Here is a 57,671-nt window from a genome sequence, read left to right as displayed (position 1 = left end):
TATTTGGATGATTACATCAGGTAGATCTATGGCAACGTTGCATGTCAAACCCAAAGATGGAGTTGACCTCGCGACATTAACTCTCAACATTGAGAATGAGCTAAAATCCAAATTTTCTATTGAACATCCAACTATAGCCATTGATTGGCAAGGCAATAGTACTTGTAGCTTAGAAAACCCAACTCAAATTGATCCACACGCTGGACATAATCACTAACCTTAAATCTTTATTGTTATTCACTGATGAGGAGACTTTAATGTCTGATAAATACTACAATTTAGGAGATTACCAGCGTCAAATAACTACGTCATCTCCTGATACTCAACTTTGGTTTGATCGTGGCTTATTATGGACATATTGTTTCAATCCGAGTGAAGCCATAAATTGTTTTAAGAAAGCTCTAGAACATGATGCAAAATGCGCAATGGCTTATTGGGGCATCGCCTTTGCATCTGGTCCAAATTACAATAAAGCTTGGCATTTATTTGATCCTTCAGACTTACAGAATACCATTCCATATATTAATGAAATTATGGAACAAGCAAAGTTAGCAGCGACTCATAATGCGACACAATTTGAGAAAGATTTAATTGATGCCCTTGCTCCACGCTTTCCAAAACACGTGACTATAGATGAACAAGACTTTCATGAGCTGAATTTTGCATATGCTCAAGCTATGAGATCATTTTATGAAAAATATTCTAATGATCTTGATGCAGCTGCAATGTTTGCAGATGCACTCATGTGCTTGAGCCCTCGTAAATTGTGGGATTTAGATACCGGTGAAGCCATAGGTTTAGGTACAGTTGAAGCTAGAAACGTGCTTGAAGTTGCTTTCACTAAACCTGGGGCAAATCGTCATCCTGTAATTAATCATCTCTATATACATTTAATGGAAATGTCACCTTATCCTGAAGTTGCATTGCCAGCTGCTGATAACCTTCGTAATTTATCACCTGATGGGTCACATTTAGCCCATATGTCCACACATATTGATAATGCATGCGGAGATTGGCGTCGAGTGGTTTATTCTAATCTTGATGCAATCGCAGCCGATGAAAGATATTTTTCTAGAGAAAAGAATCCAGGTGGTTGGAATATCTTGTATCGCGTTCATAATTTAATGGTAGGTGCTTATGGTGCAATGATGGCAGGTAAATCACAGGAAGCGTTATTTATGGCTCATCGTATCAATGACATTTTAACACCCGAAGTACTACATATCACTACACCGCCAATGGCTAATTTAACTGAAAGCCATTGCACAACACTACCACATGTTATGATTAGATTTGGCATGTGGGAAGATATTCTGAAACTTGAGCTACCTAAAGATAAAGGTCTATATAGTTCCACAACCGCAATGATTCACTACGCAAAAGGCATAGCATTTGCTTCATTAAGAAGAGTTAAAGAGGCCGAAAAAGAAAGAGAGTCTTTTATAAAAGCAGTAGCTAATGTATCAGAAGAGCGCTTTAACTCTATACCTGTTAAAGAGGTCGAAGCTTTAAAAATTGCTGCCAAAATGATTCATGGCGAAATTGAGTATCGTAAAGGTAATACGAAAGAAGCATTCGCAATCTTGCGAGAAGGCATTAAATTAGAAGATGCTCTTCCTTATTGTGATCCTCCAGCTTGGTTACAACCAGTTCGGCATGCATTCTGCGCACTTAATATGGAACAAGGAAACTTTGAAGTAGCAGCCCAAGAATATCGGATTGAACTGGGGCTAGAAGGTGACCTTGGACGTCGCCGAATTCGCCCTAACAATGTATGGAGTCTTCATGGACTTTATGAGTGTTTAGCAAAACTAGGTCTAGAGAAAGAAGCTCGAGATATTTCGCTGCAACGTGATATAGCACTTGCCTCGGCTGATATTAATATTGAAGCATCCTGTTTCTGCCGATTAAGTGCATTTGAAGATAACACTACAAGTTGCTGTTAAAAACAGATAGCACTTTCCTCAAATAGATATCAAGGCATATAGCTAGACATTTCTTAATTATATGCCCTTGATCTTAACTTTTTGTAGATGATACTGATAACTTAAATAAATGCATGATATATTTCTTGTTTAGAGTAATAAAAATAAAGAATTCCTATAACCCTCTTTCCCCTTAAAGTTATTTAATTTAGATATTTTTGCAATACATTACGTACTACTATAAATTAGTGCTCCTCACTAATATGACTTGCCATATCTAATAAAACCTGACTAACATGTAAATCATCAATCTCATAAAATACTTGTTTAGATTGTCTTTCGCCTTTGACTAAACGAGCTGAACGCAATAAACGAAGATTATGACTGACTAAAGATTGGGATAAATCAAGAGCATCACTGATTTCACCTACTGAACTAGGCCCCCGCATACAAAAAAGTAGAATTTTAAGTCGTGAAGCATCACCTAATAGCCGAAATGTTTCAGCTAAAGACATAATCTCATCTTGAGATAATGGTATCGGGTGATTATTAAAATTCATACTAATACTTAAATTCCTATTATTTAGAAAATATATATGTTTACATATTCTACCCTTGACCTTCCCATAATGGCAAGGTTTATGCTCTTAATAATTGGGTAAGCACTATAGGTATATCTTATGGGAAAGGCAACAGATAAGCTTTCTAATAATATGAAAGTTACATTAAAAATTGAAGGGATGACATGTGCCAGCTGTGTTGGGCGTGTTGAAACAGCACTCAAAAAAGTTGATGGTGTACAGTCTGCCTCGGTCAATCTAGCGACAGAACGTGCAGATATTGTACTTGATCAGCCTGTGGATCGTCAGGTACTGGTTCATGCCATTGAACAATCAGGTTATGACGTGCCCGCAAATAATATTGAATTATCAATTAAAGGCATGACCTGTGCTAGTTGTGTAGGTCGTGTCGAAAAAGCCCTTAAAGCCGTTGCAGGTGTAAAAGAGGCCAATGTCAATCTTGCGACTGAGCGTGCAACGGTCAGTGGTTCAGCAAATGTCGATGACTTGATTACCGCAATTGATAAAGCTGGTTACGATGCCACAGAAATTCAAGCTTCTATTCCTGACCAGACAGAGCTGCTTGAGAAAAAAGATCAAGAACGTGCTGAACTTAAGCGTGATTTGATTCTTGCAACCCTATTGGCTTTGCCTGTATTTATTTTGGAAATGGGATCTCACCTTATCCCTGGTGTTCATCAACTGATTGATCAAACTATTGGGATGCAGAATAGCTGGTATTTACAATTCATCCTGACCACGTTGGTTTTAGTTATTCCAGGACGAAGATTCTATCTAAAAGGTTTGCCTGCATTACTCCGTTTAGCACCTGATATGAACTCGCTGGTTGCGGTTGGTACATTAGCAGCTTACCTATTTTCTATTGTTGCCACATTCATACCCAACATCCTTCCCACAGGAACGGTAAATGTATATTACGAAGCTGCTGCGGTGATTGTGGCATTAATCTTACTGGGTCGTTTTCTTGAAGCAAAAGCCAAAGGGCGAACATCTGAAGCAATCCAGCGTTTAGTCAGCTTACAGGCCAAAACTGCCCATGTTTTACGCGATGGCCAAATGGTAGATATTGCACTAGACCAAGTGGTTGCAGATGACATTATCATTGTGAAACCAGGTGAAAGAATCCCTGTCGATGGTCAAGTCACTGATGGAAAAAGTTTTGTTGATGAATCCATGATTACGGGTGAACCAATCCCTGTTGAGAAAGGCATCGGCAGTGATGTGGTAGGCGGCACCATTAACCAGAATGGCACGTTGACCTTTACCGCTGTGGCGGTGGGTGGCGAAACTATGCTGGCTCAAATCATTCGTTTGGTTGAGCAAGCACAGGGTTCTAAAATGCCGATTCAAGCTGTGGTGGATAAAGTTACCTTATGGTTTGTCCCTGCGGTGATGATTGCCGCAGTACTTACATTCCTAGTCTGGCTTATTTTTGGTCCATCACCAGCCTTAACCTTTGCGTTGGTTAATGCTGTGGCAGTGCTGATCATTGCCTGCCCGTGTGCAATGGGATTAGCGACACCAACCTCAATTATGGTGGGTACAGGTCGTGGTGCAGAGTTAGGAGTGTTGTTCCGTAAAGGTGAAGCCTTACAACTGTTAAAGGATGCCAAAGTTGTTGCAGTCGATAAAACAGGGACATTAACAGAGGGTCATCCCGTACTGACTGACTTTGAAGTGACCCAATTCTTTGAGCGTGATTATGTCCTAGGCATGGTTGCGGCTGTTGAATCCCGTTCTGAACATCCGATTGCTAAAGCAATTGTTGATGCGGCAAAAAGTGAAAACCTGACTTTACCTAAAGTTGATACGTTTGATTCAGTCACAGGCATGGGTGTCTGTGCAACCATCAATGGTAATGAAGAAATCAATATTGGTGCAGACCGTTATATGGTTCAACTTGGTATTGATGTTGCCCCATTTGCTGCCACAGCTCAGCGTCTGGGTGATGAGGGTAAATCACCACTTTATGTTGCTGTCGATGGTGAACTAGCAGGAATTATTGCAGTTGCTGACCCAATCAAAACCACAACGCCAGCAGCGATTAAGGCTCTACACCAATTAGGTCTTAAGGTAGCAATGGTGACGGGTGACAATGCTCGTACTGCTCGGGCAATTGCCAAACAATTGGGTATTGATGAAGTGATTGCTGAAGTTCTACCAGAGGGTAAAGTCAGTGCGGTTAAAGAGCTAAAAGCAAAATACGGCAATATCGCTTTTGTGGGTGATGGGATTAACGATGCACCCGCTTTGGCTGAAGCTGATGTCGGACTTGCGATTGGTACAGGTACAGATGTTGCAATTGAATCTGCCGATGTCGTATTAATGTCAGGAAACTTACAAGGTGTTGCCAATGCGATTGCCTTGTCCAAAGCAACGATTGGTAATATTCACCAGAACTTATTCTGGGCATTTGCCTATAATACTATGTTGATTCCTGTTGCTGCTGGTATATTGTACCCAGCCTATGGAATACTGATGTCCCCAATCTTTGCAGCAGGTGCAATGGCTTTGTCCAGTGTATTTGTGCTCGGCAATGCATTACGTTTACGTCGATTCCAGCCACCATCCGTCAGTCAGGGCTAAGGAGGATATGATGAACATTGGTAAAGTCTCTAAAGCTTCAGGGGTTACCGCAAAGATGATTCGTTATTACGAGCAGATTGGTCTGATTCCCGCTGCGGGACGTAATAATGCAGGATATCGCTCTTACTCAGCAAATGATGTTGAACGTTTAAAGTTTATCAAGCGAAGTCGTGAACTTGGTTTTTCAGTAGCGGAAATATCAGACCTACTTGATTTATGGAATGATCGCAGTAGACAAAGTGCTGATGTCAAACGTCTGGCTCAGGATCACATTGAGAAGCTGGAAGAACGTATCCATGACCTACAGCAAATGGAAAATATCCTCAAGGACTTAATCGACTGTTGTGCTGGTGACAATAGACCTGATTGTCCGATCCTTGAGGGATTGCAAGAACCTAGTAACGAAATAAAAGATGTTCACCATCATAACGATCTGCTTTCTGTTTCGCCTTTAAACCGAAGGAAATAGTAAAAAAACAAGGGTAAACTAATTTACCCTTGTTTTTTATTAATGTTTAGAACATGTTAGGGTTCTAGAATTTACTATATAAAAATATATTGATATATTTTTACTTGAGACATTAAGTTTCTTGAGAATTTTAAATAACTTTTATATATCTGTATTGATTTAACTACTTGACATCTGAGTTTTAATTTTTTGGATTTTTTCATATAACCATATATATTTTTTTAGAATACTTGGAGCAGTATCTGGTTTTAAATAAGGCTCAATAAAGCTCTCAATATGAGCAATAAAGTTAACATAGTTTTCAGGATTGTCCATTTCACCTGCAAATTTTTCTAAATAGTCTACATAATAATGTCCATCATTATCTTTAGTGAGTAAACCCTTGGGTTTAAATGTATAGTTTTTTTCATTTTCTAGATCGTAGATTCTTTCCTGATCATCAGTTGCTCTTACTTCAGCTAACCATTGTTCATAATCAGCCTCAATTTTATCATGTAAAATAATACGAGGAAATTCAGCAACCTTACTTTCAAGCTCGTAGGCTTCTACCATTGCAGGACCAAAAACCATGTTCTCATCATGATAAATTTCGCCTATGGTCAGTGCACCTCGTAATAATATATTGTGTTGCCATACTAGTATAGCTTGCAACCAAATAAGTGGTATCAAAGAAAAAAACAAATTATTGGTTTTGACGTACTGGAAATGAAAAGACAATACAATCTGAAAAAGTAGAGTATTTGACTTGTTGGATTTGATCAGGATGATAGTGTTGTTTCAGTAAATCACCAATTAAATCAAAAGCCTCCTTGATATTATTAATTTTATCTTGATTATTTGGTAGTTCAGTTTCATCAATTATTGCTTTGAAACCTAATATGTCAATAAACGCAACTATGCGTTGTTCATATTATATAATACTCATCAAAAACCCCTTAAAAAATATCTATTTTAACTTAGTTTTACTAAATTGGATAAATTAATAAAGCTTGTTTTTTTGTTAGCGATTCTATAATTATTAGTCATATTTGAAACAGTTGCTATTGTATACACGGAAAAATATGGGACAGCCACAATATAAAATTAATATTAGATAAAATCCATTACAAGAGTAGAGCACTATTGCAAATTAACTACAAGTAGATTTCTTTTACTTTAGTAATAAAGCGACTCCTTTGAGTCGCTTTATTATTTTGTTCACTCTTAGCGAGGAGGAAAACCAGCCTCTGTTAAAGCCTCAACCACTTGTTGCTGTGTTGCAGTTGTTTCAACTTTCACACTGCGACTTGGCGGATCAGTAATTACCTTTGCATTAGCATCAACCGCTTGAATTGCTCTGGTGACACCTCGTGCACAACCACCACAGGTCATACCTTCAACATGAAATTCCATATTTAACTCCACTATTATTCAGAATATATTTAATATAAACCTTATCATTATTGTAAGGTCAAGCATTAATATTAAAGTATCAATGTCCCTCAGAGACATAATTGATAGTGTACTTAGGTATTTCTACCTCCAAGTTTTCATCTTGGACTTTAACTTGGCAAGATAGTCTTGATTCGGCCGTGAGCCCCCAAGCACGGTCCAGTAAGTCCGCCTCTACATCATCCATTTCTTCTAAACTGTCGAACCCTTTTTTCAGGACAATATGGCATGTTGTACATGCACCTGATAAATCGCAGGCATGTTCGATGGGAATGCCATGATCCAATAAACTTCGACATAAATTACTTCCACTTTCAATTTCAAGTTCCGCACCCTGTGGACAAATCTTTTCATGCGGAAGAACTATAATTTTTGGCATATAACATAATCCTCAATTCATTAAATTTATAGATAAAACAAGGGGCTTTTAAAAGCCCCTCATTTAAAAGAACATCGAATAGAGAAGTATCTACTTATGTTTACTTAACCATTCATTCATCATCTTGATTTCTGATTCCTGGGCAGAGGTAACATCTTCAGCAAGCTGACGCACTTCTGGATCAGAACCGTATTGAAGAACTACTTTAGCCATATCAATTGCACCTTGATGATGAGGAATCATGCCTCTCATGAAATCAACATCAGCATTTCCTGTAAATGGAACCATCATATCTGCATGCATTTCATCATTGACCTTAATGTATGCTTGAGTTGATGGGCTATCTTCATTTTTGCTGTCAGAATGATTTTTGTTTTTTGCCAACCATTCATTCATCATCTTGATTTCTGATTCCTGGGCAGAGATAACATCTTCAGCAAGCTGACGCACTTTTGGATCAGAGCCATATTGAAGAACTACTTTTGCCATATCAACCGCACCCTGATGGTGAGGAATCATACCCAACATAAAGTCAGTATCTGCATTTCCCGTGAAATCAATACCCATTCCGCTGTGCATACGAGTATTTACTTCCATATAGGCATTTGTAGATGGATTATCTGTTTTAGCTGAACCATTCATATCATGGTGCATTGAATGGCTTTCATGTTTATTCTCACTCATTGAATTATCCTTTGGAGCGTCAGAAGAGGAACACCCCGCACTAAATACAATCGCACCGACCATTAACATTGGAACAAAGCGTTTCATGGAGCTATCCTCTTACTACAATTATGAAAAAATAATGGGTAATAAGCTCGGAAGTTATTCTTTCCTATCTGGTACATCATTACCCTTGATGTAGTAACTCTATTCTTTCCAATTATGGTAAGGTCAACACCTAATCAAATAAAAAATTAAAATACTTAAAAACAAATACTTAACAACAATTGACTCAGTAGTACGTCACAATAATCAATAGAATTAAATAAATCACCTCCAATCAAAAATAATATTTTTATATAAAAATCAATTTGATATGTTTCTTCATGGTTTCACAATTATTTATTTTACTATTGGATGCACTACAAAAGACTACAAACATTCTCAAACTTTATACTTAAAAAATTGGTGGTGTTTCAAAAAGTATGCTGAAAAAAACAATATGGCTTTTGATAAAATAGAGGTATGAAAATAACGCTACAAATCAAATGTCCTACCTGTCTAAGTAACAATATAAAGAGAAATGGCATCAAAGTAGATGGGAAACAAAACCATCAGTGCAAAGATTGCAAACGTCAATTTATTGGTGATCATGCATTAAGCTATCAAGGGTGTAACTCAGGTATTACCGGCAAGATATTACATTTAATGGTCAGAGGAAGCGGTGTAAGAGATATTGCTGAAGTCGAGCGTATCAGCATTGGCAAGGTATTACGAACCTTAAGTGAATCGATCTATCAGATTCAGCCTAAACAAAGCCACTACGAATGTCTTGAAGTCGATGAACTTTGGACTTTTGTAGGGAATAAGAAAAATAAACAATGGCTTATTTATGCCTACCATCGAGAATCTGGAGAAATTGTTGCTTATGTTTGGGGTAAGCGGGATTTAGCAACGGTTCAACGTCTTAAAGCTAGACTTAAAAAGCTTGGGGTTCAATATGCTCGAATTGCGAGTGATGACTGGGATAGTTTTATCACAGCATTTCAATGTTGCAAGCAAGTGATCGGTAAGTTTTTTACCGTCGGTATTGAAGGTAACAATTGTAGAATTCGTCATCGAATCAGGCGTGGATTTAGGAGAAGTTGCAACTTTTCTAAAAAGCTCGAAAATCATTTTAAAGCCTTTGATTTGACTTTCTTTTACCTTAATAACGGATTTGTTTAACGCCAGCATACTTTTTGAAACACCACCTAGGATCGCTTGGTAAGGCTGTGTTAGCCGGATGCTTACTACGTAGATATAAAAAATGCCCATCATTCGGGCATTTTCTTTTTAATGGTTAGGCTTACCAAGGTCTAGGCTCTGGTGGGCGTGATGTGTATTCATTATCCATATTGTTTTCAGATTCATTGTCTTGGTCCAATTCTGGATCTGTTTGTTTGTAGCGGTTTTGGTAATCTTGCTGCTCAATTAAATCTTCTAGAGCCATTTCTTTAAAGTGACCAACAAGTAATGAACGTGTTTCTTCTTGGTATTCTGGTTCTTGCGCTAATTGACGTCCAATTTCATTCGGTAGTTTATTGTCGTAGATATATTTTAGGTTGGTTCGTTGTGTTTGTAGTGTAGGTTGTGGGTTAAACTCGTCAGTAAGGGAAACTACTTTAGCTTCACTAAAACTAGTGCCACAATTAAAAACGGCTCTGGTCGCGTCTTGAAGTATATCTTCTTCGTTCTGTATGTTTTCCATTTGGCTTAAACCCTTTATTAAAGTCAGAATCTTAAAATTAAGAGATGTATTAAGATACCCAATTATACTTCAATAAATTTTCAATTTGTACCTTTAACGCTTCTTGCTCTAATCTGTCTAAACCTATTGTTGCGATGTTCTCTAAAAACTTGTCTTTATACTCGTTGTAACTTTCTATATCGTCTTTTTTAATGGTTTTGTCTAGATTTAACGTAAGCATGAGGTTTAATACTTTTAATATTTTTAGGTTCTTCCGTTTTTTGAGAACTTCAATAGGATCTAATTCAAAAGTATTTATTTTATCTAGTTTTTCTTTATAAGTTATTGCCATTAAAGGATTTATGCTTTGGTTGAGTATGTAGGATAACTCTAAAACAGTTATATCTTTCCCCATATCTTTAGATACAGATTTCTTAATTTCCGACAGTAAAATTAAGTGAGATGTAAACTTTGCTTTATCCATAATAGTCTCTTGTATTTAAACTAAATCATTAAAACAATTAGCAAGTCATGTTTAAACTTTCTGTATATACCAATAACAGTTTTGTGGTACATTATTGCTAATTTAAAAACCATTGTTATTTGTAATAAAATGGTTTTAATGATTCTTTGGTTAAAAGGTATTAAGCCTTTTAGTTAAACGTCTAACTTGTAATTTATAACACTTTGCTTTTAGTCGTCTTAAGTAAGCGATGTATAAGAAGCATTAAGAAAAACGGTGAGTTAGCTATGAGTTTATTTTGTCAATCGACAAATCCGAATTGTGATGGCGACCAAGCCGTTACTCTTCTCTCATCTATCTTTGGACACGACTTCATCAATGCGTTTATCAATGCGTCTGGACCAGCCTCGACAGTACCATCATCAGGTTTACTCACTAATATATTATTAGGCGGTGTAGCTAGTGTGGCAATGTCGTTGGTTTTGGTTTTTGCGATCGGTATTGGTTTAACAGCACTTTTGAAAAGCGCCCAGGACGGTGAAGCTTTCGGGAAAGATTCAAAAGTCACTACGATGTTTTCCCGAATATTATATTCGATTATTTTACTTTTACCTACGGCGTCCGGCTACTGTTTCATTCAAGTAGTCGTGCTAGGTATGGTGCTATGGTCAAATAATGTATCCAATACAATTAATAATAGAACGTTAGGCGAATCCTTAATGGCTTCGGCTAGTTTGTCAGATACGCACGATCATCAGCGTGACATCTTTGGATTTAGGAAAAATGCGCCTGTTATGCTTCGCCAGTTGCATTGTATTAACGTTCTAAACCAAGAGTTTTATACTCTACCGCCAGCATTCGGGCGCTATTTTAGTGATGGTGCTTATGGGGCGAATGCTAATCCTGGTGTTAGCATGACTGCAGTAGAGAAAAAGCAAAACTACATTGATAAAACCGCTAAAACTGCAAGTAACTGGACATCTGTTACTTATAACTTCGCTTACGCTGACAGCCGTTTAGAAGTTGGGGGCAAAAAAGAGCCGATCTGTGGCGGTGCTTCAATGAACGTTGTTAATCCAGCTGCGGTTAATGCTGAGTTAATGGACATTCCTGTTTATAAACTTCGCCAATCAGATCAAAACAAGATCAACGTTGCTTTGGCAAATGTTCAAGCTAAGTTACAACAAGAAAAGAACAATCTATATCGTCAATTCTTTATCGATTTAGAAAAGTGGTATATCGCATATCAAGTAAGCCCTAATGCCACTGAACAGGAAGGAACATTCCCGATTAGTAAAGCTGCTATGGATGCTTTCAATGCGCTAGTTGATAATTATGTGAATAAGAGTCATACCGTAACGAATAATGTTCTGACTTCTGAAAATGGCTATACTGCGGTTCAAACTGTTGTTAATACGCTAAATCAGCGCGGTTGGATGATGACGCCTGAAGCTCGTATTAAAGTAGGTCAATATCGCGCTATTGTTGAGAAGTATATTACTGAACCTTTGTGGACGTTCAGCCCTCCTACACTGAATTCAGCAATCATGAGCAACTCAAAAGGTGAAGCAATTTATAACACCGTTTATGTTGCAATGGATAATGCTGTTGGTAGCATTACATCCAACAATAATTGGGTGGCAAACGGCGATATTGCCGACTCTACCAACTTAATATCAATGTCTACCGATGGTGGTGACTCAAACAAAGTATCCAACATCGATCAAAAGTTTTCGGCATATGGTTCTGCTTGGGCAACAAACATTACTAAATCATTGGTAATGGGTGTATTGGTCGGTGAAAAAGGCGATGCGGAATTATTAAATAATAATTCGTCAAGCTCAAATATCAGCCCTACTACATTGCACCGCAATACGAATGTTATCCGTAATATTCAAGATACTGGTGAAGCAATCTTAGTCTATAAAGCTGTGGCTCAAGGTACTGTTGTCGGTATGAAATTAGTCGTGCTTACTGCTCGTTCTGGTTCTGCTCTTGTTCAATGGGTACCAGGGCTTAAGGGCGTAACTGAAGAAGGCACCAACGCTTTAGAATATGCCGTTGAAAATATCTTTGCTCCTATCCTTGGTCAGCTAGTAACGTATTTGACGATTCTTGGTGTGTGGATGGCGGTTGTTATTCCATATATGCCAATGATCTTCTTTGGTCTAGCTTGTGTAGGTTGGATCATCCATATCCTATACGCTGTGTGTGGTTTGCCTTTATGGGCGCTAATGCACATGATCCCTGAGCGTACTTTTGTCGGTAGCCAAACACAAGGTTATGTCACGGTATTAACGTTGTTCATGCGACCAATATTTATCATTGTTGGTTTCTGGATGGCTGAAATTATTATCGGGCCAGCTCTTGTTACGCTTACTGATATGTTCTTTAGCTACCAAGGTGCAATGAGCATCGCTTATTCATCTAATACGTTTACAGTTATCTTTACTGAGCTGATTACGTTTATCTGGAAGTTCTTCTTATATCTATTCTTGATGACTTCAGCGATCTACCTGATTTACGGGTTGGTATTTAGTGTTGCTGACCAAGTACAACAATGGATTGGTTCTGGATTGAATGGCGGTCAGTGGGGTGAAACAAACTCAAAAGAAGCTATTCAAAAGTTTGGTGGCGCTGCAAGTACGTTGTCTGGTCCATCTCCAGCATCTCGCCGTCCTTTACCGCCTGGTAGACGTCCTGATGGTGGTAAGGGTGGTCCAAATAATCCGAAAGGTGGTGGTGGTGGCAATGGTGGTACAGGTGGTAATACATTAGGCGGTACTGGTAGTACGACTGCATATAGCCCTGTAAACATGCCAGCTAGATCCGCTTCTTTTGGCGCTGCAACTGGTGGTACAGGTGGTATTACTCCAAGTGGTGTCACTGGTGGTACGGGTGGTAGAACTGGTCTTGGTGCTAAACCAACATCACCTACCCCAAGCCAAGGTCAATCTACATTCGGTATGGGTGCTACAAGTGTAAGTGGTACAAATAATACGCCTACTACTGGTGGTGGTCTATATGGTGCAAATGCTTACGGAAAAACAGCTTCTACGTTTAATCGTGGTGTAGCTAAAGCATCAGCATCTAAGACTGGTTCTACTTTCGGTAGTGTGAATGTTGCAAGTGGTACTGGCTATACGTATGGTACTGGTTCGACTCCTAATGCACGTTTTGGTGCTAGTTCTAGTGCAACCAAGAAATCTAATATTTCTGGCCGTAGCACTATGACTAATCGTGTGCGTTCAGGTTTAAGTTCAACTCTGTCTAAGTTTAAAGGTAAACCTTAAAATCTAGACAATAAAAAATGGTGCTTTATAAGCACCATTTTTTTTATCAAAATATTCATAATTAAAAGTTGATTTTCTGAATGTTGTTTTTGTTTGTAGAGTTAAAAATAAATCTACGAACGCCGATATTAACAAGTTGCTGTTGATCTTTCTCTAGCTGACCAACTGCATGACTGTAAGCACGGTTCAAATTGTTATATGAACGGTTTTGCACAAGTAAGTCAAAGTTGTTGATACGCTCTTCTTCTAACTCAATTTGCTTGTTATTAAGCTCGATGTCTTTTGCTTTCATTTGGGCGCAAACATTGTTGTACTTGTTCGCCAGCTCATTGTGCTTGCTTGTAACGTCATCAATGTGTGCGTTCGCTTCAGTAACCAATTCGTTGTACTGATTTGTAATACCTTTGATTCTGTTTTCTAGCATTTCAATGTGAGCTAACAAGGCATTTTCATTCTTCATGTGTACTTTGTTTTGGATTAAAAAGTCTAATCCCATTGAAGCACGGTCAATCGCTTGGTCGAAAGTAGCGCTTAAAACGTGTGCGTGATTTAACATATTTAGATACCTCACTACTTTTATTAAATTAAAATATTAAAACCATGTAACCTTATTCTTAAACCTATCAATAAGATTAACGCTATATGTATATACTATCTTAAAACAAAACCTAAAAACTTTTTTTAAAGTATAAAATAAGTATTTAATCGTATATACTTAATCCGTCCACTTAGCTATTAGGGACATTTAATAAGAAGTTAATTTATTTTAAGAACTTCCTTTAAGCCTGGCGATTCACTTATGAAATTTAAACCCTCATTTCAATTAAAGCCCTTGAGCTGTGGCATTAAAGTCGCAATTTTAGTGACTTGTTCGGCTTTTATTTATACCGCTAACGCCGATCCTATTTCTGAAAACGTAACCGCTACAAATGCTAATACGGCAAAAGTTCCTAACAACGCTCAAAAAATGATTTTCCATAAATATTCGATCATGCCGAATGATGGGCGCCGTAGTGCTGGTCGTTTTGGTGAATTTCGTTTGCGAGGGGGCGCTGCTGGTAGTCATAACGGTATTGATATTAGTCGTGCGAATCCTAATGACCTTACACTTAAAGCAATTGGTTCAGGTTCTATTGTCTCTTATGACACACGTTCATCTGGTGCAAGCAACCAATCAACCACTAACCCACTAATTATGCAGATGGATACTGGCGATCGAATCATGTATCGCCATACTGATCCATCGTATCAAAAAAAATATAACGCTTACCCTGGTCAACGTATTCAAGCTGGTCAAAACATCGCACACATGTCAAATAAAGGCTGTGGTTCATGTGCCGTGCATTTGCACATTGAATATGGTGTAAAGGCAAAACGTGGGCTAGATGTTTGGCTGAATAAAAACTTAGATCAAGTTTTTAAAAATCCATCCATTGCACTTCAGCAACGCGTTAAAGGATCTGCGCCATATGTGGGTAGTTCTGAATATAAGTTAACAGATCCTACGCCATATTTACCTCAAGACGTTGTGATTAGTGTCTCGCCACAAGGACAAGCATTAGAAAACAAATACACACCGTACTTGGGTAACACCATTAGGACTCAATGGAATGCCTTATATTCATCATCAACAGGAATCACCCTCCCCGTTTCTTCATCGGTAGATGGCATTGCAGTAAAACAAGGCAAAAAGCTTCCAGCACTTGCATTTAGTGGCGATGTTTCGATGGATGCTTATGGATCTGCACAAGTGCAAGTCGCTCAAATGATTGCTGACGGTACTATCTCACCTGAAGCAGCTGCAAGCGGTACCATTTATGCAAATGATGTTGCTCAATATGCACCGCCTAGAACTATTTTTGGTGGTACGGCTGATGATGTGGGTTTTGATATTGGTGCACTTAATTCTACGCCAGCAGAATTAATTGAAAACATTGGTACTGGACGTTATGGCAACTCTAAATGGTTTAATGAATTAGCAACTATGTCGATGATGGGGCTTTTGATTGAAAAGCTAAACATTATCAATGCACAAAACTATTTGACTAAAGAGATCCATAAACAAAATGAACGCTTAGAGGCTCTTTTGGCAGCTTATACAGCGTCAGAAACTCAACGCTATTCTGGCCGTGTAGATGAACTTTATACGAAAGCTGAACAACCAACTGTTATTCCTGAAGTAGCAGTAGTTGAAATGAAACAGCTTTTTGAGGAAGGTGGAAACGGGCAAGTTTATTCAGATGCACAAATCTTAAAAGGTGGACAAGGTACTCCAGATCGTAAATGTGGTTGGGGTATACCAGGTGCTTTTGGTGCGGTTAAAGATGGTATTAAACGTGTTTCTTTAAAACATGGTTATAACCCTAATGACGTTGCAGCTATTCTTGGTTTTGAATCTGCCGGTTTTAATCTTAAAATTGACAACAACGCTGGTGCATATGGTTTAAGTCAATGGACTAAAATTGGTATAACAGATATTAATGCTTCAGATTTAACAGCGAGAGGAATACCAGCTTCAATTAAATCAAACCCTAAGCAAATCACTACACTGAGTGCTCAACAACAAGTCGAATTATTAGATTTATATCTTGCAGTAAAAGCACGACAACGTAAAAGCGACTATAATAATAAAACAATAGCTGGGTTTTATGCTCTAGTTTTAGGTGGACCATATAAAAGCCCTAGTCGTGAATATAATGCGAACAGAAACCTCGATAGAAACCCTCGAGATGGTGTTGTGACTTTAGCTGAAGCCGTTACATTTGAAGGTATTGTTATGCGTTTATGCCCTTACTATTCTGAATACCCTTAATAGAGCAATTAAAGGAAATATTATGAAAAACAGATTTTTGTCTTTATTGGGTTTTAGCCTTTTAGCATGTGCATCTTTTAATGCTAGTGCTAATACTAGCTCAGACTCTATTCGTGCTGAACTTGAAAAACTGCGCTTAGTAAACGTTAAATGTGCTGCGGTTTCTAACGATCCATTTGATGCAAAACACCTAAATTGCTATACAAATGTTTATAACCGCGCAAGTCAGCTTGGTAGCCTTGCTTCTAAATATATTAATAATGAAGAAGCTCCGCGTGTTCTAGCTGATCACAATCGAAACTTTACTCAGTTACTTGCTAACTGCGATCAGTTATACGCTGGCCAGACTGCAAAGTACAAAACACTAAGCATGCAATGTAAAGCGACCAATAAATTAGGTTGGGCAATGTTTATTCCGGCATTAATGAAGTAATAAAGGATCAGGTTATGAAAAAGTTTTTAAGTTTAGCTTTGTTATGTGCTGCTACCATTATTACGTCATCTGCCAACGCTGGTTATAAGACCAAAGCTGAAGCTATTCAAGCTTATAACAAGGTACAAGCTGAGTATCAAAAATGCGTGTTTAATTATAATGAAGCGCGTGATTCTGAGTACGGTTCACCAGAACTTAAGTGCAATACACCATACAACCAATCATTAACACGTTTCATCAAAGACGTTCGTGCGGAAAGTCAAAAGAATGCTGCAGCTTGGCAAGCAATCAATACACAACATATTAAATTTAGCCAAAACTGTGATAGTCAAACTATGGTGAGCTCATACAATCCATCGTTTTTTATTCGTCAATCTTTTATGTGTGAATCCTCTGCTTTTACATCTTTAGCACAAGTGGCAATCGACCTTTCTTATTAATTTCAAAACATAAAAAGGGCATCTATAAGATGCCCTTTTTTGTCGTTTGGTTTTAGACTTTTTCTATAATTGTTTCGGTATCTGGTGTTTCAACTTCAAACCCAAAGTGAAGATTACCGTATTCAATTGCTTCTTCTACCCAATGCAAGCCCATGTTTTGCTCATTTCCTACTTTGCTTGAATCATAAGCCTCAAGGGGCATCACCCTCTTAATATCATTTTCGATGAAAAAATATGTATAACAGTGAGGGTGCACATATATTCCATCAAAATAAAATGGAATTAAATATCTCCCCTTTAATTCCTTAAACTGCTCAATTGTATGTTTACTTGAAGCAATTCCACCGCCTGAATCTATGACAATGCTTCTAAAAGATCCTGAAGGAATATCAACGATAGCCAGGCCATCGAACGTTTCTACACCATTTAATATCTCTTTAGTTTTGAGATAAACACCTGGTTCAAAATGGCGTTGCTTGAAATTAAAATCTTCCGTGAAACTAAAGATTGACTTTGTTTCCTTTTCAATTAGATGAAACATTTCAAGAAGTGGTGTGATTATATCTGCGACCTGTGAGCCCTTTTTCTTAACAAGCTCCATGATATACGGTTCGTGATGAAACTCTCCGCGAATATAACTAGCATTGTGACATGCCTGAAACACTCTATTTTGCAGAACTTCAACTTGATTAGGCATTTGAAATCTCCGTATTTTTTGAATTTAAGTGTTCCAATAAATCATTAATGCCATCTGTAAATAATATGTTTTTGGCTCGTGTTACGGTCACATACAACAGCCGTTTTTCATCTGCAGAAATCATTAGCTTTTTATCGAGAATTTTATAGTTAAAGCCTTTTGCGATTAGGACATTATCCCACTCTAAACCTTTACTCTTGTGTGATGTGCTAATGACCAAAGTGTTTTTTGGGTCAGTTTCATCATCAGCCATACTATTTTCTAACGCCCACTCAATCACTTGCCATGAGTATTGGTTTGTTAGATCCAGAAAGGTTTTTAATTCTGTAGTTGCCCCCTCCACTTCTCCAAACACTTGTATATGGTCCACAAGCTCTTGGTAGGAAGAAAAGTTTTGAAGCTCTTTACACGTTGGCCGTTTATTTGCTCTCAGTTGAAAAATCCCACTGAAAATATCTTTACTGCGCTTTCCATCAACCTCAAGACGTATTTTCTTTTCGCCATTAAGGTAGCCATGAAACTTAAAAAAGTATTCAAAAGCCGTAGCATTTGTTCTACAAATAATCGCGTTCAATGAAGATGGTGCATAACTTGATGTACTGAAAGTGGTAACTTTTGACGTTTTACTTGGTAAACCTTTTAACTGTCTGGTTTCACCAAAAAGTTTATTGAGAAGTAGATTAGCTATATCTGCAACTGCATTACCAAACCGAAACGACTGTTCTAAGTACAATGCTTCAAGATCTAGGTTCTGTAAAATATCTTTCGCACCCCTAAAGCCATATATGCTTTGGTATGGATCTCCAACAAAAATAACTTTTGCTTTTTGACGTTTGAGTACGTCTAGTATTAATTGGTCACTATCTTGGCTTTCATCTACCATCACGTAATCAAAATCAAGTTGTGGTTTTTGCAGTACCCACCACTTGAGATAGTAATCGTGTGTAATACCATAATCACCGTTTGGATCAACTACATCATTCCAGATCATTTTCGCAATTGAAGTGATTTTATCTTCAAGAACGTCATTGCGCTTAATTGATGTTTGTTCTTTTAAAGCTATGTAAGCATGATCATTGGTAACAGTCTGATCCACTGTCATACAAAAATAACGTAATGTATTAAGGATAATCAGCGCTAATGTTAGATCGGTGAGTTGTCGGTTTTTCCCGTTGTACTGAAATCGAATGTTTTCAAGCTTAAACTTTTGAACAATATCTTTAGGAAGTAACGTAGGTTTGTTAATCTTATTTTTCAGCCAACCAGGTATATTTCTGTAAGCTAGAGAATGGAATGTAGAACATGTGACTGAATTCAGCCCATATTCAGCGAATTTTTGATTAGCTTCATCTGCCATCTTTTTATTAAATGATAGATATAGTCCAAGCTTACCTAGTTGTTGCAAAGCACTACTACAATGGATCAATGTCGTAGTCTTACCAGTACCAGCAAAAGCAATCAATTTAAAACTGGTTTTTAGTCGTGTTGCTTTATCAATTGCTCGTTGCTGTTCACTGGTAGGTTTTTGAGTAATTTTCTTCACAACCATTGCTTAATTTCGTGCTAAAAAAGAACTTGGTTTTTTGTTTTTCATTACAAGCACATCGCTTTCAACAATTTGCATCTGGCTTGCTAAAAAGTTAACTTGTTGCTTCAGTTCGTTTATATCGCTTTTTAGTTCAACTACTTGCACTTGCATCTCAAGGTTTGAATATTTGAGCTTGTTATTCTCAGTTTCTTTCTCTTTTAGTGCTGCCTGTAATCTTTTGATTTCCTGTTGGCTCTCTATGTTAGCCACATTAATATTGCTTTTGCTTTGAATATTTTGTGCTTGAGAAGATGTACTCTCAATTGCAACAGGTGTTGGCTTTGGTTGTACTGTGCCATTATATTTGGTTGTCTCTGAGATCTTATCCCATAGAGAATATGTGCGTAATGGCGCTGGTATATTTTGATTTGGTGTTGAAAAACTGGTGCGTAAAGCATTTGCACTGTCTTTAGATACAATGTCTCCAGAACTATTAATTTCAGTAAAGCCAGCATAAGCAAGTGAAACAACTGTTGAAACTGCTATTGCACCAATTACCTTAAAATAGTTTGATTTCTTCATTAGAATGCCCCTTTCAAGCGCTTATTTTTTGCCGTTTGATTTGATGATTTTCGAGTGATTGTGTTGTTTTCTAAATTGATAGAAACACCTACATTCATGACCTGATTTTTCTGTGGGTTGTATTGAATAAAGACCAGTTCTTTTGCATATTTCTTTGCGTGTGTTAAACGTTCAGCATGAATTTCATCAAGATTAAATCTGATTTGCATTCGCGATATATACAGCTTGAATAACTGATCATTTACTTCAGCTAAATTTAAAACTAAGCCTTTTTCATCTATAGAAGCAGACTCGAAAGTTAAATCATTTAAAAACCAATTTTCGGGTTGTATTAGTAAATAAAACTTTTCAACTTCGCTTGTGATTGCATATGAAAAACAAAACTCATTCACCTGATAGGTGCTTAAGCAAATGGTTTCATTGTTATAGCCACGTTTCATGTTTCGGTCATATGAGCTCAACCACCAAACTAAATAGTGTCGTGCTTCCAACTCTTTAACGGTTATTTGTGCTATTTCTGAGGCCTTTAGCTGTAATGCTTCAAGGTTTTCTATTCGTCTAGCTCTCATAGATAATTCACCTTATTTTTCTTGAAAGCATGAGTTATCAAAAGCCATTGAGTTAGGATCTAACCCCATGTTTTTAAGAGCCAAGGCTTTACCGTCAAGTTCAGGGTTATCAGATGTGCTTAGTTGTTGCGAACTTGTTTCTGAAGATGCATTTTTCTCATTAGTACCTGAACCTAAAAAGTAACCGCCTCCAGCAAAAACAACTACTGCAGCTACAATGCCCATAGCTGGCCAAGACGTTTTAAAACTAGAGAATCTATCTGCTAAAGATAAGCTGTATTTTTCTTCATTAGAACGTATAGGGCTGTCTGTAACATCAGCCTTATATTCATTTAGAGCTTGATGCCAAACTTCCTTTATGTAGCTCTGAAGTTCATATGTACTGAAACGAACCTTGCTTTTGTTTAAGTAATAGCATGGCTCACTTATAAGAATTTCTGTGTTTTCGTCAGACTTTAAGAAAACTTGTCCTCTAAACAAATTATTCTCGACCTGATCAAATCCTTTGATCGTTAATAGTAGATCCGTGGCCTTTGCATCTATATTGAAGATGCTCACCTGGCGATTTCTATCCGTATCTCCAGAAAGGTCAGAATCTAAAAACATAGACTCATTGTTTATCTTAGAGAAATAAGGTGAAAAGTTTCCGACAATCGATTGGAAAGCTTTCAATTGAGTTTTGTTCATCTCAATTCCCTCTTATTTGAAAATATAGTCAAGAGTGGCTGTTTCTGAAGTTCCTCTACGAGCTTCAACTTTTCCAGTCTTTTTATTTACAAAGATAGCAACTGGTACACCAGCAGTTAGTGGCTGTGGCTTTTGTCCAGCGCTACGAATTGCTTCTCGCTGTTCACGATCTTCTTTTGGCATTGCAACAATATCTTCGTGATAGAAGAAGATAGATTGAAGAGCGCCTAAGTGTTTATCCAACTCAGCAAGTTCCTGTGGTGTAGGAATCACTTTAATTGAGTTAATTTCTTCATCTGTTCCATTAAAGGTTTTATTAATAGTATCTTCAGATGGTTTACGAAGAATTCCAGCTGCTAATTGTTTTCCGTTTTCACTTTGGTTTAGAACTAAAGCTGGAATCCATTTAATAGTTGCACCGCTTTTAACGTATGAGCGAGAAAGGTTGAATGTTTCGTGACAATATTTACAGCGTGGATCGTAAATGATGTAAACAGTGTTGTTATCATTCGCTTTCCCCTCTTTAAACCCTGAAAGCGTTTTTACAGCTTTAAAGACTGGATGATTGTATGCACTGGCCAAATTCCCAACGGAAGCTGTTGGTTGTCGTGCTGGTGTATTCATTTTTTTTGCAGTTAATTTAAGAGGCTCAGATATATTTTTTTTAGTAGCAGAATCCCAAGCTGTACCATGTAAGATGACTTTTTCATCGGATGTTGTAAAAAACACCGCATTTTTCCCATTAGGTGCCTCAAGAATCCAAGAAGTTAAACCTCCACTAAAGGGTTTAACTTCTTTTACTTTGCCCATTTTTTGCATCTTAGAAGTAAGGTCCTGAGATGGTGCAGCGTAAGTAGAGATTGTAATAATACTAATAGCGCAACTTGCTACTATTTTAGTGAAATTATTTAAAAGCATTTTAGAGTATTACCTTTTAAGCCATGTTTTAGCAGTATAGTTAAAATATGTTTTTAAAAAAATAGTTAAATAAAAAAGACCGGTGTTTTAATACCGGTCAATTATAACTTATAGGTTTAAGACTAAAACCCTTTTTGCTTGTTTTTTTGTATTTCATCCTGTGGTATTTCTACGCTCACCATATCAAAAACATGATCGTCACTATACTTAAAATCATCTTTATCATTGTTTTTAGAGTTATAAGATCCGTTGTTTAATTCCTTGTCCGTAAACTCTACTACTCGAATAATACTGTTCACATCTTCAGCAGCTTTTTGTCTAGCTTCAGTCATGGCAAAACTCAATAATTCGTATTCAAAACCAACAAGGCCAATGTTAAAGTCTGGCTCTTCTAATGGCTTCCCTAATTTCACCTCAATTAGATAATGCGAGATTGGACCTAAACCCTCACTAAACAAAGACGGTCTACCAATATTCTGTATGAATGCGTATGCAGTTCGATTGTATAGTTTTAACCAGCGTATATCTGTTGGTGGCATTACACCTAGTTGTCTTGCTGTTAATACAACCTCACACAAAATAGTTCTTACATATGCATGGTTTTTAAAAATCTTAGTAGCAACGGGATGTTTAATGTATTTGTGAATTCTTTTTCTAAGGAAATCAAAATTAAACCCTACAAGCTTACGATCGCCCTCAACATACTGATTTTCAATTGCAAACAATGGGTTGTTAGGTATATTTTTTGTGCAAATATCCCAATAGTAATTAATTAATGTTGTTGAATCTTTTTTGATTTTACGGAACTCTTCATCATCCATAGATTCATCGGTTGCACATGCTACTGGTAAATACAAAGCTAGCAAAATTGTATCAACATCGGATAAATACGATAATTCATCGGGTGATGTTTCTTTTGAATTATCAAGGGTTATCCAAAGATCCCCTAGTTGTTCACGTAAGACATTTAAAAACTTCTCTTCATCTATGATAGGTACTGTTTCACTTTTATCATTATATTCTTTCGTTACTCCGTTGATTGTAATGTTCACAAGGCGCTCTTTAGTTCCTGTAATTAACTCATGCCTATTTGCAAACTCATAAGTTGAATCTAGCGCTTTAAAATGACCATTGTTCGTATCATATTTTGACAAGTCTAATGGACCAAAAACCTGTAAGTGTCTTTGGTTTGGAATTTGTTCCTCTATGAACTCTTCTAGGTTCATGCTTTTGATAAAGCCCCGTGCTGGATGCTCGCTGTTGAAGCGGTCATAAGCTTTCTTTATCCAAGGTGTTGCCAGCAAAAATATTAATAAATTCCATGCTTGACTGGCTTTTGAAATTTGAAAAATAGTGACTTCGCTAAACTTATTTTGACAAAATAATGGAAGCCAATTGTTTGTTGGTTTACATAGGTGTTCTGTTGAATACACCAACTCACTTAGTAAAGGCACGTAGTTAAGCCCGATAGCTTTGAATATGCTATGTATCCACCATAGAGGAATAATTAAAATGCCTTTTGTGTATACTAAAAACCCTACAATTTGAGGTTTATAAGCAAACCATACAGCCAAAAAAGCCACTAAAACCATAACAACAGTAAATATATAAATATGATTCTCATGTACAAGCTTATCTTTTGGATCTGCCATTTTATAGCCTATTAATATGTGTATTGTTGGGTATTATATAGTTAATATTGGTTTTAATCTAATTCCCCTTAAACCTTTTAAGGATTTTAAGTCTGGTTTTAAGCTCTTGACTAAAGTGGCATTTAATACCTTTTAAAGCTTAAATCAGGTCAATCTCAACACTAAGCCAGTATTCTTGGTCAAATACTAAAAAGAATGAATAAGAAGCCCTCCCCTACTAGACATTTAAGTGGATTAACCGCCTATATAATAAATTTCTCTATAAATATTGTTGGTAGTCTTTTTATTGAATAGGGCACTCCCCTACTCAGCTAATATAGATCATTTTCAGTTGTGCATTTCACAACGTCTACTCATTTATTTAACTGTAAGTAGTAGTAAGCCCTCCCCTCTTCTTGGCAACTCCATTTTTATCAGTCTGATAATGAATAAATCAACGATTTAGAATCGAAAAACCGTTATCAGCCTGATAATGAAAAAACCACGCCAAGGGATCTAAAGCTGTTATCAGTCTGATAATGAAAAAAACCATGCCAAGGAATCTAAAGCTGTTATCAGTCTGATAATGAAAAAAACCACGCCAAGGGATCTAAAGCTGTTATCAGTCTGATAATGAAAAAAACCACGCCAAGGAATCTAAAGCTGTTATCAGTCTGATAATGAAAAAAACCACGCCAAGGGATCTAAAGCTGTTATCAGTCTGATAATGAAAAAATCCACGCCAAGGGATCTAAAGCTGTTATCAGTCTGATAATGAAAAAATCCACGATTAAAAATCGAAAGCTGTTGTCAGTCTGATAATGAAAAAATCCACGATTAAAAATCTAAAGCTGTTATCAGTCTGATAATGTAAAAAACCACGCCAAGGGATCTAAAGCTGTTATCAGTCTGATAATGAAAAAATCCACGCCAAGGAATCTAAAGCTGTTATCAGTCTGATAATGAAAAACACATAAGATATGGACACATGTTAGGCATATAGATTGAAAAAGTTGAAATATATTAAAAATAAAGTGAAAAAGTATTTTAAATATTTTTCAAATATTGTATTGTTTGACTTTACTTGAAAGGTGATTGAAAAATGGAAAAGAACTCAGGAATAACTTATATTTGTACAAGCATCCACTTTAAAGGTGGTGTGGGCAAAACAACATCTACGGTGAATTGTGCTGCTAAGCTTGGAAAATTAGGTTATACGGTTTTAGTAATCGACTTAGATAGCCAACGTAATGCAACAAAACATATTTCAAATGTTCCAGATATTAACGATATAGATGGCACTCTAAAAGATATTTTTGAAAACTATAAAACAATTAACATTCACGATGTTATACAAGGTCCAGATAAAACCAACTTTGAAAATGTGTCTTTGATTGCTTGTGCTAATAACATTCGTGATGTTGAAATCAATATTCAGCGTTCTAGTCCAGTTCCTAATGAAATTATTAGAAGTGTATTAAGAAAGATAAAAGGGGATTTCGACTTTATTTTGTTAGATTGTCCACCGCGAATGGAAACTCTAACTTTTAATGCTTTGTTAGCATCAAACAGTTTATTAATTCCATTACAGGGTGAATACAGTATTCAGGGTTTGGAAGATATACTTAACTCTATGGATGACTTAGAGACAAGCAATCCAGATTTAAAAATTCTATCGCCAGTACTAAACTTTTATAACAAGCGTAATACAGTGGATCTTACCTTGGCTGAAGATATTCGCAATGAATATGCTCAACCAAAATTGCAAGAAAAACTGGTAAATAAGGAATTAATCTGTATTCCAAATGCTACGGTTTTTAGTCAAGCATCATATGTTAAGTGTTCCGTATTTGATCTGGATGCTGGAAAAGAAACACCAGCAAAACAAGCAATTAATCAACTTGTAGATCTAATGGTTTCTGAATACAAAAAATTATAAGGTGCTGATATGAACTTTAAAGATAAAGTAAAAAGCATGAAAAAAACATCTGTTGCTAATGCAACAGGGAGTGATGCTCAAGTTACTGATGTAAAAGAAAATACAGCGACTCCAACCATAGAAGAGGGGAGTCTTAACCCACTAGCTAAGCGAGAAACAAAAAATATTGTTAGCGGATCTCATTTAGAATCAATCGACATTGATTTAATTGATCCATCACCTTATCAACCACGTATCATGAATAAACGTGTATATGAGAAGTTGCCAATTTTGGCTGCTGATATAGAAACTAATGGACAAATTAACCCGATTACAGTTCGACAGAAGGGTAATCGTTACGAGTTAATTGCTGGTGAGAGACGTTTTAGAGCAATTAAAGAGATTTTAAAGCTCAAGAGAATTACTGCTTTAGTTAAAACATCTATGAATGATGATAAAGCTGCTATAACAGCTTTATTGGATAATACTGCTAGACAAAATCTTTCAGATTTTGAAAGCATATTAAAAATCAAGCAATTATGTGAAGAGTTTGGTTATCCTTTTGAAAGTTATGAATTTGTTACTGAAAAATTTGCGATTGATAAGTCGAAGTATTTCCGTCTCAAATATATTCTAGACTTACCTGAGTTCATTTTGGACTCTTTGAACGAAGATCCTGAGCTAATTTCTGGATATATTGCTCAAGAAGTGAATACCGCAATAAATAAAGCTTTAGAAACTAAAACTGAAAAAGCAATTTTCGACTTGTTAAGACCAGAATGGGATAAATACGTTGAAGAATTTAAATCCACGGGCAAGCGTCATAAAGGATTTATAGCTATTTTGAGTGAAGAAGAAAAAGCAAATAAGGCGACTAAGCCTGAAAAAACTGAAGAAGCTACTACTGAAGAACAACCGAGTAAGATTAAATTCGATTTTAAGACAGATAAGGGCGTTAAATTTGGTTCTATGAGTTCTGAATGTGGTACCAAAGGTAAGAGTGTACTTAAGTTGCGAGTAGCCTTGGATGCAGATATTACAGAAGAGAAAGCTAGAAAAATTGAAGAGTTTTTTAAGAGCTTGAATGATTGAAGTTTCAAAACTTTGAATGAAAAAAACCGGCATTGCCGGTTTTTTTTATAATAGATCTGGATTAAAAGTCTGGTTAAGCCAATCCGAACTACTTGGATTGGTTACTGGTTTTGATTCAGATACGTTTTGACTTGGTTTAGCATTGTTAATTTCGGACGTTTCGGTATTTTGAGATGTTTCAACGGTAGGGGAGTGGTCCTGAATGTTTTTATGTTCAGTATGTTTAGCTTCCTTTATCTTAACTGCTTTTTGAACAGGAACCTCCTTGCTCTTGATAGAATTAGTTACGGGCTTTTTAGGTGATTGTTCAATTTGCTCCTTACTACTTTCTGGTATTTGTATGGATATATGATCAAGATACTTTTTTTCAAGATATTCAATATCGTACACATAGTAAGCAGTATTAAACTTGGTGTATGTTTCAACACAAGTACTTAAGCCAAACCTTAATAGGAAAGAATTGACAGAATATAGGCTTGCCATATCCTCATTAACTTCATACAACTTATAAAGGTATGAAAGCTCAATTAGAACCGCTATACCAGCATGTAAAACAGCAGTTATGTAATTTCTACGAAGCTTTCCTTGAGGATGTTTTTTAATTGAATTAAATAGTTTTTGATTTGCATTTTTATCTATTTTCATTCGTACAGGCTGTGCAAACGTCTCGTCTATTTCATTTTGCACTGGCGCATTTAGAAAAATCTTCTGCTTGTCAGTACAAAAGATAAATCCTAAATACAGCAGACTTAAACTAAAAGCGTTTAAGTCTAGACCTGGTAGATTTCTATTAACATTACTAATCACATCAAGATCTTCTCTTGTTAAGTGAATTAATTGATAGGATAGTTGTATGTAGTTTGAATCTGTCATTTGATTTCTGCGTACATTTTATACATGTATTTAGCTAACTTATATAAACCTTTAGCATTGGCGTACTCTGGTGATTCAGCGATTCTTACGTTCGGTAAGTCGTACTTTTCTTTAATCTCTTTTTCAAGAAAAGCTGCACCGCCTCCACAAAATAATACTAATGCTAAATCATCGCCTCCACCGATCTGTTTAGAGATAAAGTTATTTAATTCGATCATGAATTCGTTTTTAGCTTGCTGAATTAAACCTGTAATATCTTTGGCTTGAGATCCTATACCATAAGTTCCAGATTTTAGTGCGAAATCTAGCCAGTTAGCGTTAACTGTTTTATAGCCAGATTCAAGAATTAAGCTAGTGATTCGTTCATAGATGGTAAGAATACCAAGGTTACGTGATGTAGAACGATGGCCATCAAGCATGTTTCCTCCATCTAATGTGACTACAATATCAGTGGTTTTACCGCCAATATCGATTACAGCACATTCAGAACTTATTAAAAGATCACTATCTTCTGAACCGTTTCCGTGTACATCAATAATCTCATTAAAATAAGCTGTTTGAGCTTCACATTTAACAATATGTCTTTTAATGATATTAAGCGGTTTACCAGCTTTATGATCTTTTAAGTTGAAGCAAACATCACCATTGAGTAGAAAATTAGTTTTCATATCAATAAGTGGCATGTTTTTGGTTTTTTCAGGTGTGTAATAGCGACTAACAGGAAGTGAAGTAGCGATTGCAAACGCTCTACCATCATATGTTCCGATATGGTCAATATAGGCCTTAATTGCCTGGTGTATTAGTGCCTTGTTATATTCAGATGTCGGGTATTCGTCTGTTCTGGTATCCAGAGGAACACTACTATTGATCTTCTTACCAACTGTATAAAAGTTTTCATTTACTTTAACCACATAATAGTCAGTAGAATCCTCTTCGCCAGTGAGGACTTTTCCTGAATAAGCAATACTAGGAATAGTCAGTTTGATTTCATTTCCATCTTGATCTAGACCAGCATAAAGCTTTGTACCGCCATGTCCATCATCAATACCTAGAACAATATAACGTTCTTCAATCGCTGGTTTTTCATTTTGAGTATTTTTCATAAGTTTACCTTTCAATTTTTCAAGATTTACAACGAGTAACGTCTTCTACCGCGTCTAGTGTATTTATTGCCCCCAAAAACTAAGCGTCTAAGAGCAGAGGGGATATAGCTGTATTTGTATTTAAATACTTTTTCAATAACCAATGTTGCTACTATCAAGCCGATGAAAAGCATAAGTTTGAACAAGGAAAACTTAATAACAACAGCTAGAAAAGGTATAAACAAATATCCGTTTAAACCGCCCCATAGGATTAGATTTAATCTAAATTGCGACCAGTGTGCATATTGATCATCCATATTCGCCTCTTAATAAATCAGTTTGTAATAGTAGTCTTCATGCAAACGACCAGCTTTGAGTAGATCGTCAGCTTGTTTCCTGAAACTCTTACTGATGTTTGGATCTGAACCATCAGAATTAATCATTAACTCTCGAATAAACTTCTGTTGAGCATGAATATCATCAATTAAAAGCAATTCTTCTTTCAGTTGAGGTGATAAAATTAAGTGTTCCCTTACAGCAAATACCTTGCCGTTCACATCTTTAACAAGACGTTGAGCAATCAATGTATAAACTGAACCAATAATGTCAGCTGCAGCCTGAAGATGTTCTTCATGCTTAAAGCGCTTCAACATACGTGGAATAATTTTGTCTACGGTGGTTGCGTGAACCGTTGCAAAAACAGGGTGGCCAGTTAAAGAAAGTTCTAGAGCTGCAGAAATTGTTTCTTTATCTCGCAATTCACCGATTTCAACTGCAGCAGGACGTCTACGCATCGCCTCTCTATTTGCATCCGCAAAAGTCTCGAAGTTATTGGGGATTTCGCTTTGACTAACAATACTGTGTGTGCTTTCAATTGCGTCATACTCGTATTCGATAGGCTCGTTGTGAGTCAAAATATTTCCACGAATATGAGTATTATTTTCCAACACATAGCGAATATTTGAAGCTAGTGTTGTACTTTTACCAGAACCAGTGATTCCGCCAATGATGTAGCAACCATTGTGAGGTAGCGATCTTTTAATGAAATCTTCATCTAAACCCACTTTTGAAAAGTGAGGGGGAATGCCAGAAATTGTACGTAACGTTATCTGAAAAGAATCTCCAGATCCACGATACGAAGTTCGAGATACGTTCACACGAAAGTTATAACGAGTTTCCTTACCTGAAGCGTCTTTCTGCAGAATACGATATGCCTTATTAATAAACTTATTATTAATAAGGACTAAGTAGGCATTTTCATCAGCAATCGTTCTTAGGATGTGTAGAGCTTCATCACGATTGATAATACGGTGTGTTAACGAATATAACTCCAAGTCTTTCATCATTGTGATGGGGCGATCTGGACTAATGAAAATATCTGAAGCACCATGAGCTAATGCTTCATATAGAAGACTTTCAAATTCATCGCGACTTTTAAACCCTTGTTTCGGATCTTTGTATGTCGTTATGGCTGTTAATGTAGCCAAACCAAAACCACGGCTAGAATCGTAGTCTTTGCGAATGTCTTTGGTAGCTGTCAGAATCTTATTTTCAGATCCTTTAATCTTGTTAACATCAAATAATGCAGATTTTGCTTTTAATGTCGAAACCTTCATTTGCATTTAAAACTTCCAATTGAGTTAGCGAACTTAAGGTTCGCTAACAAGGTTAATTTTTGGAATTTGATAGCTAGGTGCAATTTGTTCAGGTTGGAGAATTGGTTTCCAAGTTTCAATATTTGAATTGAACTGCGGTAATTGTTGGATTTGAAGCAATTTCATATCAAGAGCAATAGTGTCTTGTGTAGAAGAAACAGCCAGTGATTGACTGCTAATTGCTGGCATTGATAACTTGCCCTCTAAAACAAACTTATGGAAAGTAACCATCCCCAAATAATCTCGTTTAAGACGATCTACTGCATCTTCAACAATATTTCGGCCCTCAACTAAACCCATTTCATAAGACTTAGCAGCAGTCTCTTTCCATATTTTTCGTTCTTGTTCGTTAGCTGGTAACATTTCTTTCGGAATGAAAGTCACGTAATCAACATTGCTATCAAGTGTAGGGAAAACAAGGTACTGACGCCAATCAGGTGCACGAGTACTGAAACGAGCTTGTTTCAAGATTTTATAAGTCTGCTTAGTCGTCTTGTACGACATGGCATTAGGTGTCTCAGTTACATCTTTTGATTCAATAATAACCGGGGGAACAACAACATCTTTGATCATGTAAGGTTTAAAGTTAAAGATTGTATCAAGGTTACGCTCTTGGCTTTTGATGACCTCACGAGCGTTGCTTAAATAAGTATTGATCCCTAACTTAATACCTTTTTGCTTAACTAATTCAAGCATGGCTTCATAACGAGCTTGCTGTTCAACATTACTAACATGAACTTCTAAAGAAGACTGGTTAGATGGGTTTAGTAGCTCTTGTAATGAAGCATTATTAGAGTAGTCCATAAAAACTCCAGATATGTATAAAAGGATTTAAAGGGTATTAGTTATAAGTCAATAAAATACTTTTATTTTGATGATCTAGAGTTATCGAAGCAGTATTTAAATATGCAGAAACATCGCGTAAAGCTTCTACACCAGTAAGACGCTTTTTATTAAAATTAACAATTGGAAGCTCATGAGTAGGACCAGCTTCTACAAAACGGTATCCGTATTGGCTAGAAATACTTTTAATTAAAGGTATTGGATCGCCTATGTAGTCGATATTTAAAAGGTCATGGTTGATGCTACCTTGTTTCTTCTGAACAGTTTGCATTTGAATTGCAGAAGAGTTCTTTAAGTTCTGTTGTGCAATTAAAGCCTCTTGAGATGCTTCAGATATAATAGATAAAGGGCTTGCTACGTTTAATTGCGTTACATCACGACTAGCACACCCAGACATCATTAAACCAATTGCAAGAACGCTTAAAAGCTTTTTATTGTGCTTCATTTTTACTCCGGATTAAGTGGGTATAAAGACAAAATGATTTTAGTCTAAAAACTATTAAAATGCACTTTATTAATTATAAAAAATCCCTTAAAAGGTATAAAGCCGACTTTTAGGCACTCGCTTAAACCTAATTTATAAGCTTTAACGCTTATCTAAGGGCGTTCTTCAGGCAGTCGTACCTGGCCTAAACAAGACAAATCTGTAAAAAATACTCTTTTTAAGTGCATTGTCTGTCCAAAACAATGCTTTTTTTTAGTAGTACCTATCTGAAATGGAAATACAACGTACTTTTTTCAATCAATTATAGAGAGTAAATGAGCTCTTATAGTTTGCTGGACGTCTTTTATATTCCTTTATAGTCTTATTCTTTCTTTTTATTATCTTTTCTATTCTTTTTTGTTCTTTTTTTAGAATATAATTTATACAGAAAATAACAAAGTACATTTATTCTTTTTTTAATTAAAATATTGTTAATACTGTAATTTATATTTTACAGTATAGAAGTATATTAATAAAGATGTTAATATGCTTTTTTTAATTAATATTAAAAATATTATTGGTGATAATGTAATTTATTTATAAGCCAGCTTCTTTAATATTAAATAAATTGATAAAAACTGTTTGAAGAAAAAATGCATCTTGGTATATACCATTCCTAATTTAAAAGTTTAAAGACATTAAAGCTGCTACTTTTAAAAACCTACCTTATGGTTTAGTGCTGTGCATCTTAAATATAAAGATTTGACACCTTAAACACCAATTAAACTGCAATAATGATAGGCTTAGAGTCGTATTTTTCCCTAAAAATTTAAGGCATCGCAACTGGCAAAAGACTATTGAAACTATGCATATCAAGCACTTCACTGTAAAAAAGGTCCACTGTGTTTTTATGATTTATCAACTTCATTTTTTTGATTTTTCCACTGTACTAACAAGAGAGGAGTCAAAAAAGACATTCGCATTTATTGGGCTTAAAAGTGAAAAACATTTTGCTTAAAGTGAAAAACGTTTTAACGAGTACTTTTAGAAAGGTGTTTAACGTTGTAGTATGTGCTCATGTTTTGCATGTGGATAAAGGGTGGTAGTGGTGAGCAGTTTTGAGAATCCTAATAGCTATCCAAAGACATTAAAAGAATACACAAGTCGTATAGAGGATTTTCCGTATTCTACTAAGACCAAATATGATATTGAGCTTAAGCAAAAAATTGATAAACATTTAGATAGTTCAGAGCTAGATTTAAAAATGTTGTATGAAAACATATATTCTGAATTTAAAACTAAATCTGAAAATGGTTATTACGCGGAATCTACATTTAGAACATATCGTGCATATTTAGTGTATGGAATCGGTCTAAAGCTTAATGAGCTAAATAATGGCTCTATTAATGATGAAGATATAGATGCTGGTTTTGATGAATATTTTTTAGAAGAATTATATTTAAGAATCATTAACACAAAATATACAGCTAATAAGGACAAACCTAAGCGTACTTCTGAGCTGAAAACAAAGTACTTTGAACGCACGTTTTACAACTACTTGATAAGAGAATTCGAGCATAAGAACGAGAGTAACACCAGGGTTAGTGAGTTTGATCGGATGATGGTTGCTTTTGTTGATGCCAATCTTGTTGTTGGATTGCGTCCTGTTGAGTGGTTTTCCGTTTCATTCTGTTGTGCAGTAAAAGGACCAAAACTGATCATGATTGTGGAAAATGGCAAGGCTACACATGGTCGGGCTAATGGACTTAAAAGGTATTTAATACTTGATGACCTTAAACATGAAGATCAAGAAAAGATATACCTTTATTGGAACTTGCTAAATAGGTATGTGAGAAAGGTATCTAGTTTAAATAAAAGTAGTGGCTATACCTTTGGATGGGATGAAAAACAGACTTTTATTAAAATACTGCAAGAGCGTTTACGTTTAAGTTATATCAATTACTTTAAGCTTAGAGGCAAGGTTTTAACTAATGAAGATCAACGACCTACTTTATACAGTACAAGGCATCAATGTATTGCAAATGCTAAGGTAAAGGGTATTGATAAGTTTGTGATAGCTGGTGCTTTTGGACATGCTGGTAAAGATACTGCTTCTAACTTTTATGGGCGAAAGTGGAGAGGCCATAGTGGTTTTAGTATAAAGCCTACTTTAGATTCTATTGAAAACGTTAATGGTAGCCATGAATTTGTTAAAACACTTTTAGCTAATAACCTAGATACCTTTTATTATTTTGATCTTAATATAGCAAATGAGTTTAATACCGACTATTATAAGGACGAATTAAAGTCGGGTTTAGTGATTGACTAAATGGATAACTCTAAAACTAATTTGACTACTTCAACATGGGGTTCTCCTTACGCTGAAGTATCAATAATAGGTAAAAGAAAATACGCAAGGCTTTTAAGAGTGTTGGTTAGTACGTTTGCCTCATTGTGCATTTTAACCGTTTTAACAACGCTTAGTTTTGTAGCTTTTAAACTCACCACAACAGATTTTGAATCTTTGGTTTTTGATGACGGCACACCAGTTAAGTGTGTGCTTAGCTCTAAATCAGATCGTCCAATTCCATCTGTTATATATCAGCCAGCGAAATAGGAGTGCTGTTGTGTCTAAAGACAAATCTAATGAAAACGCTGAAATAGGTTCTTGTGATCCTAGTCTTTGGCTCAGAAAACAGGTGGATGAAAAAGATAAGGAGATTGCAAAGTTAAGACGATGGCTTGTTTTCGTGTTTTTCGCTTTTATCGTGAGTGCTGTTCTTGCGATGATTATTTTTGCTGCCTTTAATGCATACCCAAAAGTCAAAGCTGTTCAAACAGTAGATAACTCGGTTATCTGTCCAATCGAAGCATCAAAAAACCCTCGCGTTACTGACGTTGTTATTTCTGAATTCGGTAAGAGTGCAATTCTTTCTGTCTACAACTTTGATTTCTTGAACTGGCGTGACGTTATTAACAATGCTGGTTCAATGTATTTCACTGAGGGCGGTAAAGATTCATTGATGAAGCAAATCGCTCAATCACAAACAGTTGGCACAATCGTACAAAACAACCTAACGATGCGAACTACTGCTACTGATGTTCCACAAATCGAAAACCGTGATTTACATGCTGCAGAACCTAGTTGGACTGTTCGTGTTCCTATCACTACTCAATTCTTCTTAGGTGACAAACAACCTAAAGAGACTCACCGCTTCATTGCGACAGTTACTATTGTTGAGCATCCACGTTCTTATCTGAACTACAACGGTATTGCTGTTAAGACAATTACGTTAACTCCAGCGCGTTAATTGGATGATACTTATGAAATTGAAAAAATTATCTTTGGCTCTTTTTGCTTCTACTGCATTAACTACAATAGTTAATGCTGCTGATATGCCTCCGAATACTTTTGCGGATGCTCAATCTCCTTTGGTTGCACCTGAGGTAGTTGATACAGCATCGGAAATTGACAGACAGGTTCACAATCTTGTTGGTTTGCAGTTCACACCTGAGCAAACAAAAATAGTTAAAGGACTTTTGTTGCAACAAAAACGAAGCCTTTCTAGTCCTTATGTAAATACGCCACAAGCGAAAACCCGTAGTTTGGGTATTTCATTAAACCCTGGTGAGGAACCGCCAGTAATTCGTTTAAGCGCTGGCATGCTATCTACTATTGTCTTTACCGATTCTTCAGGAAATCCATGGAACATTGAAAAGATTTCTTTGGACCGTGGACGTTTCTCAGATGGCTTAGGTGAGCAAAACGAAAAAGAGCCAGACGAAATCCCTGAAACTAACATCCTTTCAATCGAACCATTAGATCCAGCTGCTTTCGGAAACGTAACGGTCACATTAAAGGGATTGGGTGCTCCAGTAATTTTGATGTTAGCTACTGGCCAACGTGATTTAGATGTTCGTGTAGACGCACGTATACCTGGTCGAAGCCCAACAGCCAAAGCTATGTATTCAACAGGCAATCAAACATCGATTATTCCAGATGGTGTGAGTTTGCAATTTATGGATGGCTTAGCGCCTGAGGGTGCTGTTGAAATGCGAACCGATAGTCCTAATGTCCGTGCTTGGAAGTTTGGTGGCTATATATATGTGCGTAGTAACTTTGGTGTTATTCAACCAGCCTTTTTGAGTTCTTTCCGCGCTAACAACGGTATGAAGATCTTCCGTTATGAAGATTCTGAAGATCTGAAGTACATCACATTTTCAACGACTGGCGGTACACCTAAAACTGTTTACCTCGAAGACGCATTTTAAGTCATTAAGTGAGAATTAAAAATGGATTCAACGAACCAACAAAATAACCCGAATGACATTGAAGAGAATTCTAGTCGTAGCACTGAAGTAGGTACTACCGATGAAACTATTATTTCTGCAAACCAAGTTCATTCAGAAGAAGACCAACCTAAAAAACTGAAAAATACAAGTATTAAAACTGCTAACAAAAAACGTGTTTTTGCAGATACGCGCTTTCGCGTTGTTGCAATTATTGGTTTGGTAGTAGTTGGTGGATTAGGCTTTTTTATGTTTAACCCAATGGGGAAAAGTGACCAACTAGCTTTAGATAATCAGGTTGCTATTGCTACACCAGAAATCCAAGGACAGGGTACAAATGTTATCCCTCCTGAATATGTAGAATATGAACGTCAAAAACAAGCTGAAGAAGCTGCTCGAGCTGGCAAAAATGGTGAAAGCTATTTGCCCGAATTTAAAACAGTTGCAACACAAGATCCAAACGGCGATCTGAACGATCAGAATTTTATTACAGGTCCAAATGGGCAACCTGTAAACGGTTCTGCAACAGGTGGTACACCAAATATTACGCTTGAACTTGACCAGATGGCCAGAGCTAATATGGCAAATCAAGGTGGTGCATTACCTCAACCAACTAGCGGTGGTCTACCACAACAACCACAAACACAAAACGGTGCTAATCAAAACGCACCGATTTATCAAACTAACTACGCGCAACAATATGAACATGCTTCATCTGCTGCTAATGATGTTGCTAGTGTATATAGCCAACAAGCAGCTGCTTATGCAGAACGTAATGCTGCAACGCGTGAATTAAGTCAAACTGCTTTTGTTGATCAACTTGCTGCGTTTTCTAATACAAAGAACAAGGTCAACGGATATTCAACATATAAATATTCACACAACACTAAAGCATCGGAAGGGCAACAAAACCTTGGAAGCTTGAACGTTGCGAATACGACTAGCGAATCTACTAAAGGACTAGCAATCATTAAAGCTGGTACAACAATGAAAGCGCGTTTAGATACAGGTGTGAATACTGATAAAGGTAAAAACCTATTTGCTACTGTTATTGGCGGTAAATTTAACGGCGCAAAACTTATTGGTACTGTTGGTCTGAATACTGCGGATATTGAATTTAACTTTACCCGTATGTTGTTTAAGGGCGAAGAGTATGCAATCCAAGTACGAGCTTTAACTCTTGGAACAAAACAATCGGGCATGGCTGATAAAGTCCAAAAACACACTTTGCAAAAGCTTGGCGGTATGGTTACTGCTGGAATCTTTGAGGGTTACGGACAAGCCTATCAAAACATTGGTACAACCCAAATCACAAATACTGGCAATGTTGTAAGCACGAAGGAAGAGCCAAACGATAAAGAAATTGCCGGGAACATCATTGGTAACGTTGGTACGGAAATGGCGAACATGGCACGTACATCAACAGTTCGACCAACTACGTATATCGTTAACAGCGGAAAAGTATTTGAAGTCTTTTTTGATGCTGACGTAACAACACCGAAAAGTAAGGGGTAAGCGAAATGTCTGATAATCAAATGACTGCTGAACAGGCAAAGAAAAATCTAAAAGATGCTGAAGGCAAACCCCAAAAAGGCGAAGGTAGTGCGAAGGGTGGTATTCCTCCAAAACTTCTTATTGTTATTGGTGTTATTGCCTTAATTATGATTGGTACTTTCTTTTGGATACAAATGAGTAAACCAAAAGACGTCAGCACGGCAGTTGCTCCAGAACAAACACCAGAATCCATTGATACTGTTGGTCAAGGCATTCAACAAACACAAGCAACATACAACCAAAATCAACAACCTTTAAAGGACAATAGTATTGCTGATGATACGGCGTTCATTGTTGATGAAAATATTGTGTTTAAAGATCCTACCACTGGTCAATACATGATTATGTACAAATCCATGTCGTATCCGATTGATTCTGATCTAGGAATAGAGGCAGTTAACTTCTATCAAAGTCAGGGTACGAATGCACTTATTTTATTACAACGTTTGAAAGAAAAAGAGCAAGCGCATGGGCAAGTACAAAACGGCGAACAAACTGCAGTTGCTCAATCAGAAACCATAATCAAAAATGAACAACTGAAAGCTGAAAATGACGATCTTAAAAACCTTGTTGAATTGCAAGAACAGGCAATTAAGGAATTAAAGACTAGTTTAATCAAAATAGCTAAAGACCAGACTAAGCAAAAGGCTTTAAGTACATCGGGATCTAAAACCTTATCAATTCCAAAAGGTGCAAAACGCTTGGATGCTTTTGCGGTTGTAGGCGATCGCGCTTGGATGACAGATTCTCAAAACCATACATATACAGTCTATGTAGGTCAGAAGATGCCAGACAATCGCACGGTCTATGCTGTTGACGAAAACGAACAAGCCATTTGGGTGAAATAAGGAAAATAGCGTGGATGCATTAGATATAGTTAAAGCGATATTAAACATATACGGTCCACTACTAAGCTTTATACGCATTTGCTTTGTTGTAACGGGGTTGGTGATTACTGGCACGGCGCTTTTTGACTTAATGCAAGCATCATCACCTCAACAAAAGTTCTTTGGTCATGGAATGAAAGAGCCTACCACTGGTGGGGCATTGTTGAAGATTCTTATCGGTGGTGCTTTTGCATCACTTGGATATGACGGATATATCATTGGTGCACTAGGTTCTTCATTGTTTGGTGGTAATGGCATAGAACTTGTAACGGTACAAAGTTACTTGCCTGATGCTGGTGCTAATGATTTAGGTGCATATATCGTTACGGCGGTTGTAGGTTTTACGCAACTGGTAGGGATTATAGCCGTAGCTCGTGGCTTATATGGTTTTGTAGAGAAAATTGATGCTCAAGGCAATGCGACATACCGCAAAGCATGGGTTTTAATTATAACAGGTGTATTATGCGTATACGTTCAGGACGTACACGATGTCTTTGTTAATACCTTTGGAACACAAATAGGAGGAACCTTTTTTACAATATTTTAAACAATCTTCTTAAAATAGGGTGAGAGTTTCTTAAAAACCTTGTATAAGATATTGAAGATATTTAACGAGAAGTTTAAAATTAAGCAACTTAAAGCAATAGGGTTTTAAGAATGTTTAATTACAGTGCGGAGATTAGCTCCCGTATATTAAATAAAAGGAAAATGACAATGGTATCATTAGTAAAACACTCAGTTCGCACTGTAAAAGCGACTGCATTCCGCGCAAAAGTAATGTTTTTAGCTTTTGTTTCTGCATTAATGGGTCAAGTTGCATATGCAAACACTGGCACATGGAACCCAGGTGGTACAGCTTACGGAAAACACGCTGCTGGTTCTGATGCGAATGAAATCTTAGGCCGTGGTGAAACATTAGGTCAAAACGTTTATAAATTCTTAATCGTAGTGTTCATGGTGCTTGGTTTAGGCTTAGTTGGTACTGGTTTGTATATGATGTATACATCAGAAGAAGATCAACAAAAGAAAAAGAAAACTGCTTGGATCTGTATTGGTGTGGGTGGTGCGTTATCAATCGTAGGCTTCATCATGTTCTCTGCTGCGAACACTATTACTGGTAAAGCGTAATACAATAATAAATAAGTTTAAAAGCGTGGCTTAGGCTGCGCTTTTTTTATTTTAAAAATAGTATATACATGTTTTAATTAGACCTTACTTAATAGTATTAAGGGGTTTAAGTGAAACATATAAACCGTAAGTTTGGTATTTTAAGACCTATTAACGGCGTAAACGACAAGCAAGAGATACGTCAAGATAAAACTATCCATGATGGTTTTAAAACCAATGAGACAATAAAGCAAATAATGTCTTCACAACCAGCTAAATGCTATTTTTGTGATTTCTATGACGAATACTTTTTAGAGCCACATCACTTAGACGGCGATCATAGCAACCATACGGCTGAGAACATTGTAGCGGTCTGTACGCTATGCCATGCACAAAACCACATCTTTGCACTATCACTGGAAAAGAAAGCTGAAATATGCGTATTGAGTACGAACATACCTCAAGAGATCTTTAATCAATATCAACGTGCATTACTGGTGTTATCGCATAAGTCTGACAACCAAGATCCTGAGCTTGCTAAGTTCGCACGGCGACATCGCCAAAGCTTGCTTGTAGAGCCGTTAAAGCGCCATCAACGCCCTAATCCTACAAAGATGTCTGAAGCAGAATACGCACGTAATATGTTTGAGGATATACAGGCGTTTAATGCGATTAAGACACGAACCCAAACAATTGATACCCAACTGTACTTCACGGACATTAAGTTCAACACAATGGCTGAATATGAAGAAGCCAAGCAAGAAGATATGTTGGTAGCGAACGTTGATTACGTAGACCAGCTCCGCAAGTACAAAGAGTGGTATTTGAATGCCATCAAAGAGAACAAAAACTTTTCTTTGTATCAACTCGCAAAAGCTTTGGAAAAGGTATCAGACGAAGCATACGAGAGCTTTAATCTGCCAAACCACTACATAGTATTTTCCCCGAATATCTTTACTGACGAGCAGTATGAGTACTACCAAACACTAGATGTATTTAAGGGTTTGGGTGATAAGTGAGTTCACATAAATGACAGAATGCTTAACAGATACCGAATACATAGATATGAGCTTAGAAGACGTTATATCGGGCATAGTGTTACAGCCATTTAAGCCTGACATAGTGAATGATATAGCGGTATTGGATAGCGTATTTGAGACGGACATATTGAATGATGATGAATACTCATTTATTGGTCCATACATCTACAAATATTGGGAACTTGGGATAGATGCACTACCAAAGGAAACGCACGATCAGCTATCGATATTTCGCTTATGCGTTATAGGTACTGAGGCTTTCAACTTCCTGAACGATTTGTATATACCAACGACACGCGACACTGGTCATACATCTAACACGCTAATGCTACTCCATGTTGTACATATAGCGATAGGGAATCAGACAACAACTGGTGAAGACTCAACGGGGCATTTTCAAGATCCACTGATTAAAGCGCTACTGTTGATGAATATCCCCGTTAACAGCGATTGTTTGCTGTTGGATGACACTTTGGTACACCTAAACAAAATAACGGCGCTGAGTGGCTTAGACGTTGAAATACAGGTTAAGCAAAGTGTGAGTGTGAAGCATAAGAAATTACTGAGCACCAACTTTGGATTTGACAATCCATTATCAATTATAAGCGTTTTGGAACAAAAGAAACTGTCTGAAGAACTGACACGCTACTTTCCGATGATACATCTACCAACGTCCGTAGAAGATGCGACAAACCAGATAGATACGGGCAACTTAAAAATGAGTTCGCTGCAATCTTTTTGTATATACCAAAACTTAAAGCTATCGGTGTCTAAAGTTTTCCACGAACAGGGCTTATACCAGAACAAAGAGATCTACATAGAGCTTGATAAGGTTCACTTCCAACTTAAAAATACAGGTTCCTTAAACTTCAAGGTGGGTACTTTAGGTGAAAGCCAAGAGGTTTTAGAAACGGCGTTTTGGCAACTGCTTAATAAGGGTTTAGTGTTTGACCTAAATAGTTTTAAGAAGTATGTCGAATTAAAAGAGGACGAAACCGTTAAAACTGATGTATTTACTAATTCAAAAAATGATAATATCCCTTTTAACAGTACCTACTATGAGCTTTTATTAAGGTTGGTTTTAGATACGAGCTTAAAACCCTCTGTTAAAAGTCTTGAGGTCGCAATTCAAAATAAGGATTTCGACAGTGCGATTAACGTTTTAAGAGAATTACCGTTTTTTAGTGCTTAATGCTTAATGCTTAATGCTTAAAGGCATGTCTAATCAAAGATAGACGTAGAAAGGTGAATAAAGGTGTTTAAATGAGTAAGAAGAAAGCTGAGAAGTCTGGTTATAAAAAGACTGGTTACTCCAAGATTGAAATTATATTGATGTTATTCCTACAAAGCATGAAAGCTGACGTAGAGGATTATTGCGATTTAGAAACAGTATCGGACGAACATACGTTTGTCACAAAAACTGGTGCAATGATTACGATCATCGAATACAAGGGGATTAAGAGTTTAATTAGTGGTGATGCATTCAGCCGTCAAATTGGTTTGATGACGAGCAACATGCGTAACTACTTCAAAGACCGTGGACATACGATTCATCTAGCGTTCAAAGTAGACCATGAGACGCCATACGCGATTCATGACTTGAATGCCATGCAAAAGGCGACCACGGCGCGTTGTGCGATGAATCTAGACATCATCATTGATGAAATGACAGAAACCATTTCAGGCGGTGTATTTAACGAAAGCTGTTATATCGCTTTAATCTCTGAGCCAACCTTACTATCGCCAATCGATAAGGCTCAAGACTCAAAAAACCGTAAAAAGCTACTGTCGCAAATTACAATGCCAAGTACGGTCAATGCTCAAGACATGCTTAAATCATCGGACAGCTTATACGTACACCATGAGTCTTTTGTCTCACAATTCTTAAACTCACTCTCAACTGAAGAATTTCCAGCAATCTATGAAGTATTGAATGTTGTTGAAGCTGGTCTAGCGATTAAAAAACAAATTGCCTCACATTCAACTTCAGATGACTTCACCTTGTCTGTGCCGATGCTGAATACACGCTTACCGATGCGTTGGAAAGAAATACCATCAGAACATGATGCGTCACACGTTTTGTATCAACCGATCTCAGAACAACTCATGACGAATGCGATCTTACCTGGTACAAGTCAAGGTTCATTCTATCCAGTGGGAAGTGTTATCACTGACGGCGTTGTATATGCTCCATTGATGGTAGATATATATCCAGCGAAGACGAATACGTTTGAAACGCTATTCCGCTTATTACACCAGGCCAAAACGCACGACACTAGCGGTAACATCCGTTCTATCCCATATGCGGTGAGTTACTGTATTACTGGTGATGGTATGGCTGGAACCATGATGAAACGCACGTTATCAAGCGTTATTCACTTTATGACGGCACAAAACAAAGCCATTCGTAATGCTGGTAACATTTTGATGGCCACTAAAAATGACCTAGATCAAGTAGACACTGTTGCTGGTCTGCAAATGACCATGATGACATGGGCACCAAATACCGAAGATGGTGTAAACATTCTTGTAGGACGGCGCCAAAAGCTTTGGAAGAGTTTTGAAGCGTGGGGCGGTGCAAAAGTCATGGAACAGGCTGGCGATCCTATTTTGACTTGGGCATCACATATACCGGGCTTGATGGTACGTAATCACGCACCTATTTCACCAGCACCGTTGTTTGATGTGTTCTACATGTTACCGCTGACACGTATTAACTCACCATTCCATAAAGGGCATCAGCTCAACAAAACCTTAGACGGTAAACTGATTATTCTTGATTCGTTCTCAAATGAAGTGACTGTATGGACGACTATTAACATTGGTAAACCGGGTACGGGTAAATCGGTCACAATGAACAAAGGCATGCTTGAGGACATCATGATGCCTGGTAACGAGCGTATCCCGTTGACCTATATTGTCGATGTGGGTGAGTCAAGCCGTGGGTTAGTAGAAACAGTGCAAGATTCATTGCCTGAAGAGCTACGTCACTATGCCATCTATAAGCGTATTAAAAACTCAAAAGAAGAAGCGATTAATCCGCTTGAATTCAGTATGGGCTTACGCTACCCGTTAAACTACGAAATGCGTCAAATGACAGCGTTTTTAAGTTCATTGGTAACACCGCCTGAATTGAAAGGGCAACCAGCCAAAAATACTTCTGACGTTATTGGTGCGGTCCTACGCCGTACATTCTATTTTGCTGATGATACGAATGCTGATCATAAAGCACGTAAGTACATGCGCTTTGCAGATCCAGAACTAGATCGCATCATGGAAAAACACGGACTGATTGAGCCACATTCTGAACAAGGTAAGGATATTTCTTATTACGCTCTACGTGACCTTTTCCATTCTTTGAATGAGATCCGTGGACGCACGTTGGCACACCGTTACGCAATGCCGACTATTGGCGATATGATTGAAACCCTTTCTGATTCATCAATTTTAGATGTTTGGAGTGATGTTCATATTGATAATGAACGAGCACTGGACTTTTTGGCGCATCAGATTATGGCTGCACAAAATACCTATCCAGCATTCTTCTATCACACTAACTTTGACATCGGTAACGCTCGTGTAGCTTCTATCGACTTAAACGAAGTTGCGACATCATCAGATCCTAAAACTACATCGCTATTCTTCCAGATTGTACGGATGTTCATTAAACGTAAGTTCGCCGTGAGCCGTGACGATATTCCAAAATTCCCACAAGCTTATCGTGAATATGCAACCCAACTGATTAATGAGCTTCTTGAAGACCGCAAAATTATGTCTTATGACGAATTGCACGTTGCGAAAGGCGATCCAATCCTATTAGAAGAATTGGCTGAAGACGCACGTACATTGCGTAAATGGGGTGCTCGTCTTAACTTGGCATCTCACAAAGTAGAAGACTTTAAAGACTTGGTGGGCTTTGCTACGGCGTATGTGATTGTCGATCCTGGTACACGCGAATCTCGTGAAGCTATTCGTGACAGCATCGGTCTAACTCAACTAGAAATGGATGCGCTTGGTTCAGGTAACGTAGGTTTCTCAGATCAAGGCTTAACGTACTTCAGTAAAATTAAACTCGAAAAAATGGAATGTTCGGGCTTATATACCGTTTCACTTGGTCCAATCCTTTTATGGTCACTCAGTACACATCCCGATGAACGTGCGCTCCGTAACTACACGTATGACCTTATCGGTGAACGTGGTAAGGCGTTGAAGGTCCTTGCACAATTCTATCCAAAAGGTGCGAAGAATCAGATTAAGACACGGCGTACCATGATTGAGAAAAATGCCAAAAATAAAGGCACGGACTTTGATGAAAACAAAGCAACTGCTTCAGTGATTTCTACCATGGCACAAGAGATGGTTGTTGAATATCAACGCTATGAACTTGAGCAAAACATGAAGAAAAAATTACTGAACCAACGTAAGTCTGAAGCTGTTTCTTCTTAACTCCAATCAGCTACATAGATTTGCGTTAATTGGTATATACATTGAAGTGCTTGGATATGGGTAAGGTCGTTAAACAACGACTTTGCCTATTATCCTGAAGATAAAAGAGTAGGTCGCAAAGTATGGCTTCTACACAAAAATACGGCACACAAACAAAGTTCAGACCTAGTTCGCTTAAGCGTGATACACGATCAGGCTTAGAGAAAATCCATTTAAAACTTACAGCGCCAGACGGCGCTAATTATTTGGTTGGCGTTCTTGGTGCTATTGCAGTTATTTTGTTTGTTGTTCCGTTTGGCGGTGAGATATTTATAGGGATCGCGTATTACCTATTAAAACGCTACACACATCCGAATGATTACTTTTTTGAGTGGCCATTCCGTGCGCCGTTGCATTCAAACTCACTGGATGCGTCAACTGACATTACATCACGCGTAAAAGATGACGTACTGGACAATCCAAAAGCCTTTTTGGAATACGCACGTACCAATCGCGATAAGCTACAAGGTGAGGGTGTGACTTACCTTGGTCGTTGCCGTGAAACTGGTCTACCTGTTTATGCATCCAACTCCGATGACCGTACACATCAAATTGTGTTAGGTACTACGGGTTCGGGTAAAACAGAATACATGCTAGGTAACTGTGCCAACCAGTACGTACAAAACTCAGGTTATATCTTTGTAGACGCAAAAGGTGATACCAAGGCTCAACAAGACCACTATCGTTTATGTAACCGCTTTGGGCGTAATGAGGATCTATTAACGATCAACTTCATTACCTCAGGTCGTAACATGCTACGTGCACAAACCGACAAGATGACCAACTCAATGAACCAAATGAGCAACACCAGCTCAGGGATGTTGATTGAATTCTTGATCAACTTGCTTGATGACTCAGGCGGTGGCGGTGGTGACATGTGGAAAGGTCGTGCGATGGCCTTTATCGCTGCACTTACACGAGTTTTGGTCTATCTACGTGACAATGGCTTCATTCAGCTTTCACCAAAAGTATTCACGCAATACATGGAACTTGAAGCACTTGAAGAATTGGTATTTTGTCATAACGATAAATACGGGATTGACTTTGAACGTGTGGCTGAACAGCTTCAAGGCTACCTCGTTTCATTACCTGGTTATTCAAGCAACCCTAAAAAGTTAAAGAAACAAGAAACCAAAACCCGTGAGCAACACGGTTATATCACCATGCAGTTAACCAAGGCGATTAACGACTTGACGTTTAACTATGGTCACATCTTTGGTGTAGAGCATGGCGGTGATATTGATATTTTTGACGTTGTACTTAACCGCCGTATCTTAACTGTGCCATTACCAGCTCTTGAGCGTTCACCAGACTCACTCAAAATGCTCGGAAAATTAATCATTGGCTCAATTAAACAAATGATGGCTGGTTCCCTTGGTAACAAAATGGAAGGTTTACGCCGTGCCATTATTGACGCACGACCAACCAACGCCTCTACTTCATTTAAGCTATTTTTGGACGAATGGGGCTACATCGTTATTGTCGGTGCTTCGGTTTTACCAGCTCAGGCACGTTCGCTTAACTTCTCTATTACGTTCGGTGCTCAAACATTTGAAGATATTGAACGTGGATCTAAAGAGGAAGCAGCTGCTACATGGGGTAACACGACCGTTAAAGCCATTGGACGTACTACTTCGGGTGCTGAAAGTACAACATACAAATTGGTTGATGGTTTTGCTGGTGAAGAGTGGCAAGGTAAAGTTAACTCAATCAATATGTATCAAGGTCTAGTATTCAACCGTTCGGTACCACAAACAGAAGTCCAGTTCGCCAAAGAAAAACGTGTGACAATTGAACAAATTGCCGGACAGCACAACGGCGAATTTACCTTGCTCATATCAACTAAAGGGGAAGGTGGTAAAACTTCAGACGTTAAAATCGTATCAATGTTGGCGTTCTATGTGGCTGATACTCAACCCAAGTACTTACGCTTAAATGACCTTTGCCCAATCTTCAATATCCAAAAATCTGAAATCTACGATCCTACTTTAAAAATTGAAGACTTCATTCATGAGATTGAGGAAAAACACACGCTACTGACAGACAACAATTCATCTGCCAATGTCACGGCGCTTGGTGATTTTGAGATCTGCAGAAAGCTCAATAACACCTTGTACGAAAACAACAACACGGTAAAAGACTTTACTCAAGATTTTGTACATCAGATTCTTGAAGCAAGACGTCTTGAATCCATCACACCTGAAGGGATGGCACCTGGTCAAAGAACAGTAATGTCTTCGTCCACGGCGAAAGGTGAAATCTCCAAAGAACAAAAACACCGTGAAAGTATTGTTTCAGCACAAAAAGAAGCAAACATTAAAGACCAGATTATTGAGAAGCGAAAACAGTTCCAGTACTTCGGTAAAGATTCTGACATTTCACCTCAAGTACAAGCTGGTGCTTACAACAATGCGGATCTTGATGCTGAATTTAATATCTATGGTGAACGTATAAGCGAACCTGAACAGGCTCAACAGGAAAGTGATGTTGAAACTGTGACTCGCGCCGTTATCACACCAATGAACCTAGACAGCTACTATGATGAATTGAAAGAGATCCTAACAGGATATGACTTAACCGTTGCGCCAATTACTGAATATCAGCTTGTTCAGATGCCACGCCATGTAAAACCTGAAGATCAGACACAATACATTGCGGAAAACAAAGCCAGTCTTGATCAAGCCATCTCACATAGCACTCAAAATGAAATGGAATTCGTAGAACAACAGTATGCAGCTAAGTTTGAAAAAGCTTTGATGAAAAACCCGTTCTCGCACGAATGCGTTACTTTTGAAAAATTGTTGGTGATACTTGGTTCAAAAGGTTCTTCAGCTTCATTACGATCAGGCATTACAATCAAAAAAAAGGATGACTAAACGCATCCATGTAGAAGACATAAGGCTGGTTATCCAGCCTTTAGTTTTTTTTGGGTGAGCTGTTTGTACTTAATACGCCTTAATTCATCACTCGGCATGTATTGGGCTATTTCATATTCGCTCTTATACGGCGTTTCATTGAATATGGCCAATAACAACAACTGCGACAGCGGAATGGCTTCAGGCACTATCATTTCGAGTAAGCGAAACTTTTCAGACGCATTCACATCAAATGCAACCAATAGCGCCGTATATGGAATGTGGCGATCTGCAAGTGATAAATCGGGGTAAATAGGTTGGTCCTAGTGCTAACGTTTGAAAGTCATACATATTCAAGCAAGAGATAGCTTTAGGTACATTGGATAGGTTCACGGCGTAAGATTCAATGTTTGAACACATATTGGCATCCAGTTTGGTTTTAACCCTAGTTTAGATGCATTTTAATATAACAACTTAGTTTTAACGTGCGTATTCTTAAACATAACTAAACCACTTCTTAAAACCTTATTTTGTTTTAGGCTTAATCGGTATATACCATTTCATAAAAAGTTTAATGAACTGTGTTTTACCCTTTACAATCCTTAATACATCAATTAAATTGCCCTTAAATCACATCCAATATACAGGATATAGGCAATGACTAAAGAACAGCTAGACGACTTACAAACACTTGGAATGACTGACTATAAAACACGTTTACACGTTAAAGGTGTGCGAATTGTTGAAGTGCAACAGTACTCAAAGTCTGTCGATAACAACGCCGTACAACCACTTGCAACTAATACCACTCAACCGCAATTCTTAAATTAATTTTCCAAAAAAATACTTATAAGCACTTTCTGTATTAATATATCTTTATTAGTTTTAATAAAGCATTAATCAATGGAGTGCTTAAAATGTTAGACACTTTACTTTCGGTATTTTCAGCAAAACATAAGCTTTATAAGAATCTCAAGTTAAAACCCTTTATTGATACCCGTTTAGTCAATTCTGACAGCATCGCCATGACCGATGTTTTCCCTTTTCATCAAATCAAAGATTCTCTTTGTATGACTGGTATATCTCCTACTAATTTTGTACCAGGCAAAAACATTGTTTTGAATCCACATGCCAAAGATAACGATTCCATCAGCTACCTTGGTCAAGATACGCAAAATCATAAGCCGTTCTACATCTCTACCTTTGCTGAAGAATTGGCTGAAGTATTTAACCCGATTTTTTCAGAAACCATTCATCTTGAAACACCATGCTTACTTGACCTATCTGAAATTGGGGGCTTCTCAAATTCCAAGTCGGATTTAAGCCAGTACCGTAGCATTGATGATTTTGTAAAAAACGCATGCCCTGATTACATTAGTGATGTGAGTATGGAAAATTTAGAACGAATGTTGTTATGGCCAGAAATCCGTTTATTAAACTCTCCAGATACAACCACTGATCATTTTTTTATCTATGGCTGGAGTCCTAAGATTTTTGTTCAAAATGCTGGTGGATCACATCACATGGCTGCTGCACATTACTTGGCTAAGAAACTGAGCCAATGTGTGCCGATTCAAGGCAAAGTAAGTTTGAATCTAATCTCAAGTAAAGCACTTCAAAACTTTGATTCAAAATACGCTGCGTTCGCCGTTCCAGATGATGCATTGATTGATATGGGGAATGATTTATCAGAATCAGGGCTTGAATATCAGCTGGTGTTTTTCCGTGAACGTGAAGTTAATTTTATCTTCTTCAAAAAGAATGATCAGAATGCCCGTGTTATTTCGCTATTCAACAATCTGTATGCTTCATTGAATGGTGCATTAAAGTCAGCGGTTCAAGCGCAATTCAAAAATGAAGCACTACTCACCATCATGAGTGCTAACCTCTCTGATACATCAGAAGATCAATTCTTTAGCACACGACCTCACTTGGCTGAGATCTACAATCACGTTCAAAACGAAATTTGTTTGAGTGGTCCTAAACCGACTAGCCCGACAATCTAAGGGGTAGGGAATATGGATCACCAATCATCAACTACACCACATGCACTCATTCTCGGTCTGACACTTGAACAGGCCATTTCTGTTTTAGCAAAGAAACCCGTTGATGCTACCCACTACAACTATCTTGAAGATGACGAGTACAACACCTACGTCATGATGAAACCTGAGTGGACTAGCCTCAACAAACACGCCTACCTACATGTAGATGGCTTAACCCATGAGCGTAAATGGATGTTTATGCCGAATGCTTTAGGTGAGTACAACTTGATAGAGGGCTGTATTGACCTGTTTGAACTTAACCAGGCCATCGAACAGCAATATCTTGTGTTTGAACAATTCCTGAATAGCCACGGCACACCGTTCCGCAAAGTTGGTGAGAAGTTTTCTTTTGTCACTCAACTTCTCTTTGATGCATGGGTGATAGATCCAGAACGTGCGATTCAAAAACTTCATGAGATGAAGGAAACAAAAATCTCATTACAAGTGCCTTTGCTTCATGGGGATAGTCAGCATGATTGATACGCAAAATACTAATGAAAACATTGCTTCAGAAATTGAAGCTCGTAGCGCTTTTGAAAATAGATACGGCGTGGTCGGTAGTCTGTTGGCCAGTGGCAATTATTCTTCTTGGGTGCATCAGGCGAAATGGGAAGCTTTTCGTGATGGTTGGATGCAAAGTGAAGTAGAAACTAAAAAATCTATCTATCAAATGCAAACACCAGCCATCAGCGATGACCAATTGGAAGTGGAAAAATTACTGCAGTTGCTCGATGACTTTTGGAATAAGAAATGGGGCGATTGGAAATCATCTGCAGATATGGTGGCGCAAGGTGAGGCAAATGCCTATGAACATGCGAGAGGATTGCTTGAAACGGCGATAAAACAAGATGAAGCCACATGCCAGTGGTTACGCAATCAATTGGCAACGATTCAAACTGAATTGGATGCTTTTATCACATTCGTTAATGAACACCTTGTTTACCATGAAAGTGATGGTCCAGATTTAATGTCGAAGATCCAGAAGCTCAAACATTTGATAAAGGTTAAACCATGATTACGGTTCAAATAGAGATGTGTGGCTTTGGGATTAAACGGCGTTGGGAGTTTGGAGATCCGCGCCGTGCGCCAATTACAGTTTTAGAAATGGGCTTCATTAAGGTTTGTAAAATGCGTGGTGATAGCAAACTGGTTGAGTTCATGAGGGGTTATGCAGACGACAAAGAATTCAACTGGCATCCCAAAGTTCGCATTGCACGTAGAAAAGCAGAACGTAAAGCCTATTCGTACTATGACAACCACTACAAACAGCAGATTAGAGAACTTTTCGATCGCCAAAATGTAGACCGTCAAAAACAATATGAATTGGAACGCCAAAACAAAGCGTTATTGGCTGTTATTGAACTTAAAAAAGAACAATCGTAGGTATATACCATGACGGGAATTGAATATTTTCAGAAGTATGGCTGGAGTCACGCCGTCCAGTCCGTTAGTCGAATTCCAAGTGAATACAACGAATATTCACCAGATCTCAAAACTGTTGTTGTAAACGGCAACTTTCGTTATGCGATGGCTGCGGAAATCAGCAAAAAGAAAACTGAAGTCTATGTTACTGAGCTCAAACAAATCATTGAGAGTGAAAAGCTACTAGAAGACTTCTTTAACTTGAATCTGGTTGGTATAGAAAAAGGCTTAAGTAATGCTAAGCGTGAAATGCAAGACATGGAAGAACAGGGGATTGTTGAATTCAACCATCGTTTTGATGACGACCTGACTTGCACCACGGAACGCATGAAACTTGCCATCGCTCAAATAGACCATCTTTATCAAAACAACATTACAAAAAGTGAGTAATGCCCATGTTAGAAATGTTCCAAAATCAAACCATGCGATATATCTCTATTGCCATTGGCGTGATTAGTATCTTTATATTCCTATACCTACTTAAACTCGGTGAGGGGCTTGTCATTAGCCTTATGGTTGCTGTGTTCATATGTGGTTTGAGTTTATTCAAACTGAAAAACTACTATGAAAAAAATAACCCATACATCAATGCAGAACACCTTGCTTGGCTGTATGGTGAATTGCAAGAATATGACCAGGATCTATTCACAACTGTCAGCAATCTGACCAAGAGTACTGGACGTTTAGAATTGAGCCAGCTTAAATCAATCCGTAACCGCTATGCTTCTTCCATGAACGAAACTCAACTACAAGCATTGGCCAGTGAACATACTGAAGAAAGCAAATATCGCTTAGACCAGTACAACTACTCAATTTATGTGATGGATGAAATCATTAATCAATATTAATGGCTGTAATCTAATGGTGAGAAATATGAGTCAGCAAAAACAAATTAAGCAAAAAGTGAAGCTTTTAAATATATCCCCTCTATCCGCTTTTTTTGGATTTTAATGTCTGAACTCTCAGTCGTTTATGCGTTTTATTCGCCCTTATATGATGAATTATCGGGTGCCAACCTGATCATCATTCTTCATGCAATCTCTATTAACATCGCCGTGTTATATATCTGCTATACGCGGTATCAAATGTATAAAGAGCTACAAAACTATTGAAAGGTTTATAAAATGAACACAACTCTACCTATTCTTATTCATAGCGTTATTGGTGGTATTGGTGAACATCCAGATGCTAAAAAACGAAGCTTAGGATACGGCGCTATCATGCTGTATATACCGATTGAACATATGGTCGGTTCAGGTGTACTTAAGCTGATGATTGATGTGAATACACTGTCGATCTATGCGTCTGAAAATCCTAATTACCTAAAACAACCACATACCATCAATGAAGCTTCTCACTTGTGGAATGCATTGCGCTTTGACAGTGCTTCTAAAGCCAGTCGGAAGGTCATTCATGATAATGGGTATGTTGAGTGTTTGTTTTCCATTCCTATGAAGGTTCTTGAGCCATTTATGGGTGCTGAATTGATTCAAAACGAATTAGGACTTCCATACATGGCCATCGATCAAAGTGACAAGTCGAAATGCATGCCGATTTGGTATGATGTCAGTAAATCGACCAATCAATTTATTGATGGCAACTACAACGATTATCCTGGTGTGCAGCCAACTTAAATTTTTAAGAAAAGTTTTTAGCTTTGATGATTTGTTAATTATTTATATCGACCACATTGGCGATGATGAAGAGAACAGACTCAATATGGCCCGTTTAATGGGCCACATTTATTTTTATAGATTAGGGATGCTAACTGCGTGAAAACAAAAATCATTTTAAACATCATTTTGTGGACCTTAACCGTCCTAACTTGTTATGCGTGGATTGCCTTTACGTTTATTGAACCAGTTGGCTACACCATGACTTTTCTTGTTATTTTAATATTGATGACAGTAGTGCTCAGCTGGTGCTTGGCAACACCTTATATTAAGACCAAAGACCGAACCAAGCGACTAGACGAAAACTTTAAGCTACTTATGCTCTCTGTTGCTGTTGTTCCACTCCTAATGTTTCTACTGTCATATGGTTTTATATGGTGTTTCAAAACGCTAGAAAAGAAACAGTTCAACCATGACCATATTGCTGCGATGGTACCGGGTAGTAACTTCAATCAACTACAAAAGTTTGCCAAGGAAAACTACAACGCGCCACTTGTGTTAGGTGACTTTAACGAAAGTTGGGCTTTAACTTCCTTAGATATACCGCAAGCTTCTCCAGCTTCATTAAGATCTAGTACAGGATATTGCCTGGTGAATATGTCTAAAACCAGCATGAACACCATGTATAAAGAAGCAAAAACCGATGTAAGCTACAACGATTGGGAAATGCTGATATTAGCGCACGAGTTATCTCACTGTTTAGATCGTGCGACCGATGTGCCTGGTGAACTTGGCCAGCCACTTAAAGCATTAAATTCAATTGCGCCGTCTGATCGGTCCAAAGTAAAGATGGATGATGTATCTACCTTTGTAACGGCTGAAAGTAGCGGTAAAACGCAACTATGGCGAGAATCTTATGCGGATCTGTTTGCGGTAGGTTTTATGTCACTTGATCCAAAATACGATACTGCAGCGTTAAGAGAAAGCCTGATTAAATTACGTGAAAAACGTAAGGCACAAGATCCAACCCATAATTCGGTGTTTTGGTTGCAGTATTCTAAGAGTCAGCCTTTCCCACAAAAAGGTTCGGATGTTTATTCTTGGGCAAATAACATCAGAATTAAAGCGCCGTGCGAGTTGAAATAACTTGTCTTCAGACAAATTAAAAGCCCGAATTTCGGGCATCTTTTATACCAGCTAATTAACAATAAAAGCCAGGGCTTATAGTTGGTGCAGACATATCATCATAGATGCAATCTATACTGACTGCAGGTTTATCAATGTGGCTAAATAAGCTTGGATTGACCAATTGATTTGTTAGCTTAGATCTTTCCACACTAAAGCCAACCAGTTCAACTTCACAATCACACACGTAATGGAATTTTGCCTTACCGTGCAACACAAAAACATTAGGTGACTTCTCATACATCTTGAAGTACTCGGCTTGAGTTTGTGACAATGGAACCTCCAGCACCACAAAGCCATTTGGTACGACAAAAACTGCAGATCCATCTTTTACTGAGTAAACGATGGCTTGAACATCAGAAGCACGTTCAAAACCCACACTTTTTTTTATCATTTAGATTACCTTTTTATTTTGTAATATTCGCCTCGAGCGCAGCGTTTCGTACATCAGCTAGGTTTAACCAATGGCGGTGCTCAGCTTTAGTTTTTTCAATTTTGTGTGGTGTTCTTGGGTATTCCCAACTCCAGTAATGCTTTTTATAAATCTCCTTATCTTTCACAAGATACGCCTGTATAGATTGACTATCCTCATTAGTTGCATAGCCAACGCCAAAGTAAATATCTAAACCTTGCTTTAGTGCAGTTTGATAATCGGCTTCAAATTGAATAACAAGGGATTCAATCCTAGCTTCATGAGAAAAGATACTAGATAGTTTTAACATCACACGGCTCCAAGTTTAAGGCAATATGCCTCGAGATAAAACCATTATAACGGTCAAAATCCACTAAATTAGTTTATTTAAAAAAATTTCATTAAAGTTAAACCCTTGAAGATTAAAACATACGGCGAAAAACTTAGGTTTTTTATTCAATATTAATCAGACTTACTCAAATTTAGTCTAGATGAACTGGTATTTTTAAAATTAAGGCTGCTTCGCGTTCCCATTTGTGAACAGATTCTCATTTTTGAGAATGAATTATATTTCATTTTTTGACTGACACTGGAACAATTAGCCATAGACGAGTAGGGGGTGGGTAAAGCCATATACCACATTTAAGAAATAACGCCGTAGTGGTGTTAATTCATTGTTAATTGAATATGGTTTGAATTAAGGCTTGATGGAAATGCATTAGTAGAATTATGGGTGCTGAATTATCAAAATTAAGTTTTGGATTATTTTAATCAATTAAAAAAACATCGTTTGCGTTTATAAAGCCAGCAGTTGATCAATTAGCTGATCAACGCAAGGGTATTAACCTTTTTTATGGTTTAAATACTTTTGAGTACGTTCTAATAATTTCGGGATGGTTTTTTCTGCTTCTTCTTGGGTGAGATGCAAACCATAAAATTTATTAGTTGTTCCGTAGCTTTCATTAAGTACTGAATAGGGAATATATAAGGTGTACATGTCTTGTTCTACTGAGTACAACGTGATGAAGTCAGTCGTATATGAAAACTTGCCATTTTCGCTCTCTAGCTTGATTTGTTGGTGTTTAACGAGCTTGAGTGGTGAAATGCAGTCACCGCCATAGATCGCAACTGTGCCACGCTCTTTGTACAGCTTAATGAGTTTTTTGGTGCATTTTAACGGCTTGCCGTGTTTGTCCAATTTTGGTTGGTTGCGAACAAAGATGTTATAGCGAAGATTCGAGTCACCAAGCATCCCGCTTGTTGTTTCACTGATGGTCAATTGGCGTTTAGACTTCTTATAAAACTCTAATAAGCGTTGCTGTAAATTGAACCGTGAAACACCGCATTCGATGTCAAAATCTAGACTTTTAAAAGCGTTTTTATTACTGTTGTTTCCAAAGTAACAAACTGCATCGTTAAACATTTGCGTTAAGTTTGCAAAAATTAAGAGAAAGTCGTTTTGTGGGTACGGACGTTTTTGATACATGCACCCAAACTCACTGTCTGACAACTTATAAAAATAGGTGCGAACGCCAGTATAACTGCAAAGTGAATCATAAATGCGTGTGCCTTTAATTTGAATCTGAGTAACATAGCTAGATGAAAATTCAGGGGTAGCCCAAAGCATAGGGCTGAACAGGATGTCCTTCACTAATCCATTGTCGTATGCACGGTCGCCAACGCGACTTTTTTGGTTAATGCGGTCGTTTTGGGTGTAAACATGGATGTTCTTCAGCTCCAACGTTTCACGTTTGAACACGGTCTTTTCAGCGGTAGCAGTAGCGGTCGTCATGGTGAAGTTCCTTATCGGCTTAAATACGTGTGTGCAAAAATTGCTTGCATGGTTTTAAAAATTTGGTCTGTTTCAAAGTAGTCAGAAATTTGCTCTTGGAATGGGCTTTGATGGTTGCGAACCAACGTGCGAATCGCAGAACTATTTAAGGTGTCTGAGTTGGTAAAACCATTTTTTAGTACTTTGATCTCAAAATATGGGCTAGTGGATGCAATCACACTGACAATAATGTTGCCGTCTTGGTCTGTCTTAACTGACAAATCAGCAATTGGGCTTAGCTCATGGCGTAAAAAATACATATTGTCGGGGTTATAGATTGCTTTAAATCTGATTCCGTCTTGGCATATAGCGCAAAACAATTCATTCACCGACTCAGCAGTAAAGATCGCCCCAAACGTCACAACAACAGGCCCGACATTTTTTTGCTGTTTTTCATCATGTTTGATGGTTAGCTCGCAATGCGCTGTAATTAGGTTTTGCATGGTTTATATCCTCAAATGTGATTCAGTGGCATACGCACGTTATCCGTGCGTATGGGTGAATTGAATTAAGAAAGTTCGCGTGACCAACAATCTTCTATACGGTCGTATGCGTAGCCGTTTTGAGCCATTAACGTGCAAATGTCTTCAAGGTTTTTGCCAAAGATATTTACTGAGGTAACTTGGTCGAGTACTGATGTATGACCAAAGTTTTCTTTTAATGTTGCAACGTAGATTTCAACATCCATGAAGAAGAAATTTGTTTTATCAGCCAATGTCGGCATGTGCTGTTGAAATTGAAGTTGAGCATAGTCACTATCCGCTTGAAGATCCGCAAGGGTTAAATCACAGTTGTTGTCGATGTAATCTGAGATTTCATCAAACAATGTTTCCATGTGAGCACCGCTAAAAGTTTTAGGGAAACCGATGTATAAAGTGCCTTGTAACTGTACTGATTGAGCGTTTAAATTTGACATGCTGTTCACTCCAAGTTTTAAGCTTTCTGCTTTTGATAGTTTCATTTTATTGGAAAACACAACCTGGCAAACTTTTCTCGAAAAATAAGATTTTCAATCTTTTTTTAATCAATTAAAAAACATCGCTTGCGTACTAATATGATTTTTCTATTAGCCGTATCGCCGTAATGCATTAAGAATAATTTAACGAGCAATTAGTTAGGGTCTGTTGACATTTTCTGTTCAAAAAAATAGCGAGAAAGTAAAATTTAATCGCCAAACCAAATTTACTTCTCGCTATGCCTCGTACAATGCTGAATGATCAACACTGGTCTAAGTTACTTTCT

At 37.5% G+C, this 57,671-nt stretch carries 59 protein-coding genes (1 of these 59 running past the window's edge); 33 read left to right on the top strand and 26 right to left on the bottom strand.

Annotated features, from left to right (window positions below; translation table 11 throughout):
* Together DYI81_RS10295 and DYI81_RS10290 are read left to right on the top strand one after the other, a co-directional pair.
* Window positions 1-217, top strand: the 3' end of a protein-coding gene (locus DYI81_RS10295; RefSeq protein ID WP_087527709.1) for a cation diffusion facilitator family transporter. It extends 809 nt beyond the left edge of the window; 217 of the gene's 1,026 nt are visible here — the last part of the coding sequence; its start codon lies beyond the left edge, outside the window; it ends in the stop codon at window positions 215-217.
* A gap of 40 nt (window positions 218-257) precedes the next feature.
* Window positions 258-1,946 carry a hypothetical protein gene (locus DYI81_RS10290; RefSeq protein ID WP_023187987.1) on the top strand — a complete coding sequence of 563 codons (1,689 nt, stop codon included), beginning with the start codon at window positions 258-260 and terminating at the stop codon, window positions 1,944-1,946.
* Between the two features lie 224 nt (window positions 1,947-2,170).
* Here the strand turns inward: DYI81_RS10290 and DYI81_RS10285 are convergent, their stop codons facing one another.
* Window positions 2,171-2,485: a metalloregulator ArsR/SmtB family transcription factor gene (locus DYI81_RS10285; protein ID WP_023187988.1), complete on the bottom strand. Its 315-nt coding sequence runs from the start codon at window positions 2,483-2,485 to the stop codon at window positions 2,171-2,173.
* A gap of 120 nt (window positions 2,486-2,605) precedes the next feature.
* Here DYI81_RS10285 and DYI81_RS10280 point away from each other — a divergent pair, with 120 nt between their 5' ends.
* A complete protein-coding gene (locus DYI81_RS10280) occupies window positions 2,606-5,092 on the top strand; it encodes a heavy metal translocating P-type ATPase (protein ID WP_087527710.1) in 2,487 nt (828 codons plus the stop codon).
* 10 nt (window positions 5,093-5,102) lie between these two features.
* Complete coding sequence (cueR, locus tag DYI81_RS10275; protein ID WP_087527711.1) at window positions 5,103-5,561, top strand: Cu(I)-responsive transcriptional regulator; 459 nt, start codon at window positions 5,103-5,105, stop codon at window positions 5,559-5,561.
* 159 nt (window positions 5,562-5,720) lie between these two features.
* On the opposite strand, the gene DYI81_RS10270 is transcribed toward cueR, so the two are convergent.
* The 4 genes from DYI81_RS10270 to DYI81_RS10255 form a co-directional block, all read right to left on the bottom strand.
* A complete protein-coding gene (locus DYI81_RS10270; RefSeq protein WP_087527712.1) occupies window positions 5,721-6,131 on the bottom strand; it encodes a hypothetical protein in 411 nt (136 codons plus the stop codon).
* A 633-nt stretch (window positions 6,132-6,764) separates the two neighbouring features.
* Entirely contained in the window at window positions 6,765-6,953 is a 189-nt protein-coding gene (locus tag DYI81_RS10265; protein ID WP_087528920.1) for a heavy-metal-associated domain-containing protein, read from the bottom strand.
* 79 nt (window positions 6,954-7,032) lie between these two features.
* The gene (fdx, locus tag DYI81_RS10260; RefSeq protein ID WP_087528921.1) at window positions 7,033-7,371 is read right to left on the bottom strand and encodes an ISC system 2Fe-2S type ferredoxin; all 339 of its coding nucleotides are present in this window, start codon (window positions 7,369-7,371) and stop codon (window positions 7,033-7,035) included.
* A gap of 90 nt (window positions 7,372-7,461) precedes the next feature.
* Window positions 7,462-8,142: a DUF305 domain-containing protein gene (locus DYI81_RS10255; RefSeq protein ID WP_087528922.1), complete on the bottom strand. Its 681-nt coding sequence runs from the start codon at window positions 8,140-8,142 to the stop codon at window positions 7,462-7,464.
* Between the two features lie 417 nt (window positions 8,143-8,559).
* On the opposite strand from DYI81_RS10255, the gene DYI81_RS10250 reads away from it, so the two are divergent.
* Window positions 8,560-9,261, top strand: a complete 702-nt coding sequence (locus DYI81_RS10250) for an IS1 family transposase (RefSeq protein WP_087528928.1) — start codon at window positions 8,560-8,562, stop codon at window positions 9,259-9,261.
* A gap of 121 nt (window positions 9,262-9,382) precedes the next feature.
* On the opposite strand, the gene DYI81_RS10245 is transcribed toward DYI81_RS10250, so the two are convergent.
* Together DYI81_RS10245 and DYI81_RS10240 are read right to left on the bottom strand one after the other, a co-directional pair.
* Window positions 9,383-9,784, bottom strand: coding sequence for a hypothetical protein (locus DYI81_RS10245; RefSeq protein WP_005028669.1), 402 nt, complete (start codon window positions 9,782-9,784; stop codon window positions 9,383-9,385).
* A 49-nt stretch (window positions 9,785-9,833) separates the two neighbouring features.
* A complete protein-coding gene (locus DYI81_RS10240) occupies window positions 9,834-10,247 on the bottom strand; it encodes a hypothetical protein (RefSeq protein ID WP_005028668.1) in 414 nt (137 codons plus the stop codon).
* A gap of 266 nt (window positions 10,248-10,513) precedes the next feature.
* On the opposite strand from DYI81_RS10240, the gene DYI81_RS10235 reads away from it, so the two are divergent.
* A complete protein-coding gene (locus DYI81_RS10235; RefSeq protein WP_005028667.1) occupies window positions 10,514-13,519 on the top strand; it encodes a DotA/TraY family protein in 3,006 nt (1,001 codons plus the stop codon).
* A gap of 61 nt (window positions 13,520-13,580) precedes the next feature.
* Here DYI81_RS10235 and DYI81_RS10230 read toward each other — a convergent pair whose 3' ends face one another.
* Window positions 13,581-14,075, bottom strand: coding sequence for a hypothetical protein (locus tag DYI81_RS10230; RefSeq protein ID WP_005028665.1), 495 nt, complete (start codon window positions 14,073-14,075; stop codon window positions 13,581-13,583).
* A 243-nt stretch (window positions 14,076-14,318) separates the two neighbouring features.
* Here DYI81_RS10230 and DYI81_RS10225 point away from each other — a divergent pair, with 243 nt between their 5' ends.
* From DYI81_RS10225 to DYI81_RS10215, 3 genes are read left to right on the top strand one after another with little or no spacing between them, the layout of a single operon-like run.
* A complete protein-coding gene (locus DYI81_RS10225) occupies window positions 14,319-16,331 on the top strand; it encodes a peptidoglycan DD-metalloendopeptidase family protein (protein ID WP_005028664.1) in 2,013 nt (670 codons plus the stop codon).
* A gap of 22 nt (window positions 16,332-16,353) precedes the next feature.
* Window positions 16,354-16,764, top strand: coding sequence for a hypothetical protein (locus DYI81_RS10220; RefSeq protein WP_005005820.1), 411 nt, complete (start codon window positions 16,354-16,356; stop codon window positions 16,762-16,764).
* 14 nt (window positions 16,765-16,778) lie between these two features.
* Window positions 16,779-17,204 (top strand): hypothetical protein, encoded by a 426-nt coding sequence (locus tag DYI81_RS10215; protein ID WP_005028662.1) that lies wholly within the window; start codon window positions 16,779-16,781, stop codon window positions 17,202-17,204.
* Between the two features lie 52 nt (window positions 17,205-17,256).
* On the opposite strand, the gene DYI81_RS10210 is transcribed toward DYI81_RS10215, so the two are convergent.
* The 7 genes from DYI81_RS10210 to DYI81_RS18110 all read right to left on the bottom strand — a co-directional run bounded on the left by DYI81_RS10210 (window position 17,257) and on the right by DYI81_RS18110 (window position 23,837).
* Window positions 17,257-17,901: a hypothetical protein gene (locus DYI81_RS10210; protein WP_005028658.1), complete on the bottom strand. Its 645-nt coding sequence runs from the start codon at window positions 17,899-17,901 to the stop codon at window positions 17,257-17,259.
* Window positions 17,894-19,444 carry a UvrD-helicase domain-containing protein gene (locus DYI81_RS10205; protein WP_178928238.1) on the bottom strand — a complete coding sequence of 517 codons (1,551 nt, stop codon included), beginning with the start codon at window positions 19,442-19,444 and terminating at the stop codon, window positions 17,894-17,896. Before DYI81_RS10205 ends, DYI81_RS10210 begins: the two co-directional genes overlap by 8 nt.
* A 9-nt stretch (window positions 19,445-19,453) precedes the next feature.
* Window positions 19,454-20,011 (bottom strand): hypothetical protein, encoded by a 558-nt coding sequence (locus DYI81_RS10200; protein WP_005028652.1) that lies wholly within the window; start codon window positions 20,009-20,011, stop codon window positions 19,454-19,456.
* A complete protein-coding gene (locus tag DYI81_RS10195) occupies window positions 20,011-20,580 on the bottom strand; it encodes a hypothetical protein (protein ID WP_005028650.1) in 570 nt (189 codons plus the stop codon). The genes DYI81_RS10200 and DYI81_RS10195 overlap by 1 nt, the downstream gene beginning before the upstream one ends.
* A 12-nt stretch (window positions 20,581-20,592) precedes the next feature.
* A complete protein-coding gene (locus DYI81_RS10190) occupies window positions 20,593-21,267 on the bottom strand; it encodes a hypothetical protein (RefSeq protein ID WP_005028648.1) in 675 nt (224 codons plus the stop codon).
* A gap of 12 nt (window positions 21,268-21,279) precedes the next feature.
* Window positions 21,280-22,185 (bottom strand): hypothetical protein, encoded by a 906-nt coding sequence (locus tag DYI81_RS10185; RefSeq protein WP_005028646.1) that lies wholly within the window; start codon window positions 22,183-22,185, stop codon window positions 21,280-21,282.
* Window positions 22,186-22,307: 122 nt separating this feature from the next.
* Complete coding sequence (locus tag DYI81_RS18110; protein WP_024160802.1) at window positions 22,308-23,837, bottom strand: Type IV secretion system protein IcmP/DotM; 1,530 nt, start codon at window positions 23,835-23,837, stop codon at window positions 22,308-22,310.
* A 1,081-nt stretch (window positions 23,838-24,918) separates the two neighbouring features.
* Between DYI81_RS18110 and DYI81_RS10170 the strand changes: the two genes are divergently transcribed.
* Complete coding sequence (locus DYI81_RS10170) at window positions 24,919-25,755, top strand: AAA family ATPase (protein WP_117007472.1); 837 nt, start codon at window positions 24,919-24,921, stop codon at window positions 25,753-25,755.
* Window positions 25,756-25,764: 9 nt separating this feature from the next.
* Complete coding sequence (locus DYI81_RS10165) at window positions 25,765-26,826, top strand: ParB/RepB/Spo0J family partition protein (protein ID WP_024160785.1); 1,062 nt, start codon at window positions 25,765-25,767, stop codon at window positions 26,824-26,826.
* A gap of 45 nt (window positions 26,827-26,871) precedes the next feature.
* Here the strand turns inward: DYI81_RS10165 and DYI81_RS10160 are convergent, their stop codons facing one another.
* From DYI81_RS10160 to DYI81_RS10135, 5 genes are all read right to left on the bottom strand, one after another.
* Window positions 26,872-27,699 (bottom strand): hypothetical protein, encoded by an 828-nt coding sequence (locus tag DYI81_RS10160; protein WP_024160786.1) that lies wholly within the window; start codon window positions 27,697-27,699, stop codon window positions 26,872-26,874.
* A complete protein-coding gene (locus tag DYI81_RS10155; RefSeq protein WP_024160787.1) occupies window positions 27,696-28,802 on the bottom strand; it encodes a ParM/StbA family protein in 1,107 nt (368 codons plus the stop codon). Before DYI81_RS10155 ends, DYI81_RS10160 begins: the two co-directional genes overlap by 4 nt.
* Before the next feature lie 305 nt (window positions 28,803-29,107).
* On the bottom strand, window positions 29,108-30,403 hold the full coding sequence (locus tag DYI81_RS10145) for an ATPase, T2SS/T4P/T4SS family (RefSeq protein WP_024160788.1): 1,296 nt from the start codon (window positions 30,401-30,403) through the stop codon (window positions 29,108-29,110).
* A gap of 27 nt (window positions 30,404-30,430) precedes the next feature.
* On the bottom strand, window positions 30,431-31,240 hold the full coding sequence (locus DYI81_RS10140) for a type IV secretory system conjugative DNA transfer family protein (protein WP_024160789.1): 810 nt from the start codon (window positions 31,238-31,240) through the stop codon (window positions 30,431-30,433).
* A 37-nt stretch (window positions 31,241-31,277) separates the two neighbouring features.
* The gene (locus DYI81_RS10135) at window positions 31,278-31,724 is read right to left on the bottom strand and encodes a DotD/TraH family lipoprotein (protein ID WP_044103272.1); all 447 of its coding nucleotides are present in this window, start codon (window positions 31,722-31,724) and stop codon (window positions 31,278-31,280) included.
* Between the two features lie 1,087 nt (window positions 31,725-32,811).
* Here DYI81_RS10135 and DYI81_RS10130 point away from each other — a divergent pair.
* The 12 genes from DYI81_RS10130 (at window position 32,812) to DYI81_RS10075 (ending at window position 47,942) form a co-directional block, all read left to right on the top strand.
* Window positions 32,812-34,032 (top strand): hypothetical protein, encoded by a 1,221-nt coding sequence (locus DYI81_RS10130; protein ID WP_228254383.1) that lies wholly within the window; start codon window positions 32,812-32,814, stop codon window positions 34,030-34,032.
* On the top strand, window positions 34,033-34,320 hold the full coding sequence (locus tag DYI81_RS10125) for a hypothetical protein (protein ID WP_024160792.1): 288 nt from the start codon (window positions 34,033-34,035) through the stop codon (window positions 34,318-34,320).
* 133 nt (window positions 34,321-34,453) lie between these two features.
* Window positions 34,454-35,014 (top strand): DotI/IcmL family type IV secretion protein, encoded by a 561-nt coding sequence (locus DYI81_RS10120; RefSeq protein ID WP_228134816.1) that lies wholly within the window; start codon window positions 34,454-34,456, stop codon window positions 35,012-35,014.
* A gap of 13 nt (window positions 35,015-35,027) precedes the next feature.
* Window positions 35,028-35,975, top strand: coding sequence for a DotH/IcmK family type IV secretion protein (locus DYI81_RS10115; protein WP_005005900.1), 948 nt, complete (start codon window positions 35,028-35,030; stop codon window positions 35,973-35,975).
* 21 nt (window positions 35,976-35,996) lie between these two features.
* The gene (locus DYI81_RS10110) at window positions 35,997-37,508 is read left to right on the top strand and encodes a DotG/IcmE/VirB10 family protein (RefSeq protein ID WP_024160950.1); all 1,512 of its coding nucleotides are present in this window, start codon (window positions 35,997-35,999) and stop codon (window positions 37,506-37,508) included.
* Between the two features lie 5 nt (window positions 37,509-37,513).
* Window positions 37,514-38,395: a hypothetical protein gene (locus DYI81_RS10105; protein WP_024160794.1), complete on the top strand. Its 882-nt coding sequence runs from the start codon at window positions 37,514-37,516 to the stop codon at window positions 38,393-38,395.
* Window positions 38,396-38,405: 10 nt separating this feature from the next.
* Window positions 38,406-38,981 (top strand): hypothetical protein, encoded by a 576-nt coding sequence (locus DYI81_RS10100; RefSeq protein WP_087528442.1) that lies wholly within the window; start codon window positions 38,406-38,408, stop codon window positions 38,979-38,981.
* A gap of 167 nt (window positions 38,982-39,148) precedes the next feature.
* Window positions 39,149-39,562 (top strand): hypothetical protein, encoded by a 414-nt coding sequence (locus DYI81_RS10095; protein ID WP_024160796.1) that lies wholly within the window; start codon window positions 39,149-39,151, stop codon window positions 39,560-39,562.
* A gap of 110 nt (window positions 39,563-39,672) precedes the next feature.
* A complete protein-coding gene (locus tag DYI81_RS10090) occupies window positions 39,673-40,560 on the top strand; it encodes an HNH endonuclease (RefSeq protein ID WP_024160797.1) in 888 nt (295 codons plus the stop codon).
* Between the two features lie 10 nt (window positions 40,561-40,570).
* Window positions 40,571-41,773 (top strand): hypothetical protein, encoded by a 1,203-nt coding sequence (locus DYI81_RS10085; RefSeq protein ID WP_024160951.1) that lies wholly within the window; start codon window positions 40,571-40,573, stop codon window positions 41,771-41,773.
* Window positions 41,774-41,844: 71 nt separating this feature from the next.
* Window positions 41,845-45,027 (top strand): hypothetical protein, encoded by a 3,183-nt coding sequence (locus tag DYI81_RS10080; protein ID WP_033917407.1) that lies wholly within the window; start codon window positions 41,845-41,847, stop codon window positions 45,025-45,027.
* A gap of 122 nt (window positions 45,028-45,149) precedes the next feature.
* Window positions 45,150-47,942 (top strand): type IV secretion protein DotL, encoded by a 2,793-nt coding sequence (locus DYI81_RS10075; protein ID WP_117007471.1) that lies wholly within the window; start codon window positions 45,150-45,152, stop codon window positions 47,940-47,942.
* Window positions 47,943-47,971: 29 nt separating this feature from the next.
* Here DYI81_RS10075 and DYI81_RS10070 read toward each other — a convergent pair whose 3' ends face one another.
* A complete protein-coding gene (locus DYI81_RS10070; RefSeq protein ID WP_117007470.1) occupies window positions 47,972-48,169 on the bottom strand; it encodes a hypothetical protein in 198 nt (65 codons plus the stop codon).
* Between the two features lie 409 nt (window positions 48,170-48,578).
* Between DYI81_RS10070 and DYI81_RS17940 the strand changes: the two genes are divergently transcribed.
* The 10 genes from DYI81_RS17940 (at window position 48,579) to DYI81_RS10030 (ending at window position 54,147) form a co-directional block, all read left to right on the top strand.
* Window positions 48,579-48,752, top strand: a complete 174-nt coding sequence (locus DYI81_RS17940; protein WP_162900306.1) for a hypothetical protein — start codon at window positions 48,579-48,581, stop codon at window positions 48,750-48,752.
* An 86-nt stretch (window positions 48,753-48,838) separates the two neighbouring features.
* Window positions 48,839-49,927 (top strand): DUF6685 family protein, encoded by a 1,089-nt coding sequence (locus tag DYI81_RS10065; RefSeq protein WP_117007469.1) that lies wholly within the window; start codon window positions 48,839-48,841, stop codon window positions 49,925-49,927.
* 12 nt (window positions 49,928-49,939) lie between these two features.
* Complete coding sequence (locus DYI81_RS10060; RefSeq protein ID WP_033917403.1) at window positions 49,940-50,446, top strand: hypothetical protein; 507 nt, start codon at window positions 49,940-49,942, stop codon at window positions 50,444-50,446.
* Window positions 50,439-50,981, top strand: coding sequence for a hypothetical protein (locus DYI81_RS10055; RefSeq protein WP_005005928.1), 543 nt, complete (start codon window positions 50,439-50,441; stop codon window positions 50,979-50,981). Before DYI81_RS10060 ends, DYI81_RS10055 begins: the two co-directional genes overlap by 8 nt.
* Window positions 50,978-51,349, top strand: a complete 372-nt coding sequence (locus tag DYI81_RS10050; protein ID WP_005005929.1) for a hypothetical protein — start codon at window positions 50,978-50,980, stop codon at window positions 51,347-51,349. Before DYI81_RS10055 ends, DYI81_RS10050 begins: the two co-directional genes overlap by 4 nt.
* Window positions 51,350-51,358: 9 nt before the next feature.
* Window positions 51,359-51,778, top strand: a complete 420-nt coding sequence (locus DYI81_RS10045) for a hypothetical protein (RefSeq protein WP_000145713.1) — start codon at window positions 51,359-51,361, stop codon at window positions 51,776-51,778.
* Between the two features lie 5 nt (window positions 51,779-51,783).
* Window positions 51,784-52,236 (top strand): hypothetical protein, encoded by a 453-nt coding sequence (locus tag DYI81_RS10040; RefSeq protein ID WP_005005931.1) that lies wholly within the window; start codon window positions 51,784-51,786, stop codon window positions 52,234-52,236.
* 102 nt (window positions 52,237-52,338) lie between these two features.
* A complete protein-coding gene (locus tag DYI81_RS17935) occupies window positions 52,339-52,500 on the top strand; it encodes a hypothetical protein (RefSeq protein WP_005005933.1) in 162 nt (53 codons plus the stop codon).
* A 12-nt stretch (window positions 52,501-52,512) separates the two neighbouring features.
* Window positions 52,513-53,022, top strand: coding sequence for a hypothetical protein (locus tag DYI81_RS10035; RefSeq protein ID WP_005005975.1), 510 nt, complete (start codon window positions 52,513-52,515; stop codon window positions 53,020-53,022).
* Window positions 53,023-53,160: 138 nt separating this feature from the next.
* Window positions 53,161-54,147 (top strand): hypothetical protein, encoded by a 987-nt coding sequence (locus tag DYI81_RS10030; protein WP_117007468.1) that lies wholly within the window; start codon window positions 53,161-53,163, stop codon window positions 54,145-54,147.
* A gap of 55 nt (window positions 54,148-54,202) precedes the next feature.
* On the opposite strand, the gene DYI81_RS10025 is transcribed toward DYI81_RS10030, so the two are convergent.
* The 5 genes from DYI81_RS10025 to DYI81_RS10005 form a co-directional block, all read right to left on the bottom strand.
* Window positions 54,203-54,580, bottom strand: coding sequence for a hypothetical protein (locus DYI81_RS10025; protein ID WP_087554358.1), 378 nt, complete (start codon window positions 54,578-54,580; stop codon window positions 54,203-54,205).
* Between the two features lie 13 nt (window positions 54,581-54,593).
* Window positions 54,594-54,908: a hypothetical protein gene (locus DYI81_RS10020; RefSeq protein WP_024160774.1), complete on the bottom strand. Its 315-nt coding sequence runs from the start codon at window positions 54,906-54,908 to the stop codon at window positions 54,594-54,596.
* Window positions 54,909-55,439: 531 nt separating this feature from the next.
* Window positions 55,440-56,390, bottom strand: coding sequence for a hypothetical protein (locus DYI81_RS10015; RefSeq protein WP_005005981.1), 951 nt, complete (start codon window positions 56,388-56,390; stop codon window positions 55,440-55,442).
* 11 nt (window positions 56,391-56,401) lie between these two features.
* Window positions 56,402-56,872: a hypothetical protein gene (locus tag DYI81_RS10010; protein ID WP_005005983.1), complete on the bottom strand. Its 471-nt coding sequence runs from the start codon at window positions 56,870-56,872 to the stop codon at window positions 56,402-56,404.
* A gap of 65 nt (window positions 56,873-56,937) precedes the next feature.
* Entirely contained in the window at window positions 56,938-57,345 is a 408-nt protein-coding gene (locus DYI81_RS10005; RefSeq protein WP_005005986.1) for a hypothetical protein, read from the bottom strand.
* Between the last annotated feature and the right edge of the window lie 326 nt (window positions 57,346-57,671).

Source organism: Acinetobacter sp. SWAC5 (assembly GCF_003419885.1).
Taxonomy (GTDB): Bacteria; Pseudomonadota; Gammaproteobacteria; order Pseudomonadales; family Moraxellaceae; genus Acinetobacter; species Acinetobacter cumulans.
Note: the sequence above shows the minus strand (reverse complement) of the source record. Positions and strands in the feature narration are given on the sequence as shown.

Excerpts from the sequence above, each read along its gene's own strand:
- DYI81_RS10290 (WP_023187987.1), top strand. The coding sequence starts at position 258 with ATGTCTGATAAATACTACAATTTAGGAGATTACCAGCGTCAAATAACT.
- DYI81_RS10285 (WP_023187988.1), bottom strand. The coding sequence starts at position 2,485 with ATGAATTTTAATAATCACCCGATACCATTATCTCAAGATGAGATTATG.
- DYI81_RS10280 (WP_087527710.1), top strand. The coding sequence starts at position 2,606 with ATGGGAAAGGCAACAGATAAGCTTTCTAATAATATGAAAGTTACATTA.
- cueR (WP_087527711.1), top strand. The coding sequence starts at position 5,103 with ATGAACATTGGTAAAGTCTCTAAAGCTTCAGGGGTTACCGCAAAGATG.
- DYI81_RS10270 (WP_087527712.1), bottom strand. The coding sequence starts at position 6,131 with ATGGTTTTTGGTCCTGCAATGGTAGAAGCCTACGAGCTTGAAAGTAAG.
- DYI81_RS10265 (WP_087528920.1), bottom strand. The coding sequence starts at position 6,953 with ATGGAATTTCATGTTGAAGGTATGACCTGTGGTGGTTGTGCACGAGGT.
- fdx (WP_087528921.1), bottom strand. The coding sequence starts at position 7,371 with ATGCCAAAAATTATAGTTCTTCCGCATGAAAAGATTTGTCCACAGGGT.
- DYI81_RS10255 (WP_087528922.1), bottom strand. The coding sequence starts at position 8,142 with ATGAAACGCTTTGTTCCAATGTTAATGGTCGGTGCGATTGTATTTAGT.
- DYI81_RS10250 (WP_087528928.1), top strand. The coding sequence starts at position 8,560 with ATGAAAATAACGCTACAAATCAAATGTCCTACCTGTCTAAGTAACAAT.
- DYI81_RS10245 (WP_005028669.1), bottom strand. The coding sequence starts at position 9,784 with ATGGAAAACATACAGAACGAAGAAGATATACTTCAAGACGCGACCAGA.
- DYI81_RS10240 (WP_005028668.1), bottom strand. The coding sequence starts at position 10,247 with ATGGATAAAGCAAAGTTTACATCTCACTTAATTTTACTGTCGGAAATT.
- DYI81_RS10235 (WP_005028667.1), top strand. The coding sequence starts at position 10,514 with ATGAGTTTATTTTGTCAATCGACAAATCCGAATTGTGATGGCGACCAA.
- DYI81_RS10230 (WP_005028665.1), bottom strand. The coding sequence starts at position 14,075 with ATGTTAAATCACGCACACGTTTTAAGCGCTACTTTCGACCAAGCGATT.
- DYI81_RS10225 (WP_005028664.1), top strand. The coding sequence starts at position 14,319 with ATGAAATTTAAACCCTCATTTCAATTAAAGCCCTTGAGCTGTGGCATT.
- DYI81_RS10220 (WP_005005820.1), top strand. The coding sequence starts at position 16,354 with ATGAAAAACAGATTTTTGTCTTTATTGGGTTTTAGCCTTTTAGCATGT.
- DYI81_RS10215 (WP_005028662.1), top strand. The coding sequence starts at position 16,779 with ATGAAAAAGTTTTTAAGTTTAGCTTTGTTATGTGCTGCTACCATTATT.
- DYI81_RS10210 (WP_005028658.1), bottom strand. The coding sequence starts at position 17,901 with ATGCCTAATCAAGTTGAAGTTCTGCAAAATAGAGTGTTTCAGGCATGT.
- DYI81_RS10200 (WP_005028652.1), bottom strand. The coding sequence starts at position 20,011 with ATGAAGAAATCAAACTATTTTAAGGTAATTGGTGCAATAGCAGTTTCA.
- DYI81_RS10195 (WP_005028650.1), bottom strand. The coding sequence starts at position 20,580 with ATGAGAGCTAGACGAATAGAAAACCTTGAAGCATTACAGCTAAAGGCC.
- DYI81_RS10190 (WP_005028648.1), bottom strand. The coding sequence starts at position 21,267 with ATGAACAAAACTCAATTGAAAGCTTTCCAATCGATTGTCGGAAACTTT.
- DYI81_RS10185 (WP_005028646.1), bottom strand. The coding sequence starts at position 22,185 with ATGCTTTTAAATAATTTCACTAAAATAGTAGCAAGTTGCGCTATTAGT.
- DYI81_RS18110 (WP_024160802.1), bottom strand. The coding sequence starts at position 23,837 with ATGGCAGATCCAAAAGATAAGCTTGTACATGAGAATCATATTTATATA.
- DYI81_RS10170 (WP_117007472.1), top strand. The coding sequence starts at position 24,919 with ATGGAAAAGAACTCAGGAATAACTTATATTTGTACAAGCATCCACTTT.
- DYI81_RS10165 (WP_024160785.1), top strand. The coding sequence starts at position 25,765 with ATGAACTTTAAAGATAAAGTAAAAAGCATGAAAAAAACATCTGTTGCT.
- DYI81_RS10160 (WP_024160786.1), bottom strand. The coding sequence starts at position 27,699 with ATGACAGATTCAAACTACATACAACTATCCTATCAATTAATTCACTTA.
- DYI81_RS10155 (WP_024160787.1), bottom strand. The coding sequence starts at position 28,802 with ATGAAAAATACTCAAAATGAAAAACCAGCGATTGAAGAACGTTATATT.
- DYI81_RS10145 (WP_024160788.1), bottom strand. The coding sequence starts at position 30,403 with ATGCAAATGAAGGTTTCGACATTAAAAGCAAAATCTGCATTATTTGAT.
- DYI81_RS10140 (WP_024160789.1), bottom strand. The coding sequence starts at position 31,240 with ATGGACTACTCTAATAATGCTTCATTACAAGAGCTACTAAACCCATCT.
- DYI81_RS10135 (WP_044103272.1), bottom strand. The coding sequence starts at position 31,724 with ATGAAGCACAATAAAAAGCTTTTAAGCGTTCTTGCAATTGGTTTAATG.
- DYI81_RS10125 (WP_024160792.1), top strand. The coding sequence starts at position 34,033 with ATGGATAACTCTAAAACTAATTTGACTACTTCAACATGGGGTTCTCCT.
- DYI81_RS10115 (WP_005005900.1), top strand. The coding sequence starts at position 35,028 with ATGAAATTGAAAAAATTATCTTTGGCTCTTTTTGCTTCTACTGCATTA.
- DYI81_RS10110 (WP_024160950.1), top strand. The coding sequence starts at position 35,997 with ATGGATTCAACGAACCAACAAAATAACCCGAATGACATTGAAGAGAAT.
- DYI81_RS10105 (WP_024160794.1), top strand. The coding sequence starts at position 37,514 with ATGTCTGATAATCAAATGACTGCTGAACAGGCAAAGAAAAATCTAAAA.
- DYI81_RS10095 (WP_024160796.1), top strand. The coding sequence starts at position 39,149 with ATGGTATCATTAGTAAAACACTCAGTTCGCACTGTAAAAGCGACTGCA.
- DYI81_RS10085 (WP_024160951.1), top strand. The coding sequence starts at position 40,571 with ATGACAGAATGCTTAACAGATACCGAATACATAGATATGAGCTTAGAA.
- DYI81_RS10080 (WP_033917407.1), top strand. The coding sequence starts at position 41,845 with ATGAGTAAGAAGAAAGCTGAGAAGTCTGGTTATAAAAAGACTGGTTAC.
- DYI81_RS10075 (WP_117007471.1), top strand. The coding sequence starts at position 45,150 with ATGGCTTCTACACAAAAATACGGCACACAAACAAAGTTCAGACCTAGT.
- DYI81_RS17940 (WP_162900306.1), top strand. The coding sequence starts at position 48,579 with ATGACTAAAGAACAGCTAGACGACTTACAAACACTTGGAATGACTGAC.
- DYI81_RS10065 (WP_117007469.1), top strand. The coding sequence starts at position 48,839 with ATGTTAGACACTTTACTTTCGGTATTTTCAGCAAAACATAAGCTTTAT.
- DYI81_RS10060 (WP_033917403.1), top strand. The coding sequence starts at position 49,940 with ATGGATCACCAATCATCAACTACACCACATGCACTCATTCTCGGTCTG.
- DYI81_RS10055 (WP_005005928.1), top strand. The coding sequence starts at position 50,439 with ATGATTGATACGCAAAATACTAATGAAAACATTGCTTCAGAAATTGAA.
- DYI81_RS10050 (WP_005005929.1), top strand. The coding sequence starts at position 50,978 with ATGATTACGGTTCAAATAGAGATGTGTGGCTTTGGGATTAAACGGCGT.
- DYI81_RS10045 (WP_000145713.1), top strand. The coding sequence starts at position 51,359 with ATGACGGGAATTGAATATTTTCAGAAGTATGGCTGGAGTCACGCCGTC.
- DYI81_RS10040 (WP_005005931.1), top strand. The coding sequence starts at position 51,784 with ATGTTAGAAATGTTCCAAAATCAAACCATGCGATATATCTCTATTGCC.
- DYI81_RS17935 (WP_005005933.1), top strand. The coding sequence starts at position 52,339 with ATGTCTGAACTCTCAGTCGTTTATGCGTTTTATTCGCCCTTATATGAT.
- DYI81_RS10035 (WP_005005975.1), top strand. The coding sequence starts at position 52,513 with ATGAACACAACTCTACCTATTCTTATTCATAGCGTTATTGGTGGTATT.
- DYI81_RS10025 (WP_087554358.1), bottom strand. The coding sequence starts at position 54,580 with ATGATAAAAAAAAGTGTGGGTTTTGAACGTGCTTCTGATGTTCAAGCC.
- DYI81_RS10020 (WP_024160774.1), bottom strand. The coding sequence starts at position 54,908 with ATGTTAAAACTATCTAGTATCTTTTCTCATGAAGCTAGGATTGAATCC.
- DYI81_RS10015 (WP_005005981.1), bottom strand. The coding sequence starts at position 56,390 with ATGACGACCGCTACTGCTACCGCTGAAAAGACCGTGTTCAAACGTGAA.
- DYI81_RS10010 (WP_005005983.1), bottom strand. The coding sequence starts at position 56,872 with ATGCAAAACCTAATTACAGCGCATTGCGAGCTAACCATCAAACATGAT.
- DYI81_RS10005 (WP_005005986.1), bottom strand. The coding sequence starts at position 57,345 with ATGTCAAATTTAAACGCTCAATCAGTACAGTTACAAGGCACTTTATAC.